Source organism: Halogranum rubrum, from assembly GCF_900114455.1.
GTDB classification, from domain to species: Archaea; Halobacteriota; Halobacteria; order Halobacteriales; family Haloferacaceae; genus Halogranum; species Halogranum rubrum.
On sequence record NZ_FOTC01000004.1, the window covers coordinates 200612 to 253319 of the forward strand.

Annotated in this window: 42 protein-coding genes and 1 pseudogene (1 of these 43 only partly in view); 18 read left to right on the forward strand and 25 right to left on the reverse strand. The window is 60.3% G+C overall.

Annotation, left to right across the window (positions count from 1 at the left end; translation table 11 throughout):
- Positions 1–306, reverse strand: partial view of an ABC transporter substrate-binding protein gene (locus BM083_RS16880; RefSeq protein WP_089870851.1) — the start only. 936 nt of this gene lie to the left of the window's left edge; the window shows 306 of its 1242 coding nt (coding positions 1–306); it begins with the start codon at positions 304–306; the stop codon falls past the left edge of the window.
- A gap of 114 nt (positions 307–420) precedes the next feature.
- Here BM083_RS16880 and BM083_RS23460 point away from each other — a divergent pair, with 114 nt between their 5' ends.
- A complete protein-coding gene (locus BM083_RS23460) occupies positions 421–567 on the forward strand; it encodes a hypothetical protein (RefSeq protein WP_177197673.1) in 147 nt (48 codons plus the stop codon).
- A gap of 443 nt (positions 568–1010) precedes the next feature.
- Here the strand turns inward: BM083_RS23460 and BM083_RS23465 are convergent, their stop codons facing one another.
- From BM083_RS23465 to BM083_RS16890, 3 genes are read right to left on the reverse strand one after another with little or no spacing between them, the layout of a single operon-like run.
- Positions 1011–1148 carry a hypothetical protein gene (locus BM083_RS23465; RefSeq protein ID WP_177197674.1) on the reverse strand — a complete coding sequence of 46 codons (138 nt, stop codon included), beginning with the start codon at positions 1146–1148 and terminating at the stop codon, positions 1011–1013.
- On the reverse strand, positions 1132–2217 hold the full coding sequence (locus BM083_RS16885; RefSeq protein ID WP_089870853.1) for an aminopeptidase: 1086 nt from the start codon (positions 2215–2217) through the stop codon (positions 1132–1134). Before BM083_RS16885 ends, BM083_RS23465 begins: the two co-directional genes overlap by 17 nt.
- Positions 2218–2255: 38 nt before the next feature.
- Positions 2256–3389: an aminotransferase class V-fold PLP-dependent enzyme gene (locus tag BM083_RS16890; RefSeq protein ID WP_177197675.1), complete on the reverse strand. Its 1134-nt coding sequence runs from the start codon at positions 3387–3389 to the stop codon at positions 2256–2258.
- A gap of 97 nt (positions 3390–3486) precedes the next feature.
- Between BM083_RS16890 and BM083_RS16895 the strand changes: the two genes are divergently transcribed.
- Positions 3487–4629 carry an NAD(P)/FAD-dependent oxidoreductase gene (locus BM083_RS16895; protein WP_009377438.1) on the forward strand — a complete coding sequence of 381 codons (1143 nt, stop codon included), beginning with the start codon at positions 3487–3489 and terminating at the stop codon, positions 4627–4629.
- Positions 4630–4922: 293 nt separating this feature from the next.
- Here the strand turns inward: BM083_RS16895 and BM083_RS16900 are convergent, their stop codons facing one another.
- The 3 genes from BM083_RS16900 to BM083_RS16910 all read right to left on the reverse strand — a co-directional run bounded on the left by BM083_RS16900 (position 4923) and on the right by BM083_RS16910 (position 8420).
- Positions 4923–5309 (reverse strand): RidA family protein, encoded by a 387-nt coding sequence (locus BM083_RS16900; RefSeq protein ID WP_089870858.1) that lies wholly within the window; start codon positions 5307–5309, stop codon positions 4923–4925.
- A gap of 3 nt (positions 5310–5312) precedes the next feature.
- Positions 5313–7151, reverse strand: a complete 1839-nt coding sequence (locus BM083_RS16905) for an ABC transporter substrate-binding protein (RefSeq protein WP_089870862.1) — start codon at positions 7149–7151, stop codon at positions 5313–5315.
- Between the two features lie 93 nt (positions 7152–7244).
- Positions 7245–8420, reverse strand: coding sequence for a M24 family metallopeptidase (locus tag BM083_RS16910; RefSeq protein ID WP_089870864.1), 1176 nt, complete (start codon positions 8418–8420; stop codon positions 7245–7247).
- A gap of 304 nt (positions 8421–8724) precedes the next feature.
- Here BM083_RS16910 and BM083_RS16915 point away from each other — a divergent pair, with 304 nt between their 5' ends.
- A complete protein-coding gene (locus BM083_RS16915) occupies positions 8725–9495 on the forward strand; it encodes an IclR family transcriptional regulator (protein ID WP_089870866.1) in 771 nt (256 codons plus the stop codon).
- Between the two features lie 594 nt (positions 9496–10089).
- On the opposite strand, the gene BM083_RS16920 is transcribed toward BM083_RS16915, so the two are convergent.
- The 5 genes from BM083_RS16920 to BM083_RS16940 all read right to left on the reverse strand — a co-directional run bounded on the left by BM083_RS16920 (position 10090) and on the right by BM083_RS16940 (position 18003).
- Positions 10090–11763 carry a LamG domain-containing protein gene (locus tag BM083_RS16920; protein WP_089870868.1) on the reverse strand — a complete coding sequence of 558 codons (1674 nt, stop codon included), beginning with the start codon at positions 11761–11763 and terminating at the stop codon, positions 10090–10092.
- A 153-nt stretch (positions 11764–11916) separates the two neighbouring features.
- Complete coding sequence (locus tag BM083_RS16925) at positions 11917–13974, reverse strand: FAD-dependent oxidoreductase (protein WP_089870870.1); 2058 nt, start codon at positions 13972–13974, stop codon at positions 11917–11919.
- Between the two features lie 70 nt (positions 13975–14044).
- Positions 14045–14557 carry a hypothetical protein gene (locus BM083_RS16930; RefSeq protein ID WP_089870872.1) on the reverse strand — a complete coding sequence of 171 codons (513 nt, stop codon included), beginning with the start codon at positions 14555–14557 and terminating at the stop codon, positions 14045–14047.
- Positions 14554–16698: a hydantoinase/oxoprolinase family protein gene (locus BM083_RS16935; protein WP_089870874.1), complete on the reverse strand. Its 2145-nt coding sequence runs from the start codon at positions 16696–16698 to the stop codon at positions 14554–14556. The genes BM083_RS16930 and BM083_RS16935 overlap by 4 nt, the downstream gene beginning before the upstream one ends.
- A 6-nt stretch (positions 16699–16704) precedes the next feature.
- Positions 16705–18003 (reverse strand): citrate transporter, encoded by a 1299-nt coding sequence (locus BM083_RS16940; RefSeq protein ID WP_245756924.1) that lies wholly within the window; start codon positions 18001–18003, stop codon positions 16705–16707.
- 407 nt (positions 18004–18410) lie between these two features.
- Between BM083_RS16940 and BM083_RS16945 the strand changes: the two genes are divergently transcribed.
- From BM083_RS16945 to BM083_RS16955, 3 genes are all read left to right on the forward strand, one after another.
- Positions 18411–19178, forward strand: a complete 768-nt coding sequence (locus BM083_RS16945) for an IclR family transcriptional regulator (protein ID WP_089870879.1) — start codon at positions 18411–18413, stop codon at positions 19176–19178.
- Positions 19179–19672: 494 nt separating this feature from the next.
- Positions 19673–20014 carry a hypothetical protein gene (locus BM083_RS16950; protein WP_089870881.1) on the forward strand — a complete coding sequence of 114 codons (342 nt, stop codon included), beginning with the start codon at positions 19673–19675 and terminating at the stop codon, positions 20012–20014.
- Between the two features lie 293 nt (positions 20015–20307).
- Positions 20308–21726 carry a DUF6498-containing protein gene (locus tag BM083_RS16955; protein WP_089870884.1) on the forward strand — a complete coding sequence of 473 codons (1419 nt, stop codon included), beginning with the start codon at positions 20308–20310 and terminating at the stop codon, positions 21724–21726.
- A 143-nt stretch (positions 21727–21869) separates the two neighbouring features.
- On the opposite strand, the gene BM083_RS16960 is transcribed toward BM083_RS16955, so the two are convergent.
- Positions 21870–22520 carry a ribonuclease HI family protein gene (locus tag BM083_RS16960; RefSeq protein WP_089870964.1) on the reverse strand — a complete coding sequence of 217 codons (651 nt, stop codon included), beginning with the start codon at positions 22518–22520 and terminating at the stop codon, positions 21870–21872.
- 312 nt (positions 22521–22832) lie between these two features.
- Between BM083_RS16960 and BM083_RS16965 the strand changes: the two genes are divergently transcribed.
- From BM083_RS16965 to BM083_RS16990, 5 genes are all read left to right on the forward strand, one after another.
- The gene (locus BM083_RS16965; RefSeq protein WP_089870886.1) at positions 22833–23792 is read left to right on the forward strand and encodes a transcription initiation factor IIB; all 960 of its coding nucleotides are present in this window, start codon (positions 22833–22835) and stop codon (positions 23790–23792) included.
- Between the two features lie 136 nt (positions 23793–23928).
- Positions 23929–24588, forward strand: a complete 660-nt coding sequence (locus tag BM083_RS16970) for an HAD family hydrolase (protein WP_089870888.1) — start codon at positions 23929–23931, stop codon at positions 24586–24588.
- A gap of 244 nt (positions 24589–24832) precedes the next feature.
- Positions 24833–25246: a TRAM domain-containing protein gene (locus BM083_RS16975; protein WP_089870891.1), complete on the forward strand. Its 414-nt coding sequence runs from the start codon at positions 24833–24835 to the stop codon at positions 25244–25246.
- A gap of 1565 nt (positions 25247–26811) precedes the next feature.
- Positions 26812–27978 (forward strand): alkaline phosphatase D family protein, encoded by a 1167-nt coding sequence (locus BM083_RS23470; protein WP_177197676.1) that lies wholly within the window; start codon positions 26812–26814, stop codon positions 27976–27978.
- A gap of 216 nt (positions 27979–28194) precedes the next feature.
- Positions 28195–28512: a hypothetical protein gene (locus tag BM083_RS16990; protein WP_177197677.1), complete on the forward strand. Its 318-nt coding sequence runs from the start codon at positions 28195–28197 to the stop codon at positions 28510–28512.
- Between the two features lie 50 nt (positions 28513–28562).
- Here BM083_RS16990 and BM083_RS16995 read toward each other — a convergent pair whose 3' ends face one another.
- The 3 genes and pseudogenes from BM083_RS16995 to BM083_RS17005 all read right to left on the reverse strand — a co-directional run.
- Positions 28563–29030: a NosD domain-containing protein gene (locus BM083_RS16995; RefSeq protein WP_177197678.1), complete on the reverse strand. Its 468-nt coding sequence runs from the start codon at positions 29028–29030 to the stop codon at positions 28563–28565.
- A 4-nt stretch (positions 29031–29034) separates the two neighbouring features.
- Positions 29035–29640: a glycoside hydrolase 5 family protein gene (locus BM083_RS23840; protein ID WP_245756925.1), complete on the reverse strand. Its 606-nt coding sequence runs from the start codon at positions 29638–29640 to the stop codon at positions 29035–29037.
- A 912-nt stretch (positions 29641–30552) separates the two neighbouring features.
- A pseudogene (locus BM083_RS17005) lies at positions 30553–30984 on the reverse strand (aminotransferase class III-fold pyridoxal phosphate-dependent enzyme); the annotation flags it as partial.
- 210 nt (positions 30985–31194) lie between these two features.
- Here BM083_RS17005 and BM083_RS17010 point away from each other — a divergent pair.
- Entirely contained in the window at positions 31195–32538 is a 1344-nt protein-coding gene (locus BM083_RS17010; RefSeq protein ID WP_009377493.1) for an aminotransferase class III-fold pyridoxal phosphate-dependent enzyme, read from the forward strand.
- A 33-nt stretch (positions 32539–32571) separates the two neighbouring features.
- Here BM083_RS17010 and ilvA read toward each other — a convergent pair whose 3' ends face one another.
- Complete coding sequence (gene ilvA, locus BM083_RS17015) at positions 32572–33816, reverse strand: threonine ammonia-lyase (protein WP_089870903.1); 1245 nt, start codon at positions 33814–33816, stop codon at positions 32572–32574.
- Positions 33813–35105, reverse strand: coding sequence for an amidohydrolase (locus BM083_RS17020; RefSeq protein ID WP_089870905.1), 1293 nt, complete (start codon positions 35103–35105; stop codon positions 33813–33815). Before BM083_RS17020 ends, ilvA begins: the two co-directional genes overlap by 4 nt.
- A gap of 136 nt (positions 35106–35241) precedes the next feature.
- On the opposite strand from BM083_RS17020, the gene BM083_RS17025 reads away from it, so the two are divergent.
- Together BM083_RS17025 and BM083_RS17030 are read left to right on the forward strand one after the other, a co-directional pair.
- A complete protein-coding gene (locus tag BM083_RS17025) occupies positions 35242–36213 on the forward strand; it encodes a D-2-hydroxyacid dehydrogenase (protein WP_089870907.1) in 972 nt (323 codons plus the stop codon).
- Between the two features lie 6 nt (positions 36214–36219).
- On the forward strand, positions 36220–39303 hold the full coding sequence (locus BM083_RS17030; protein WP_089870910.1) for an FAD-binding and (Fe-S)-binding domain-containing protein: 3084 nt from the start codon (positions 36220–36222) through the stop codon (positions 39301–39303).
- A 66-nt stretch (positions 39304–39369) separates the two neighbouring features.
- Here the strand turns inward: BM083_RS17030 and gdhB are convergent, their stop codons facing one another.
- The 3 genes from gdhB to BM083_RS17045 all read right to left on the reverse strand — a co-directional run bounded on the left by gdhB (position 39370) and on the right by BM083_RS17045 (position 43599).
- The gene (gene gdhB / locus BM083_RS17035) at positions 39370–40662 is read right to left on the reverse strand and encodes a glutamate dehydrogenase GdhB (RefSeq protein WP_089870913.1); all 1293 of its coding nucleotides are present in this window, start codon (positions 40660–40662) and stop codon (positions 39370–39372) included.
- A 2-nt stretch (positions 40663–40664) separates the two neighbouring features.
- The gene (locus BM083_RS17040) at positions 40665–41843 is read right to left on the reverse strand and encodes a M24 family metallopeptidase (protein WP_089870915.1); all 1179 of its coding nucleotides are present in this window, start codon (positions 41841–41843) and stop codon (positions 40665–40667) included.
- A 97-nt stretch (positions 41844–41940) separates the two neighbouring features.
- Positions 41941–43599: an aldehyde ferredoxin oxidoreductase family protein gene (locus BM083_RS17045; protein ID WP_089870917.1), complete on the reverse strand. Its 1659-nt coding sequence runs from the start codon at positions 43597–43599 to the stop codon at positions 41941–41943.
- A 160-nt stretch (positions 43600–43759) separates the two neighbouring features.
- On the opposite strand from BM083_RS17045, the gene BM083_RS17050 reads away from it, so the two are divergent.
- Both BM083_RS17050 and BM083_RS17055 read left to right on the forward strand, forming a co-directional pair.
- The gene (locus tag BM083_RS17050; protein WP_089870919.1) at positions 43760–45139 is read left to right on the forward strand and encodes an aspartate aminotransferase family protein; all 1380 of its coding nucleotides are present in this window, start codon (positions 43760–43762) and stop codon (positions 45137–45139) included.
- 13 nt (positions 45140–45152) lie between these two features.
- A complete protein-coding gene (locus tag BM083_RS17055) occupies positions 45153–45536 on the forward strand; it encodes a RidA family protein (protein WP_089870921.1) in 384 nt (127 codons plus the stop codon).
- 20 nt (positions 45537–45556) lie between these two features.
- Here BM083_RS17055 and BM083_RS17060 read toward each other — a convergent pair whose 3' ends face one another.
- Complete coding sequence (locus BM083_RS17060; protein WP_089870923.1) at positions 45557–46210, reverse strand: DUF8102 family protein; 654 nt, start codon at positions 46208–46210, stop codon at positions 45557–45559.
- Positions 46211–46620: 410 nt separating this feature from the next.
- On the opposite strand from BM083_RS17060, the gene BM083_RS17065 reads away from it, so the two are divergent.
- Together BM083_RS17065 and BM083_RS17070 are read left to right on the forward strand one after the other, a co-directional pair.
- Entirely contained in the window at positions 46621–48252 is a 1632-nt protein-coding gene (locus tag BM083_RS17065) for a BCCT family transporter (RefSeq protein WP_089870967.1), read from the forward strand.
- An 845-nt stretch (positions 48253–49097) separates the two neighbouring features.
- A complete protein-coding gene (locus BM083_RS17070) occupies positions 49098–49865 on the forward strand; it encodes an IclR family transcriptional regulator (RefSeq protein WP_089870925.1) in 768 nt (255 codons plus the stop codon).
- Positions 49866–49903: 38 nt separating this feature from the next.
- Here the strand turns inward: BM083_RS17070 and BM083_RS17075 are convergent, their stop codons facing one another.
- From BM083_RS17075 to BM083_RS17085, 3 genes are all read right to left on the reverse strand, one after another.
- Positions 49904–51211 (reverse strand): glutamate-5-semialdehyde dehydrogenase, encoded by a 1308-nt coding sequence (locus BM083_RS17075; RefSeq protein WP_089870927.1) that lies wholly within the window; start codon positions 51209–51211, stop codon positions 49904–49906.
- Positions 51204–52037, reverse strand: a complete 834-nt coding sequence (gene proB, locus BM083_RS17080) for a glutamate 5-kinase (protein WP_089870970.1) — start codon at positions 52035–52037, stop codon at positions 51204–51206. The genes BM083_RS17075 and proB overlap by 8 nt, the downstream gene beginning before the upstream one ends.
- Positions 52038–52379: 342 nt before the next feature.
- Positions 52380–52708: integrase core domain-containing protein (locus BM083_RS17085; protein ID WP_143085760.1), on the reverse strand; the 329-nt coding region annotated here is incomplete at its 5' end.

Here is a 52708-nt window from a genome sequence, read left to right on the forward strand (position 1 = left end):
ACCGAGTGCACTAGCCATATCCGGGAACCACGGGAAGTGGGTGAACACGTTGGTCGGTGGCTCATCCAGCGTCACCTCACCGACCGGTGACAGCTCGACCGAGTAGCTTGCCTCCGGCGTCGAGGTTTCCGTCTCGGTCTCCTCCGTCTCGGTGTCCGTCTGTTCTGTCGTCTCTTCTGTTGGTGTCGTGTTGCCCTCAGACTGCCCAGCGCACCCCGCGAGTAGTCCACCCGTGGCGACGACACTCCCGTACCGGAGATAGTCTCGCCTCGTCGTCCCGCGACCTTGACCTGTGTCTTCTGACATACGCTTTAGGCTCGTCTAATACCTAATAGCTGCTTTGGAATTTAGGTTGGCCTAAAGTAGAGGAGGGAACGTTAGCCTCTCGTCTCGTCGAGTAGCAAAACGTCCATCTCTCGTGTGAGCACTATCGCGAGTCACGCGTTGCTTCTGTCCGCCCACGAGGTTGCCGACCGCTTGGTCGCACAGGTGTTCGACGTCAGCCAGCGCCCTGGCTCCGCCGACCACTGTGCGGTCTGCGTCGTCGATGGACTCGAAGAACCCTGAACGGAGGCCACCGTGAAAGACGCGCTTCTCGCGAGACTGAGTCGCTATACAGACAGTGTGTAGACCCTTTCAAAGATTTAACTCACTCTGTTTAATTTCTCTGTATAGCTCTACCCCAAATCGAGCTATATCCTCTCCGGTTGTCATCTGCTATGTTAGGCAAATTCTTGATACTGTTTAAATTAGGTCTATATTTCTTGCTTTCGTTGATTATTCGGCACTCTATTTCTCTAACCCATGCTGAAGTCACTCTTATCTCTCTCCCCAGTATCTTGTATATATGATACACAACGTCATTCGTGCTCAAAAACGACTTCTGGAATTCAACCAGGTGTACAGAACTAGCTAGACTATATTTTTGTCGTGCGAAGACGGTCCTGCTAACTCAAGGCTCCTGTTACAAACCGGACGCCCTCGAAGTTCTCTCGGCGGGTCGACAGCAGCTACTCCTGGCGCAGCGAAACCTCGGCACTCACGGTGGCGATGATCATCGACACACCCTTCGTCAAATCGGGGTCACAGTCGCGTAACTGCTCAGGACGTTTGAGATCTCGGTACGTCTCTTCACTCCTGGAAGCCATCTTCGAAGACGAACGTCCCGTCTCGTTGCACGGGTTCGCCGTCGAATTCGATGACTGAATCGTCGCTCATGTCGACGATCATGTCCATGTGAATCGCGCTGTCGTTTCGGACGTGTGCCGGTCCGACTGTCTGCTCGTATGCTTGCCCGAGTGCGAGATGAACGGTATCTCCCATCTTCTCGTCGAAGAGCATGTTGTAGGTGAACTGTGTGATATCTCGGTTCATTCCGATTCCGAGTTCACCGATTCGACGCGCACCTGCATCCGTGTCGAGGACAGCGGCCAACACGTCTTCGTTGCGTTCTGCTGCATACTCGGTTACGACGCCGTCGACGAACGAGAGCGAGACGTCCCGCAGTTCGTGTCCCTGTGCGACGAGTGGTTTGTCGAAGACGACGGTCCCTTCGACACTCTCGACGACTGGTGCGGTCGAGACCTCACCACCAGGCATGTTGTGTTGTCCGTAGTCGTTGACCACCCGCATTCCCGCGACGCTCATCGAGAGGTCGGTTCCGTTGCCAGTCGCGATACGAACGTCTGCTGCCGCGTCGAGGAGGTCGACTAGTTGCTGCTGCTGTCGTCCCTGTTCGTCCCAGTCGCGATTGGTCGCGTCCCAGACGAACGCGCGGTGTTCCGCGGTACTCATCGACGCGGCTTGTGCGTCTGCGGGCGTCGGGTACTGTGTCGTCACCCACCGGGATGCGAGTCTGGCCTCCCGAATCGCTTGTCGTGCGCTCTCGTACGCCGCCCGTTTCGTGGGGTCGACGTCGCTCGTCTCGTGTGTGTTCGTCGCTCCTCTAATCGTGATGACGACGTCCGAGCGCTCTATCGCAGACAGGAGGTGCGGTTCCAGAGCGGGTTCACTGGTCGCAGTGAGATACGCGCGCTCGAAACGAGGGTTCTTCGTCACGGTCATCGCCGTCGCATCCCGGCGTGCGATTTCGTCGTAGAGCGCGACGACGAGGTCTTCGGCCGCGTGTGGAGCGATGATGAGGACTGCATCGCCAGCACCGATGTCGGTCGAGTGCGAGGCGAGAATCTCTGCCTGCGTCCGTAGAGCCGATTCCATCGACTGCCTCTCTTCGTGTGGTTGCATGACTGTTGTGTTTACCTATCGAATTCGACGATAGCGTCGAGAACGGCGTCCATCTCCTCGGGCGTATTGTAGAAGTGTGGCGACAGGCGAATGCCACCGGCACGGGAACTCACGTTGAACCCAGCGTCGAGCAGTGACGATTCGATGCGCTCGGGAGTCTCGACCTGTACGTTGACGACACCACCTCGCTGGTCGGGGTCGACTGGCGAATGGACGTCGTACCCTCGGTCGATTGCCCCATCGATCAGTTGTTGAGTGTACTCGACGACGCGTTCTCGGACTGTGTCGACTCCCACCTCCTCGATGAGGTCCATGCCCGCGCTCGCTTGATAGGCGTTCGGTGCTGGAGGCGTTCCGAGTTCGAACCGTCGTGCGCCATCGGCGAACTGTGGATTTTCCGTCTCACCGTCAAAGATGTCGTCGACGCCGAACCAGCCCATATTGAACGGTTCGAGTTCGTTGGCGAGGTCGTGGTCGACGTAGAGAAACGAGATGCCGGGCCCGCCGAGGAGGAATTTGAGCGTGCCCGCGACGAGCATATCTATCTTCTGGGCTTTGACGTCGATAGGCACCACGCCGACCGATTGGTACGCGTCCAAGAAGAGATAGCCACCGACCTCGTGAACCGCGTCGGCGACAGCCTCGACGTCCATCAGCCCGCCGGTGAACGAGTACGCGTGTGACCCGCAGACCATGAGCGTCTCTTCACTCAGTTCTGCTTCGTACCGGTCGGTCGGGACGACTGTCCCGTCGACCGAGTTGGCGACGCGGAGTGTCGCTCCTCGCTTCGCTTGTGCTCGCCAAAACTGCGGCAGCGTCGGATACTCCAAATCGCTCGTGACGATGTCACTCCGCTCGTCGTACTCCAGGGCACTCGCCACCTGCGCGAACGCTTGCGTGGCACACGAGAGGACGGCAATCTCTTCGGGTTCTGCGTTGATGAGCGCCGCAAACTGCGCTTTCGCTTGGTTCACTTTCGCGAGCCACGTCTCCCACGGGTTTCCCGACTTGACCCAGACGCGTTCGCACTCGCGACGGGCAGCGAGTCCTCGATACGGAATCGGCGAGGCCGAACAGTTGTTGAGGTGTGTTCGACCCTCTTCGGCGAGTGCTGGAAACTCTGCTCGCCACGCTTCGGTCGGCATACCAACGAGGTCGATTCGAGTGCACATATAACGAGCGGGTTTGTGTCTCGTTCTCACATAGCAACTGTTTAGTCACCGACCTGAGAGAGTACTGGCGATGGAAGCCCTAGTCATCGGTGGCGGCATCATCGGAGTGGCAACTGCCTGCCATTTGGCCGAGCGCGACGTCGACGTGACCGTAATCGAGAAGTCTCACGTCGGCGCCGGGAGCACTGGTCGCTCGGGAGGTGGCATTCGAGTCCAGTTCTCGACGTCCGTAAACGTCGAACTCTCGTTGGCGAGCAAGCAGGTGTGGGATACGTTCGAAGACGAGTTCCACACCGACATCCGCCGCCGCCGTATCGGCTATCTCTTTCTCGCACGGACCGAAGAGACGGCCGAACAGTTACGTCGTGACGTGGGGATGCAGAACGCCTTCGGTGCGACCACGGAGTTGTTGACACCCGAGGAGGCGGCCGAGTACTGCCCGAAACTCTACACCGACAAGTTCGTCGCGGCGTCGTACTCTGCTTCCGACGAGTTCGTCGACCCGAACCTCGCACTCACGGGCTACGCCGACCGCGCTCGCGAACTCGGCGTCGAGTTCCTCGTCGACGAAGTCGTCGACATCCGCGTCGAAGATGGGGCGGTAGTCGGTGTCGAGACGCCGACGCGAAAACTCGACGCGGAGTACGTCGTCAACGCCGCTGGTCCGTGGGCAGGCAACGTTGCGGCGATGGCTGGAGTCGAGTTACCGATCACACCGGAGTTACATCGGTTGGCCTTCGCGAGACCGGACGAACCGCTCCCCGAGTACGTCCCTCTGACTATCGACCTTGACTCCGGTGCGGTGTTCAGACCCGAAGAAGACGACGTCGCCGCTATCGGCGGTCACTTCGACGACCATCCACCCGCAGACCCCGACAACTTCCCACAGAAAATCGGCTTAGAGTGGACGATGAAAGCACTCGAAGGCGTCGCCGACGTCTGTGGATACTTCGGCCCCGACTCCGCGGTTACGAACGGACTGACCGGCCTCTACGCGATGACGCCGGACACCAATCCGATCATCGAAGAGACGCTCCCCGGGTTCGTCAACGCCGTCGGGTTCTCGGGTCACGGGTTCATGCACGCGCCCGCGACGGGCAAACTGGTCGCCGAACTCATCGTCGACGGCGAAGCCTCACTCGTCGATATCTCTACGTTGTCGAGCGACCGATTCGAGACGGCATCTCCGTCTGCCGAGCAGAACTTCATCTGAGCATCGTTCACCTGCTGTTTCTCCGATACGTAGTCCGGTCGTGAGCGAGCACTGGCGTGTCGTACTGTCCAGCGGTCTCTCCACGATTCACTCACAACTACTGTTCCCACTATTCGCGTGTAGGCGTCGGTACTCGTTTTCGTCGAAGGAGGGAGGATGACAGCAACGGGGACGTGGGTGCCTCTGAAACTCACCGTGGTCTCCAACTCCTGTTGGACGGTGATGGGTGACTCGCGACGCCAACCTCGGTGGGTGGCGTGATTGCACCGGTTCGTCGGGGAAGACGACCGGTGCTAGTGGTTGACCGCTTCGGCCTCGATTTCGAGCAGTAGCTCTGGCCGTGGTAACGTTTCGACTTCGATGAGCGTCGTCGCGGGTCGGACGTCACCGAAGAACTCTCGATGTGCATCGCCGATTGGCTCCCAGAGGGAGAAGTCGGCGACGTAGATTCGGGTGAGGATGACGTCCTCCGGCCCGGCATCGAGTTCGGCCAGCGACTCGCCGATCGTTTCGAGGATATGTCTCGCCTGTCGGTAAGGGTCATCGACACCAACGACCTCCCCATCTTCGACCGCCGACGTCCCAGAGACGCGAATCTGGTCACCGATGCGGACGGCCCGCGAGTAGCCGAACGTCTCTTCCCACGTCGTCCCGGTCGAATACTCCCGACGGTCGTTCATGGACTACTGTTCCTCGCTGAGCGTGAACTCGTTTTTCTTCTGTCGGTACGACCCACCCGACCCGAACTTGGGGAAGCTGAGTCGGTCGTAGGAGAAGAGTTCTTCACTCTCGTGGTAGACTGGAAGCTGCACCATATCCTCCCAGTTTGCCTCCTCGATGACGACGTAGGCTTCGTTACGGGCTTGCTCTGCAGCGTCGCTGGGGCCAGGGTTACTGGCGACTTTCTCGTCCCACGCTTCGGTGGCGCGGGTCGCCGCGTCTGTGCCGCCCCAGTTCGTGAAGCCGACGTTGTTGCCCGAGGACGTGTCGGTCTTCGGCGGGTAGAGCAACTGGAGGAAGTTGTCTGGCGTCGGCCAGTCGAACGACCAACCGAGCGTGTACGCTTCGGCGTTCCCGTTGACGAGTTGGTTCGCGAGGACGCTGAAATCTGTCCGCTTGATGACGACGTCGACGTAGACGCTCGTTAGTTGGTCGCGGAGAATCTTCGCGACCGACTCCCACTCGGCGGTGTACGTACTCAGCGTGAACTCGAATCGGTTACTGTCGCTGTATCCTGCCTCTTCGAGTACTGCTCTGGCCTCGTCTAATCGCGTCTCGTCGACACCGTAGGGGTAGTTCTCGGCGTGCTTCTCGTACTCGGCGACACCACCGGGGTAGATAGTCGGCGGGGTGAAGTGTGTCGCGGCGACGTTTCGGCTCTTGAACACCCGTTCGTTGAAGAGTTGTTGGTTCGCGACGTACGCGACGGCCTGTCGAACCGGTTTCGGGATAATCTCTGTGTTGAAACCGATGTAGCTCGAGCTAATCGTCGGCACCCGGAGATAGTTGAGCGTCTTGCCGTTTCGCGCGGGACCGTACGTGCCGACCTCGCGGCCGCGGTCGTCGGTCTCCGAAACCGAAATCTTCGCCGAGTCGTACTGGCTGGTCGGGATGTCGAACGCGTCGAGGTTCTCGTTCATCGCCGCGTTGTACTGCGCAGACGGGTCGGGGATGACCGACCACTTGACGCCAGCGACGCTCGCTTTCGTGCCGTGGTAGCCGTCGAAGCGTGTAACCGAGACCGACGTTCCAGACGTGTACGACTCGAACTCGAAGGGGCCACAGCCGACCGGATTCGTCGCGAACTCCTCTTGGCTCATCTCTCCTTCGTATCCGTCGATGTCGCCGACGACTCCTTCCGGGAGGACGGCGAATGCGGAGTACGCCATCACCTGCAGTGCAGCGTGGAACGGCTCTGTCAGCGTCACCTCCAACGTGGACTCGTCGAGTGCTTCGACCGCCATACTTCCCGGGACGTAGTTCCCCTCGTCGTCCGTCTCGTGTGCGACGCCGAGAGTACTGAGGAGATAGTAGTCTCGTCCGGAGTTCGGCGAGGCTGCGAGGCGCTCCCACGAGTAGACGACATCCGCTGCCGAGAACGTCGCATCGTTGTGGAAGGTCACGCCGTCTTTGAGCGAGAACTGATACGTCGTCCCATCGTCAGAGATCTCGTAGTCCGTCGCGAGGAGGGCTTCGACGTTCGGCTCTCCATTCGGATAGGTGATGAGCCCATCGAAGATGTTCACGCCGACTTCGGCGTCCGAAGACGTCGTCGCCGGAATCGGGTCGAGTGTCCGGACACCACTACTGAGGAGATTGAGCGTCTGCGTGCTCGACGTGTCTCCGTTGCCCGACGTCGACTCGGTCGTCTCTGTCTCTGACTCCGTCCCCGTGTCAGCCGTCCCACCGTCGTCGTTGCTCGGGTCGTTCTGCGAACTGCACCCTGCGAGTGCAACCGCCGAGCCAACACCACCAGTCGCGAGTAAGAAGCGTCTGCGTGTCAATTCGTCACTTGCTGCCATGGTGCGTACCATTCTCGCATCTCTATAAATAACTTTTCATCCGAATGAAGGTATCCCCCAGCCCCATCGCTGGAACACCGAGATGTACTCTGTTCAGTCGATGACGAGGTCGGTGTGATACTCGGTGAGGTTCTCGTACCCGTCTTCGGTGACGACGACGAGGTCTTCGATGCGAACGCCGCCGACGCCTTGTTCGTACAGTCCGGGTTCGATGGTGATGACGTGACCCGCTTTCAGTTCCTCTCCACCGAGGCCGATTCGGGGTGCTTCGTGTACGTCGAGTCCGACACCGTGGCCGGTGCTGTGGAAGAAGCCGTCTTCTGTCGACTCGTCCGTCCGGAGCGTCGGATAGCCAGCCGCTTCGTAGACGTCGCAGACGGCGTCGTGAACGTCTTCGCCCGTAATACCTGCCCGAACGGTGTCGAGCGCCGCCCGATACGCGTCGTAGGTGAGTTCGTACCACTCGGTAACCTGTTCACTCGGTTCTCCTTTCACGAAAGTTCGCGTCATGTCTGCGTTGTAGCCCGTCGCGTTGTGCTTCGGGAAGATGTCGACGGTGATGTTCGTGTGGGCTCGGAGCGGACCACTGCCCCGTTCGTGTGCACGCGCAGAGTCAGGTCCACAGGCGATGATGCTGTCGTCGAGACTACAGCCGTGGTCGATGAGCGTCTTCTCGACGGCGGTTCGCGCGAACTCGCTCGTCAGCTTCTCTCCCTCGTAATAGAGAAACTCCCCGTCGATAGTCGCGTCCGTGAGTAACGCTTCGACCGTCCGAACGGCGGCCTCGTTCGCCTTCTGTGCGGTTCGAATGTGCTCGATCTCCTCGGCAGATTTAACGGCTCGAATCGTGTCGACTGTGTCTTCTGCGTCGGCGACGACAGAAATATCGAACTCACGAAGTCCGTCTGCAACCCCGGTCGGGAACGTCTCGGGGACGGCAACAGAGTCGATGTCGTATGCGGCGAGGAAGTCCACGAGCGACCGAATGCGACCTTCGGTTGGGCCAAACGCTTCGACGTTTGCTGCATATTCGAACTCAGAGAGTTTCCGTACCTCGTCCGCACTGCTGTCGGTCTTCGCACGCGTGTACTCTAACCCCGACATGAGTAATACGACACCACGTTGCGAATACAGGGTGATAAATCGGTCCGGTGCGTGGTAGCCCGAGAGGTAGTACTGGTTCGAATCCTCACCGTCGGCATCTAGCAAGTAGCCGTCCACGTCGAGATCAGAGAGTCGCTCGTCCAACGCGGCGTATGTCGTACCCATACCAGAGGCACCTATCGAGTGTATATGAATATTTCTCCTCGTAACATCTGCCAGCGGAACGCCCGAACTGATATCCTGTTCGCGAGCTACGAACGACGAGTTCTGTAGCTTCGTGGCTGTGAATCGGGGATGAATTCCAGAATCCGGGATTTACGTGGCACTTTAGTTTGACTTCGTCTCTCTGCCGTGTCGTTCTGTTTGCAACTCTCTCACTATTCGATATCTCGTCAGTAAATTCGCTTCTATGCGTAACGCTATTCGCACAGTGCGAACAGTTAAGCTGTGAGACGAGACAGACACTGTCATGGACTCCCCGACGCAACCACGTGAGGTACAGGCGACGAAAACCTCGTTCAGACTCATCGAGGCTATCCAAGAGTCGGGTGGCGCAGGGGTCAGCGAACTGGCTAGTCGACTCGACCTGGCGAAGAGTACAGTCGTCTACCATCTTACGACACTCGAACGCCAAGAGTATCTCGTTCAGGAGGGTTCCGAGTATCACCTCGGACTCCGGTTCTTCAAACTGGGACAGGATGCGATGGGTCGACGACTGCCGGACGCAGCCCGGAAAAAAGTCAAAGACCTCGCAGCGAAAACCGACGCCGAAGCGGACTACTCTGTCGAAGAGTACGGCTACATCGTCTTGCTCTACGACCAAGCAGACAGTTCCGCGGAACCCGGGTTCAAAACCGGCTCTCACCACAGAATGCACAACAACGCAGCAGGGAAGGCGATTCTCGCGACGTGGGACGACAGCCGAGTAGACGAGTACGTCACGCAGGTAGGATTACCAACACGGACGGAACACACGATTGGTTCACGTGCTGAACTGCTCGAAGAGCTCGCACAGGTCCGTGAGCAGGGGTACGCACTCAACGACGAGGAGTACATGCGCGGATATCGCTCAGTGAGTATGGTCGTCGACGACGCCGACGGTGGTGTCTACGGTGCGCTCACCGTTGGCGGTCCAAGCTACCGAGTGAGCCGTGAGACGCTCCAGACTGAGTTCCGCGTTCCGCTCGCTCAGGCCGTAGACGAACTGCGTACGGAACTCGAATCGAGCTATCCGAGGTAACGTGTTCGCAGGTTGCGAATGATGAGGGGCCACTCGTGTTACAACCCTACGTGTGTAATTCCTACGCGTCGACATCGACTGCAATTCCCGAACTGACGTTCGACCGTCGAGCGATGGTGTGAGTTGTTGACCGACGCAGACTTGTACATTATACACAAGAATTCGTAGCTAATCGACCAGCAGGTCACTCTTCGAATGGGGATTCACGATCCATCCTTCAGCGTATGAAGCGAGCGTCTCGCTGATTTCATTCTGTCTCACTACTCTGAGTCTCAGTTCGAGAGTGACACAGAACTGTCTACACAATCAAACGTTCAACAATAATTATCGGGTCAATGCGACCGTACTTTGCAGACACGTCGTGCGGAGAAACTGCCGTCAGTCGGTGCCGTGCTGTGTGAGTAGTGCGATGTCGAGAACGGGGTTTGATTCGGAGTTATATTGTGCTTTGCGAACAACAATGTCTGGCAGATTTCGTCTGCCACCTCGTCGACGACGACTCGCATCGGCGCGAGAGTGATGGGTCCGAGCGCGGCCAGTCGGACAAGGTCCGAACTCGGAGCGCCCCCATCCGATTCGCGGCTTGCCGCTCTCCTACGAGAGGTCGAACAGCGAGAGGTTCGCCGCGTCGTCGCTATCGGTCAGTCGCTCGACGCCGATTGCCGCATCAAGTCTGGTGTTCGATTCGTAGTACAGCCACGGCGTACCACCGTCGTCCGTCACGAGGAACGGCGAACTACACCGTCCGCCGTCGGGCGAACCGCTCGTCGCTTGGTTGAACATGCCCAAGTGGTTCTCCATGTCGATGTTCTCGCCCACCTCGGCGACCCACTGGTTGCCGTCGGAGGTGTGGAAGGCGAGACAGTACATCCCGTCATAGCGGAAGAAGAACGGCCCGGAGACGTTGCCGTCGTGCTCCGGTTGTGGCGAGATGACTTCGTCCGGGTCGACGGTCCAGTTCTTCCCGTCGGTGGATGTCGCGAAGCGGATGTGTCGGGTCCCGCCCTGATTGCTCATGAAGAACATCGTGTACCGATTCGACCGGTTCGGAATCGAGTACTCGTAGACCCGGGCGTAGGAACTCTCGGACGACCCCGAGTACATCGAGGTGTCGACGGCGTCACCGCCGTAGTCGAACGTCGCCCCGTCGTCGCCGCTGTCGTACCACCAGCGCGTGACGTGGTTGTCGCCGTGTGCGTAGAGCAGCACTTTGCCGTACTCGTCGGCGAAGATGGCGTGTGGAGACGAGATATGAGAGACGCCACTGAAGTCACTCGGGTCGATAATTGGGTTGCCCGCGTACTCGGTCCACGACCCATCACCGAGCGTGTCCGAGTAGAACAGCGCGACGCCGACTGTCTCACCGTCCTTCGTCGCTGACGTTCCGTGTGGGGCACAGTAGAGGTGGTACTTCCCGAGCGGGTTGGCTATCTTCGACGTCTCGATGATCGAGGGGAAGATGAACTCGTCGCCGGGAGAGTAGCTCTGTTGTGCGGGGTCGAACGCCAGTCCCTGATTCGAGAACGCGATGTCGGTCACGCTGTCGCTACTGGTCAACTCGGCCGACCCCGGGTTCTCGTACAGCGTCGACACCTCCGCAGCACTGAGAGAACGAGCGTACGTTCGGACTTGGTCGAGACGTCCGTCCCAGTAGCCGTGGTCACCCTCGTCGCCCCCGAGTTGGATGTTTCCGTGCGTGGCGAGTTGCCCGCTGGCGGACGTGCTGTCGACTTCGGTTCCGTCGACGAACAGTCTCAACGTCCCGCCGCCGAACGTCGCGACGAGGTGCGTCCAGTCACCGACCGACGGCGACCCGCCGGTCACTTTCTGTAACGTCCCACCGAGACGTGCGGCGAACCCCCACACGTCGTCACCGACGTCGTACCACATCGACGTGTCGGCACTCGGCCAGTCGCCGAGGATGGCTTTGTCCTCGCCGAGTGCGGTGGCGTTCACCCACACCGAGTAGGCTCCGCTCGACGCACCCGAGAGTGGGTGGGGGACGTCGACGGCGTCGCCGGCGTCGAACGAGAAGCAGTCACCGGCGATACCGCTCGCCCCGGGCGACGCACCGCTGACTGTCCCGTCGTAGCCGTTCCCCGACGAGTCGGCTGCAGTCGTCCCCTCGAACTCGTAGAACGAGGCGAGTGCGCCTTCGTACGCCGACGCGACGCCCGTCAGTGACGAGGTCAGACCGAGACCCCCTGCCCCGAGGACGCCGAGTGATTTGAGTACGGTTCTCCGTTCGATGTCGAATCTGTCTTGCATAGCTGGTGCTCTCCGTCAGTCTACTGTTTCGTAGACCATCTCGTCAAGTGATGGCATGGAACTTATACTCTTCGGATGAGTGATTAATTTTATAATTTAGTCTCAACTACGGAACGGTGTGTTCGTGCACCGTTTGTCCGTCGTCGCTCCTCGTCAGTGTGACTCCGTCGTCGACGACACCTCGACAGCGTCGCCGTCGGTAGCGTCTAGCGTTTCCGCCGGGCCGAGCAGGCGATAGACGAGTCGGCACGCCTCACCACGAGTGAGTTCGTGAGTGTCTGTGTCGGCATCGACGTCGACGCTCGTGAAGGGGTCATCTTCGCTCTCACCGACGGGGACAGTCGAGTCGAACTCCTCACGGAGCAGTTCAACGAACGTCTCACGGTCGACGCTTGGTGACGCCTCCTCAGCGTGCCGTGTCGACGCCGCACGCGCAGTGGCGTCGACGGTCTCACCACTTTCGAGCAGGGCCGCCGTCCGCGCCCACGACGCAGCGACGGGTTCCGTGAGTGGGTCCTCCGGGCGCACGTCGTAGGAGTCGAAAAAGCCCTTCGCTCCGAGGAACTGCACGGCGGCGGCCCACGGGTCGTCCTGTGCGGTATCGACGTCGTTGAAGAACGACAGCGAGACGCTCGCTTCGGCGAGACGGCCTTGCAGTTCGGCCACGTCGAGCGACGCTGGAGCGACGTCTCGGTCGTCGGCTAACGACGCTGCGAACCCTGCCGCCTCGCCGATGTGCATCCACGTCGGTTCCAATCGGATGGTACCGTAGGCGACGTGTGTCGTCGAGAGCGGAACTGAGACGAGCAGGTTGTCGACGGACTTCGGGAGGAGCGCCCGATACGGAACCTGCGACGGCCGCGTCACCTGAGAGGCGTAGAAGAACCCCTCGGGTTGCCCACCTGCTTGTCGGACTTCTCGACAGGCGTGTGAGTCGAGTGGGTACTCCGCGTAGGCGATGGCGTCCTCGTGGACGGGTGCCCTGTCGAGTCCGGGTTCGAGACGCGCGTCCGACTCCGAAATCGTGTACTGTCCGTCGAGACGCCGTGCTTCGCGCACGTAGAACTGCCACGGGAAGTTGTCGTTGTCCTCGAACTCGTCGGCGGCGAGTCCCCACTGCCGCGCCTCCTCGCGCACCTCTTCGGGGACTGCGTCGTCGTTCTGGAGGAAGTAGAGCAACCCGAGTGCATGTTCCCGGTGCCGACGTGCCGTCTCGTGACGCCGTTCCCACGACGCCTCCGGGTAGTCGTGGTTCGTCCCCGGCAGGTCTGCCGCGTTCATGTCTGCCTTGTCGTTCGGGAGATATCGGAGCGTCAGATAGTGCCGCAGTCCCGACGCCTCGATGTCCGGTAGGACGTGCACAAACTCTTCACGGTCGTACGTCGCTGGCTTCTCCGGTAGTCGGCGGTTGTCGGGGTCACGACAGAGACACAGACGGAAGTTGTACGCCTGAATCGCGTCGTCGCCGGTGCCGTCGCTGCCGGGGAAAATCTCCGTCAACCCTGCGGGATGCGGAACCAAATCGAGTTTCCCGCGGCGTTTCTCTTCGGGGACGTCTAACGGTCCGCGCCGGTCCATCGGTGCGCTGTCGTCCTCGTTGCCGACGGCTTCACGCGGGTAGAACCGGTCGCCACGGATGCCGGTGAAGATGCGCCCGGCGAACTGCTCGTTGTACTCCGACCGTGACTCACGGCCGATGCGATAGTCGACGCCGACTGCGGCCATGAGGTCACCCTCGTACGTCGCGTCGACGAACACTGCGGCGTCCTCGGTGAACGTGTCGTCGGCTTCGAACGCCCGGAAGGTGACGGATTCGACCGTCTCGTTGGCCCGTGTCGCCGACTCGGGGTAGTAGCCGCGGACGACGGTCAGATTCTCCTCGTCGACGACGAGCGTCTCGAATATCTCTTCGGCGACGTGTGGCTCGAAGATGTAGCCGTCTTCGCAGTGTTCGTACTGCGTCGACGCTCGGCCGTAGGTGGTCTCGTAGTGGTCGCGAACCCGCTGGAAGAAGCCTTCGAGAAGTGGGGACCGCGGCTTCATCACGAGCGTGTCGGTGTAGCTCAGTCCGCCTGCCATCATCCCGCCGAGGTTGTCGTTGTACGTGACGAGGAGCGTCTCCGTCCCCTCTCGCGCGGCGCGAACCGCGGTTGCGATACCGCCTGCCGACCCGCCGACGACGACGGTGGTGTAAGATTCGTCTGTCTGCATTGGAGTCTTCATCGGTTGTTGTGTCTGCTGTGTCTGTCGTGTTGTCTCGGTCGTCTCGTTCGTCTCCAGTTCACCTGAGTACCGCCCGTGCGTCCTTCGGGAGTTTGTCACCGACGAGTTCGAGTGCGAACCAGTGGGCGGCCCGCTCCTCGAACGCTCGGTGCCCGCTTCCGGCGACCCACGAGAGGAGACGCTGACGCAACGTCGGTCGTCCCGGTGTCGCCTCTTCGTGTCCGTCCAGCGCGTGGTGGCCCAACTCGTGTGCGAGGACGAGGTCTGCGGCGAGCGACGCCGTGATACCGAGTCGCTCGGCGAGGTGTGGGAGTTGCGAGTCGTACAGCGTGATGACGCTATCTGCGTACGTGCCGAACAGGTAGAGTCCGTCGACGCCGTCCCACTCGCTGTGCCGAACCGTGACACCGACGGCGGCGGCGAGTTCGGAGACGTCGTCTGTCCCGTATGTTGTACGGAGTTCGCGGGCGGTGGCTTCGGCGAGTGTCTTCGCTCGTTCGTCGTCCGTGGGACCGATACCGGTGGCTCGACGCGTCTCGTCCTGTGCGCGGAGTGCGTCGCCGAAGCTCATGGTTTCTCCGCGACGACGACGAGTCGTTCGTCGTCGTCGACGTCCTCCAGTTCGATGTCGACCAGCGAGAGTACCTGCTCGCGCGTGGACATCCCGCTGATGTCGACCAGCCGGTTCCCCTGTGCGATGTAGATGTTCGGCAGTTTCGTCGCAGAGTTGCTGAACACCGACTCGCGGTTCAACACCTGCTCGACGTTCCGTTCGAGGTTCTCACCTTGTGCTTCGTAGACGGCGGCGTCTTCGAGTTTCAGTTTGACGACGCCCGCGTTGTCGACGATAGAGAGCTTCGTCCGCTTCTTCGACAGGAGGCCGAACAGGCGTTCGGTCGTCGCCTCTGCCGTGTAGACGTGCAGGCCGTCTGTCGACGCACTCGCTTCGATCTCTGTGGTGTCTGCATCGAGTGCGGCGGCGGCCGCTTCGATTCGTTCGTCGCCACTCACCGCTCCCTGCGAGAGGTCACGCGTCTGCAGTTCGGTCGACCCCTCGGCTTCGGCCCGGAGCAGGTTCCGAGAGGCGTCGTACTCGACTTTCGCCTCGACCGTCTCCTGATTCGCGCCCATCCCGATGACGGAGTCGACTGCCTCACGGCGGAGTCGCTCTATCTCTTCTTCCGTTGGGTCCATCACGTTCCGCTCGACGACGTCGCGAACCATCGCGAGAGCGACGCCGATGGTACTGATTGTCTCGTGGTTCGTCGCCAACCGCACGTCGTAGTCGGTGTTCTCTGCGAGATACGGGAGGAGTGTGGCACTGCCACCGCCACCGCCGACGAGTTCCAAGAGGTCGGCGTTGAGGTCGTACTCGTCGATGATGTCCTCGATGACGGGCTGAATCGTGCCGATACTCACGTCGAGCACCGCTCTGGCCGCAGACTCCACGTCCGTTCCAAGTTCGGCGGCCAGCGGTTCGAACGCCCGTCTCGCAGCCTCCGGGTTGCCTGCCGCGTACCAGTCGTCGTCGACGAGTCCGAGGAGGTTCGACGCCCCACTCGGCGTGAGCGCGTATCGCGTTCCGTCGCTCGTCTCGATGGCGACGTACGCCGGGTCGTCCGGTTTCGGGTGGACGCGGACGAGTTTCGGGTCCACGATGTCCTCCGGGTCGGCGTAGACGGCGTAGGGTAGGTCGGCGATGTGAGCGCTTCGCGGGCCGGAGGCGACGACGTCGCCGTCTTCGACGCGAATCATCGACCCACCTGCGACACCCTCCGTCCGGATGTCGAGCGTCTCCAAGAACGTCGTGTGGTCGCCGATTTCGGCGGACTTCCACTTCGGTTGCCCGCGTTCGATGATACTGATGTCGGAGGAGGTGCCGCCGACTTCGACGAACACGCCGTCGGTGACGTTCTCGTACATCAACGCGCCTGCGACGCCCGCTGCCGGACCGGAGAGGATGGTCTGAATCGGGCGGCGTTGCATCTCCTCTATCTCCATCACCCCGCCGTCGGAGCGCATGATCATGAGCGGTGCCGTCACGCCCATCCCTTCGATACCGGCGGCCGTCGAACGCGACGTCTCCATCATCCGCGGGAGGATGCTCGCGTTGACGACGGCGGTTCGCGTCCGGACTTTCAGCCCGTAGCGTTTCGAGACGACGTTCGCCCCGATAGCGGCGAATCCGGCTTCGCGAGCCATCTCACAGACCTGCTCTTCCGCACGCGGGTCGTCGACGCCGAACACTTGGCTGGCGACGACGGCTTCGACGCCCTCGTCTCTGAACGTCTCGAAGGCGGCGTGAATCTCGTCTTCGGGGACGCCGTCGTCCAGCGAGACGAACGCCTGCGTCGTCTCGATGACTTGGTCGTTCTTCAGGTCGATGTTCTCGACGTCTGTCTCGGACCTGCCGCGGCGACCTTTCAGCCCCTTCCCCATACCGACGATACCGACTTTCGCCACGTCGCCTTCGAGGAGTGCGTTCGTCGCTTGGGTCGTCCCGTGCGCGAGAAACACGACGTCCTCCGGAGAGGCGTCTATCTCGTCGAGAATCTGTGAGGCGGCGTCGACGATACCGGCGGCGACACCGTCGTCTGCGTCGTGTGTCGTTGGAACCTTGACCTGGTCGAGGAGTTCGAGCGATTCACTGTCGATAGCGACAGCGTCGGTGAACGTCCCGCCCACGTCGATTCCGACTCGTATGTTTGTCATCGTTCGTTAGACTCCGAAGAGGTAGACCGAGGCGATAATTCCTACGGCTGCTGTCAACCACGCGAACGGAAGCACGCTCTTCGTGATGGCGTTGACGTTCACGCCCATCTCGTCGGCCGTCCACGCGTTGTGCGTGTTCGTCGGGTCGGCGGGGGCCTGCACGCGGAGCGCGCTGACCGCCGTCGTCGTGATGAGCGCCGGGTTGACGCCGATTGCGGCGAGTACACCGATGATACCGCTTCCGAGACCCCAGAGGTTGAGCGGGCCGCGGTAGAGTGCCAGCGGTGCGAGGACGATGAACATCACCGCGTAGAGAACCATATTCTCGGGGATGATAGCCGAGAGGAGCGGTTCCATCGTCGTCGCCACCGACTCGGCGAAGACAGCCTTCAGCAGCCAGCCGATAGCGACCATCAGCGCGATGGCCGGGGCCGCATTCGAAATCCCTTCGTGGAACGCGTGTGTCACCTGGTTCAGCGTCTGTTTCGGATTCGTCAACCCCTTCGCGCCAGGCTTGCTGAAGACGGCGGCGAACAGGATACCGACGACGAACGCCGGAAGCACTGGCAGCCCAGCGATGACTAGTACGACTGGAAGAACGGGCGCAAACAGTGCGTACGTCGGGACGTTTGAGCCCATCTGTTCGATGTTCTCCGCACCGGTACCTCCTTCGGCCGCCCACGTTGCCTGCAACGAAGAGGTCCGCGTCTGAAACGTGATGTATCCCAATCCAGCGAGGAGTGCGGCAGCACCTGTCGGGAGTGCCCACACCATGACGCTCTGCAGTTGGATACCGGTCACGTCGGCGTAGAAGACCCAGTTCGCCGGGTTGAACATCACGCCGTTGGCGTACCCGAGAAGGACGATTCCCGCCGCAATCTTGCGTGGGAAGCCGATACTGACCATAATCGGGAAGACGATGGTCGCAATCATGATGAACGCGCCGAGGCCAGAGATGCTCGTCGCGATGACGGCGACGGCGATGTACAACAGTACCGCGACCATGAACGGACTGTCGCCGCCGAGTTCCGCCGCCGTCTTGACTAAGTCTTCGGCGATGCCAGTCTGTTCGACGATTGCGCCGAGTGCCGCCCCGAAGAAGACGGCGACGAACGCCGCACTCAACCGTGTCGATCCGCCTACGATGACGTCGTTGAGAATCTGTTCGTAGCCTAATCCACCGACCACCGCGATACCGAGTGCCATCGCCGCGAGTGCGACGAACGTCGGCACCAACTCGGTCATCATCAGGAGGCCGAAGATGGCAAACACTGCGATAATCCCTACTGCATTGAGTATGCTCATGGTGTGATACACCGAGTCAATGTGTGAATTACCCCTATATATAATTATCGAACATGGCGGCGACAGAGTTGTGTAGAATTGTAGATAAGAACAGTGCACCCGGCATCGAGTGTACAGTGATTGGTCACTCGACACCCTTCACAAGGCGAAGAGAGCTGGTTCACGGAGAGACTACCGGACTCTGCCCACACGAAGGAGTTGACAATCGAGTGAGAACAATCGAACAGCTCGTTCGAGTGAATTCCACGACGTGGAACAGCTGTTCCATTCGAGTCTGAGATAGCGGAAGTTAGCAGTAACAATCATTATGAACCTACGCTAGTCGAACTGTGTTCCACGCTGCGGAATAGTCGTCTCACAGGATGGGATACGTTTATAACGAACGTTCGCAATGATGCGAGTAGACAATGGGAGACGAACACACCACACCGATGAAATCCGTCGTCACGGCGCTAGACATACTCGAAACGCTCCAAGAACAGGGGACGGCAGGCGTCTCCGAGATTGCGGACGCGAGTGGCCGACCGAAGAGCACCGTCCACCGTCACCTCGATACGTTTCTCGAGTGCGGATACGTCGTCAAGGAAGACACGGAGTACTGTATCGCCTTGAAGTCACTGCGACTCGCGTCGAGTGCACTCAGTCGACAGTTGGTCTATCCGGTGACGAAATCTGTCGTGCAGGAGCTCGCGGCGGAGACGGGCGAATCCGCCGCTATCGCCGTCGAAGAGAACGGACGTGCGGTGTACCTCTGTTACGACCGAGCGAACCAAGCAGTCCGCACCGACGCGCGACTCGGGATTCAGTTGTGTCTCCACTGCACCGGTGCCGGGAAAGCTATCTTCGCACACATGTCGGAAGCGGAGCGAGACGCCGTCATCGAGCAACACGGCCTGCCGAAGAAGACGGACCGAACGATCACCGACCGCGACGAACTCGAAGACGAACTCGCCGAGATTCGGGAGACGGGCCTCTCGTTCGACGACGAAGAGCGCGTCGACGGCATGCGCGGTATCGCCACACCGATTCAGAACCGCGAGACGGGCGAACTCCTCGGTGCGTTGACCGTCGCCGGGCCGACTCGCCGAATCAACGGTGAGCGATTCAGAACCGAGTTACCTGACCTCCTCCGCCGTGCGTCGAAGATGGTCGAAGTCAACATTACATATTCCTGAAGACGATGTGCATTACGCGGTTAGTTCTGTAATGCATACGACGATGGACGTTTCGACTCGACCGAGAACTGCTCGTCTCTCGGACCGACGAAGACATCCCACCGAATCCACGTAGACGGTTGTTTCTGCAGACTGCCATGAGCTATGGCCGAACCACATTAATCTGAACACATCTGTCTTTCTCTTCTAATAAATTTTCACTCTTTAGAATATAGAAATTTAAATAAAGAGCTTCTATCCGAATATAACCAAGAATCGGCTCTAAAAGTGCGTTTAACTTGTCTCAATTTGAAACTCAGAGGCAAGACTATCTATCTTTGCTGTGAGATTTGCTCTCTATATACCTATTTTGAGAGTTCTCTTTGGATTTATCTACTCTGTCTATCGCTGTTCAGAGTAACCCGTTCGGCAACGTTCACGCTAGGGTCTTATTCTACCACTGGGCTGACAGTATCAACCACGTACTTATCGAACGCCGACTACAACTACCGGTAATGAGCGACCGGTTGGCAGACCGACTCAAAGAGATTGGTGAGCAAAACGACCCGACGTTGCCTAGCGACCCGTTTGAGCGATATCTCTACAAGGATGAGGTGACGTTCTCGGCCTTCCAGTACATGCTTCGAAACCCTACTCAGAGCTTTTCGCGAACGCACGTCGGCAAGAACATCCCGTTCAGTGGGAGTGTGCTGCAGCAGTCCGACCGGTGGGACAAGTACCTCGAACACGGAATGGTAGAGAGAGTCGAGACAGACACACCGTGGGACGAGTACGTCGTCGTCGAAGACTCACCGTACGTGGAGTTCCTGCGGGAACTGTACTCGTTCGAGGAGTGACGGCTCTACTGCCAGCACCTTTCTACCCCTGAACAAGTGCCGTTCCATGTTCGTATTCGCTCTCTGCTGTCCATCTGAATCCACGGGTCTGATTCGTCGATAGCCGACGGGAACAGTCTGAGCGACCGCTCTTCACACGACCACAGTTTCGTCGTGTGAACGGACGCCTTCTTGCTCTCCGTCGCTCTCCTGGCGTGCGAGTCGAACCACCTTCGAACAGCAAGATTCTGAGACTGCGTCGTCTCGACAACCGTTCCATCAGACATATCTGTCACTGAGAGAGAGCGCAACCAATGCCCTCCATCCGGCATGACGACACCCCACAGACGCCACTCGGGTTTCTTCCCGTTCTCGCTGCCAACGTCCTCCCGCTCGCCGGAGTGGTGTGGTTCGGCTGGGACCCCGAAACGCTCGTCGCTATCTACGCGCTAGAGCTGTTGGTGCTGTTGCCGCTCGCGGGGATGAAGGCACTGTTCGCTGGCAAACCGCCCGCTTCCGACCGCGAGAACGGCGTCTTCAGCGTCTCCGAGAGCGACCTCGCGGACAAACGGGGGAGTGTCACCGTTCACGACCGTTTGCCGCCGGTCTATCCCCGGAACGTCCCGTTCACCGTCGCGGTTGTCAGCGGTGGCGTGTGGGTCGGTTTCTTCGTCCTCGCTCCAGTCTCGGAAGCCGTCGCGTTCCTCGACGTCCTCGGCCGTCCGGAGGTACTGCTCAGCGTCGGTGCACTGGTCGTCAGCCAGGTCGTCGAGACGACCCACACCTACTTCCGGAGCGGCCGATATGCGGAGGTCTCTCCGTACGCTGTCGTCGAAGTTCCGGCTCGACAGGCGTTCTTCCTCTCGGTCTTCCTGTTCGTCGTCGCAGTCGGCGGAGCGACGCCTGTGCTCGTCGTGTTCGTGTTCGTGAAGGTGCTCTTCGAGTGGTCTGGAGTCCGCGCCGAACGTGGCGGCGGCGGACGGGTCACTGGCTGGCTCTCCGGCCCCGACAGCGACACGACCGTCGACTCGGTCGACGTACCTGCGGGGCAGTCGTCAGTCACGATCGACGTCGACCGGCGCTCGGTCGCGGCGGCCGCAGTCTGGCGGGCGGCCACCACGACGGGACCGTTCTACGTCGTGTTGGCCGTGTTCGTCTGGCTCGGCGTACCCTCGTTCCTCGGCGACGGAGCGCCCTCGCTGGCGCTTTGGGTCGTGAGCGGTCTCGCCGGCCTCGTCCTCTTGGGTCTCATGCTCGTCGGCGACATCGTGGAGGCCGTTCTCGCGAACGGGTGGACGACGTACCACCGAATCGACGACCACCTCGTCGCCCACGACCGCTTGACCGACGAGCCACAGTGGGCGACGCCAATCAGTGAACTTCGTGACGCCGCTGTCGTCGAAACGCGACCCGCCGACCGGCACTTCGGAACGCGAACACTCACCGTGACGACGGGCTGGGGCGACGACGAGACCGAGCGAACGCTCGGCCCAGTCAACGACCCGAAGACGTTCACCGATACGTTCGACCTTCCGCTCCGGTCGACCGACCTCTCGCCGCTCGACCGGCGGTTCGTCGGTGCTGCGGTCGGTTCGGCTGTCTGCATCGCCGCTGGCGTCGTCGTCGTGGCTGCCACACCAGTCGGTCCGTCCGTTCCGTGGGTGGTCCTCCCGATGTCTCTTCCGTTTCTCGGTGCCGTCCCGATGGGCTTCTGGAAACTCGCACACCCGTGACCGGTTCGCTGGCCGCACGTCAAGAGGGGGACAATCAGTACAGCGAACTGACTCCCGAAACACGAACCAACTCACCCCTGCTCCACCGGTAAACAACCGTGCAGACCGTGGTCGAACGTCCTCGAAGACGACTCCGCCGACTCTCAGGGTCCGAATGCCGCGATATCGGCGCCGACTGTGGCCAGCGCGTCGGCGGGGTTCGGGTCGCTATCTGCCAAATGGGTGTACCGATGTTCTGGGATATTCGACAGCGCTACTGCGATAGCCTCGCTGTACGTCTCGACGCCCGGTTCTGTTGGGTCGTCGCCGTCCCACACGTCACGGATGACCGTCATCGAGTCGATACGAACGTCCACTCTGTGGGGTTCGTAGCGAGTCAGCAGTTCGGAGAGTCCGAGTTGGAGAGCGACGTACTCGGCAGTGTTGTTCCCCGCCCGGGAGCCGACGGGACGGCCGAGACGGGCGAGTTGGTTCTCCTCGGCGTCCATGATGACAGCGCCCGCACCCGCGGGGCCGGGATTGCCGCGTGAACTTCCGTCGACGTACAGGACGAATCCGTCGCCTGTCGGTTCGGGAGCAGGTGGTCGTGTGAGTTCCGATTCGGAGAGAGTTTCGAGCGCTCGACGCAGCTCTGTCGAAGTGGTCGCAGGGTCGAACAGACCCCCGTAACCAGGGACAGCGTCGTCGATAGCCTCGGTGGCGGCTCCCATCTCGTAGCCTACCTGTCCGAGTACCTCGTCGACGAGCGTGGCGAGCGGCGAAAGATGTTCGGCCGGGAGCGGTTCGTCGGTCACGCTATCAGCCTCTTCGACTTTCGGTTTCGGCACCTCAGCCTCTTCGCCTGGTCGCACCTCTGCATAGCGGCTCTCAGTAGCCGAGAAACATAATCCCTTCAGGTGCCACCCGTCGCTTTCCGGGATTCTGCAGCCACGTGGCGTACGAGAACGGCCGACGGTACCACCATCTCACCCCGAGTCACCGGTCACACCACGCAGTACGGAAGGTGACTGTCTCACGAAGGTCGAACGTGGGTACGCCGAGGTGCAGTCGGACTGTCCGATACCGCCGACCCAGCCCTTTTGTTTCAGGAGACCGAACTTGCGTTAATGGTCAGATTCTCCCCGCAACGTACCGAGACAGCCGAACCAGAGGAGACAGAGACGGCCGAGCAGTCAGCAACACAACTGTGTCCGGAGTGTGAATCGGAGGCAATCGTTCAGGACGGCGACGAACTGCTGTGTGAGGACTGTGGGCTCGTCCTCGACGAACAGACGATCGACCGTGGGCCGGAGTGGCGGGCGTTCAACGCCAGCGAGCGGGATTCGAAATCGCGTGTCGGCGCACCGACGACGAAGACGATGCACGACAAGGGGCTGACCACCCAGATCGACTGGAAGAACAAAGACGCCTACGGGAACTCACTATCCTCGAGAAAGCGCGAGCAGATGAGCCGGCTGCGGACGTGGCAAGAGCGCGTCCGAACGAAGGATGCTGGTGAGCGCAATCTCCAGTTTGCGCTCTCGGAGATGGATCGGATGGCTTCGGCACTCGGCGTCCCGAAATCGACGCGTGAAGTCGCCTCGGTCATCTACCGGCGCGCCCTCAACGAGGATTTGATTCGTGGACGCTCGATCGAGGGGGTCGCGACGGGCTGTCTGTATGCTGCCTGTCGTCAAGAAGGGATTCCGCGCAGCCTCGACGAAGTAGCCGACGTCTCGCGGGTTCCCTATCAGGAGATCGGACGAACCTATCGATACGTTGCCAAAGAACTGAGTCTCGAGATGCGGCCCGTCGATCCCAAAGAGTACGTCCCACGGTTTGCCTCCGAGTTAGACGTTCCCGAGGAGGTCGAACAGAAGGCAAACGACGTCATCGATACAGCGGCCGAGGAGGGATTGCTCTCTGGGAAGTCGCCAACTGGGTTTGCGGCTGCAGCGCTGTACGCGGCAGGACTGCTCTGTAACAAGAAGCGGACTCAGAAAGAAGTGGCCGACGTAGCGCAAGTGACAGAGGTGACGATTCGAAACCGGTATCAAGAGCAAATCGAAGCGATGGGGATTCACTAAGCAGTGGTCGCCCGTGGAGTCTGTCTTGACGATACCCGTCTCTCACATAACTGTTGATTGTCATCTCTTGGTCGAATCCCGCGTTCGAACAGGTTTCGAGTGAAATCCTTATAAGGTTGACCTCCAAACAAAGCATATGAGTTACGATACCGTCGTCTTCGACAATGACGGTGTCCTCGTCGGTCGGACGCGTTTTGACGTTCTCCGAGAGGCTACTGAAGAGACGTTTGCGAAGTTCGGTGTATCCGAGCCAAACCCCGACCACGTCGAGGATATGACTATTGGAGCGACGCCGAGTGGAGTCGCTACCGTCAGCGACGTCTACGATTTCGACCCGGAACAGTTCTGGCGGACTCGTGACAGTACCGTATCCGAAGCACAGCAGGACGAAGCCCGTGCAGAACGGAAGACACCCTACGAGGATATCGACACGTTGGCTGACCTCGACATCACGATGGGTATCGTCAGCTCGAACCAACAGGAGACTGTCGACTTCCTCCTCGAACACTTCGAGCTCGCCGGGATGTTCGACACTGCGTATGGCCGTGAGGCGACTATCGAGAGTCTCACCCTCCGAAAGCCGAACCCACACTACCTCAACCGTGCCCTGGCTGACCTCGATGCGGAGTCCGCGCTGTACGTCGGCGACAACGAGTCAGACATCCAGGCCGCCGAGAACGCGGGCATCGATTCCGCCTTTATCCGCCGTCCTCACCGCAGTGACTGGGAACTCAACACCTGGCCAACCTGGGACATCGACTCACTGGACGACCTCCACGAGATCTGTGGAGTCTGAGAACAGTCACTAGCCACGCTGGAGCAAACGCGGTGTCACCTTGCGCAGAGTGGGCCCCTACGTCGCCGTCCGAGAGCCGTGCGGTGAGTAGGTGGCTTCGACGCACAGTAGGATACTTCGACAGAGGTGGTCTGACTCACAGTGACGGCTCAGTGCACTGGGAGTGGTGGTGTGTGCGGACAGCAGCGTGTCGAGTGACCCACATCGATATACGGCCGCCCCTCGAAGAGCGACTACTACACCGATGGTCGAAGTTCCTGACTCACTGCAGTGTCTGTTTACTGCGTCTGTGACCGAGCAAGACGGTTCGTACCGTATCGAGATTCCGCGTGAGGAAGTCGAGCAGAGTGGACTCGACGTCGGCGAGTTCTATCGTGTTGGCGTGCTCACGCACGTCGGCGCGTCGTCGACGAATACACCCCCCGACGTCGTCCCGAGTGTAGAACACCGGGAAGTGCGGGGGCCGCCCGTCGACGAAGGTGAGATACGGGAGGTCACGATAGAGACGCTCGGCGAGGAAGGCGACGGCATCGCGAAGGTCGAGCGCGGCTACATCATCATCGTTGACGGCGGCGAACCCGGCGCAACTGTAGAGGTCGACGTGCATACCGTTCGTGAGAACGTCGCCTTCGCCGAGATTGTTGAGTCTGAATCGTAACGCTGCATTTGGCACGAGCGGTGGAACTCCCGGACGACTGTCAGAAACCGCCTGTCGTATGTAGCGGTTCAGTTCGGAATATACGGGAGTTTGTTACCGCACTCACATCTCTCTCCCACAGCAGTATCTCAGCAACGGTGGACTGTGGGCACTTGTTTTTGCAGTTTCACGACATACCCTACTACGCTTGACCCTGGGTTAGAGAACTCCGGGAACAGCGTATTCCAAGTACTGTTGTTGAAAGTAAACGAACATAGAGCGTCAATTTATCACCAATGAGTCGATTCGAAGACTGTTCGATACATCGCAGAGCGTTCATGAGTGGAATCGCTAACACTGGGGCTATACTGTCGTTGAGTGGTGGAACGTATGTAACTGGAACTGGAACCGTTCGGCTTGACCCAGTGTTCGGGGACGAATTCGAGACCGTTGCAGCGAATCCGGGAGATGCGACTCAACACTGGCTCGGACCTGGGTTGTGGGGAAATAGACTGCAAGATTGGAAACACGAGGACGGAAAAATCGTCTGTCTGCAGTCGACGAGTGGTCACGAGATTCGAACGGTAGCCCTTCTCACACGCGAAATCGTCGCAGGTGATACTACTGGACATCTCCGCGTCACGACTGGTCTCGCAGGGGTACGGAAACACGCAGGGTTCTGTGGATTCCTGATCGGCGTCAACGAAGAGTTGGACTACCGGGCGAGAGCACTGGCTCAGCGGAGTTCAGGGAAAGGTGGTGGGATGCTGTGTACGTTCGAGATGGACGGACAGGTGCGGTTTCGCGACCACACCGACGAACGACGACCGCTCGAATTCCGCGAACTATCCTCGGAGACGCACGCTAAGATGACCGCTCCCCAGCGACCGACAACCGACGACGACTTCGAACTGGCCCTCGATATCTTTCCACGGCCCGAAGGTAGATTCGACGTTCGCTTGAACGTACACGACGCCAATACTGGACGATATCTCGCAGGAGCGCCTCGCCAAAACGTCGCTGAAAAAGACGTCCTGGGTGGTATTTCACTCGTCTCGTCGCCACCATCCCGAACTGCGGGTACCCGGTGGTGGTTTCAGGGGGTCGAAACCGCCGGAGACAAGATTGCCGTCCATCCCGAGAGACAGTTTGGGCCGATCGCCGGAACGATGTATTCCCAATCTGCGGGTGTTCTCAAGCTCACCACACAGCTACTCCCCGTCGGAGACGAAAACGGCCGCCTCCGTCTCAACTATCGTCCGTTTGAGGAGGATGCAACGTGGAGGAAGGGGCCAACGGCCACTGTCGAATCTGGCTACGTTGCTCGCTTCCGAGTCGAGGAGTGGGACGCGACACGTGACTGGGAGTATCTTGTCACCTATCGAGATAGTACCGGCGTTGTCGGTCACTATCGAGGTCGAATTCGGGCAGAGCCCAGCGGTGAGAACCTTACTATCGCGTTGTTCAGTTGTGTTGCAGCGAGTGCACGGCGACTCGATAGTGGCAGTAGCTCTCGTGGACGGTTCGATAAAGGACGACTTGGTCGATACACTCCCGAAAATCTGTACTTTCCCCACGAGTCACTGGTGAGCAATGCGGGCGCTCACGATCCGGATCTGCTCGTCTTCGCCGGTGACCAACTGTACCAAAGCAGCCCGACTCGGGCTTCGAAGTCACCGAACCCGGACCTAGATTATCTCTACAAGTGGTATCTATGGGTGTGGGCGTTCCGTGACCTAACGCGTTCGATACCATCGATCACGCTCGTCGACGACCACGACGTTTACCAGTCGAACTTGTGGGGTGCACGCGGGCGGCGGGACGAACCACATCCATACGAAGATGCGATACGGAGAGGGCAACGCGAACAAAATATTGCTGAAGGAGGGTACGTTTGCACGCCCTCGTTCGTCAAACAGGTTCAGCGAGTCCAATGTGGGCACAACCCGGACCCCTACTCTATCCGATCCATCGCGTTCGGAATTCCGGTCTACTATACTGATTTCGTATACGGCGGGGTGAACTTTGCACTGCTCGAAGACCGCAAGTTCAAATCCCCGCCTCCAGCACGTGCGGACCCGAACGAATCACTCGAACTCCTCGGTGAACAACAAGAGCGCTTCTTATCCGACTGGGCTGAACGAATCCCGCGAAATGGTCCCGCCATCTGTTTGACGCAGACGTGCTTTGCTGCCGCACACACTGGCCCAGGGGGGCGGCCAGAACGTGATTACGACGCAAACGGATATCCTGCGAGCGGTCGGAACCGAGCGATCAGACTACTCCGTGACGCGAACGCCCTCGTCCTCTCGGGCGATCAACATCTCGCGACACTCATCCGCCACGGCGTGGACCAACATACCGATGGAATAGTGCAGTTCAACGGACCTGCGGGGGGGACGACCTTCCAGCGATGGTTCGAGCCGAAACCTCCGCTACCGAACGGCACCGGACATCCCAACACTGGTGACTTCACAGACGCCTTCGGAAACAAGCTTCGAGTGCTCGCTGTTGCGAATCCAACAGTCTCGTACGCGACGTTCCGCCGGTTTCAGCAGGGTCACCATCTCTATCGTCGGCAACACAAACGCGAAGGATACGGAATTGTTCACGTTGACCGTGATGCCGAAGAGTTCGTCATCGAATGCTGGCCCTGGGACGAAGATCCGTTGGCGGACGAAGCCTCCCAGTATACAGGGTGGCCGTATCGATTGCCCTTTAGCGAAGTTCGAGGAGAAAGCCCCGTGTCCTAGCGTGGGGGTAAACCCGACACTCTCCGTCGCGAATCACCGTCGATAGTACGGTCTAATATTCCAATGGGCTCACAAGATTGCGTACTAGGTCACGACTGTAATGGTCACGACGACTGTCACCGCGAAGCTACACAATCCATGCTCTCACCGAGGAGAGAGTGGCAACAAAGCGCTCTTCTCTACCGCGAGACCGGACAACTCTGTATCGACGAATTGGTGAACGGCGACTTCGGGAAGTCCGTGACCACTGCCAGCATCGACAGCAATCTCTACTCAGATATGTGTTCGGAGTGCAATCGTGGACGAGATGCCGACCTGGACACTTCGGAGAAGGTCGACGCGGTTGGGCACGTCCACCTCGGTGACGTGCTCGGCCGACACGAATCGGGTACAGGTGACCCCGACTACCGAAACGCCCTTGGGGCACTTGCCGACACTTGGTGCGACGGCTACGTCGGCTGTGAGCTCTTCCCCGAGGGTGATGCCACCGACGCCGTCGCCGGCGTGGTCGAGATGGCTGTCGACGACCGGTGAGGGCATCGAGACGTTCGTGTCTCGTCCGTCCGAACACAGCACTACAGCACTCAGTATCGATAGACGTCGTCACCACCGTTGTTCTCAACTTCGTTCTCCCACAGAATCACGCGACTCGCACCGTCGGATACGATTCCTAGCAGATTTTGCACGACGCGGTTCTCTCGGAGGACAACGAGGTTCGTGTCTTCGAGTGACACTCCATACCCATTGTCGTGGACCCGGAGGTTCCGAACTTCTCCGCCCCGTACGCTCTCGAAGCGTAGTCCGTAATCCCAGCGGCTGAGTGTGACGTTCTTGATCGTCACGTCTCGTGCATCCGACACGACGATTCCGGCCGTATCACTTACTCCGTTGCCGGTGATTGTGCTTCCGTTGCCGTCGAAGACGACGTCGTCTGCCTCGATTCGGATGAACGATTCTGAGAGACGCGTCCCTCCCCCATTTTGAATATCTCTCGCCAGGGTGTACGTTCCCGATTCCGTGATGGTGGTCTGTGATTTGATCTGGTTAGCCATAGAATTACGCCTTCGCCCACTCGGGCCACTCGGGCCGCTCCTCTCCGTCGAACGTTGCATCGCCTGACATCGCTTTTATCGCTCGGGCGTCCTCGACGCTCCACACCGACCCGTCTTCGTGGAACACGCCGCTGATGACACCATTCTTCCGCTGTGGTTGGACCCACGCTGGCTTGACCATCAGCGACCAGAAGAAGTTCCCGACGCCAGCCTCGTGAATCGTGGGTGCTAAACTTGCGTAATCGGGCGTCTTTTCGCCGGGTTTTGGCTCTGCGGTGAACCCTCGACCATCGCGTGTTCGCTGCCACTCTGTGAGCCAGACGGGCATATCCAGTGCGTCTCGACAGAGACACACTCGCGAGAGCATCGTTCGGTACGTCGGTCGATCTTTCACAAAGTTGTAATGGAACTGAGCGATTTCGTTACCCCACCGTCCGTACTCGGCGTTGTTCGCGATACTCGTCGATCCAACGGTGAGTGGGACACGTCCGCGTCGCTCACGGAGTGTCCGAAACATCTCACGGGCGAACACCTTCTTACTGACTTTCCAACCGGGTTCGTTCATGACTTCGATTCCGAGCAACCGGTCGTCGTCACGGTACCGTTGCATAAACCAGTGGACAAACTGCCGTGGTCTGTCCCACAGCTGTCTATTCTCGAGTACTCTCTTCGGAGGGGAACTCAAGCCCGTCGCTGACTTGGGATTCGTATCGGCCAGTCGTTTTGGCGTTGGACTCCGTCCGACGCCGTCGAAGAGCCCCAAGAGAACCGAGATGTCGCGGTCGGCAGCCGCCTGCAAAAAGTGGTCGAGGGCTCTCTCGTGGCCACGGGGGTTCTCTCTCCATGCTTCGTACGACAACCACGTCCGGACTGCGTTCAGATTGATGCGTGTCGCGTAGGTCAGATCACGCTCGATGACTGCCGGTTCGTAGTGTTGCCACATCTGATACAAGTTGTATGCTCGCGATGGAATGTAAATCGCCCCTCGGACGTCGACGACATCTCGTTCGGTAAGAAGCGAGTTTATCGAATTAGGCACGTCGAGCTCCGGAACCCATTCACGCTCGTCGACGTCGCCAATTCGGGTGGTACATCCCGCCACTCCGGCTATTCCTCCGACTACACCTGCCGCTAGATATCGCCGCCGAGTAAGGCTTTGCTTTGGACTCATTTCGGGAATCTCCTCGGGTAAGGTAGTTCAGCCCCAGAGACCATACAATGTCTCATCAAACCGTTGTCACTCTAAGAGTGTATTCAGTGAAGGGGATATATCCATTCTAGCCGAAACTTCGAATGCCTCCTCGGCGGAGACGAAACAGTGGAACGGTAGCTGCCTCACTAGTACAAAATAGTTCTACGACCACATTACTGTACTCTCCACGTAAGCGTTTGATTACCATCAACTCGATAGGACGTACCTCTCTTCCGAGCCGACTTGTGGTAACCTATCCGAAGCAGTTTCCACACGGGAAACCGCCTAAAATCCGACGACAGCCGGGACACCGACACCCACAAAACGAGTTTAGGCTAGCTCGTCCAGCGCGTCCCGAACGGCGTCGACGGCTTCGCCGAGTTGGTCTCTCGAAATCGTCAGCGGCGGCTGGAAGCGCATCACGCTCTTGTAGTAACCGCCCACACCCATGACGACGTTCGACTCCTCGCGGAGATGTTCGCCGACTGCGTTCGCGAGTTTCTCGTCCGGGTTCGGCGCGACGTGCTGTGGACGGGTCGTCTCCGGTTGGACGAGTTCGATACCCTGCATCAGACCGACTCCACGCGCTTCGCCGACAGCGTCGTAGTCAGATTCGAGAGTGTCGAGTTCGGCCGAGAGCCACTCGCCGTTCTCCCGAGCGTTTGTGACGATGCCGTCCTGCAGTTCGTCGATGGTCGCCAACGCGGCAGCGCAGGCGACGGGGTTGCCCCCGAGCGTCGAGAGGTGGTCACCGGACTCGAAGGTCGATTCGGGTAGACGTACGAACAGTTGCGGACGAACTCTTCTAACTGCTCGGTCGCAGCCTCGACGGCGGTTTCGTTGCCGTGACCGATGTTCGTCACCGAGATGCCGGAGAAGACGTCGAGCAACGTCCTCCGCTCTGTGTATGTCGGTTGTACACATGACTCATCCACCATCAGATTTAATGTATGGTGTTCACACCTGTTGTGTATGGATAGGCACACCGCGGAGCCGACAGCGGAGGCTCTCCCAGGCCCCAATGCGAAAGAGTGGGTCGAGTACCACACGAAACACGCTGCACCGAGTGAGTACTCCCACGAGTTCGTCTGGGACATCACTCGGGAGGCCGACGGTCCGTTCGTGACAGACGTCGACGGAAACGTCCTCCTCGATTTCACCTGCCACATCGGGGCCGCACCGCTCGGCTACAACAACGAGAAAGTCCTGGACAAACTCCAGGAGTTCGACCTCGTCGAGCCGATGAAAATCGCCGGGCAGGACATGTACTTCGGAGCGGGCGAAACGCCCGAATCGTCGGACGTGCCCGGGTCGAGCCACCTCATGGAGAAGCTCTGCGACGTCTCCAGTCAGTACGGGATGGACACCGTGTTCCTCTCGAACTCCGGGGCGGAGGCTGTCGAGAACAGTATGAAAATCTCGTACGACAACACACCGCAGGCGAAGTACGGCTTCGCCTTCCAGGACAGCTTCCACGGACGGACGTTCGGAACGCTGTCGGTGACGCGGTCGAAGGAAGTGTACACTCGTCACTACCCCGAACTCTCCGGGATGCGGATGGTGCCGTTCTGCGACGACCGAGGCTGTAGCCCCGACACCTGCGACTGTGGGTTCTTCGCCGGTGAAGGGTCCCGCCTCCGAACCATGCTCCATCCGAAGCACGGACACATCAACCCCGAGGAGGTGGCGTTCATCGTCCTCGAACCGATTCAGGGCGTCGGCGGCTACCGGTTCCCGAGCACGGAGTTCATGCAGGAGGTCCAAGACGTCAAGGAGGAGTACGACATCCCCCTCGTCGTCGACGAGATTCAGTCGGGTATCGGTCGAACCGGCGAGATGTGGGCATCCGACCACTACCCTATCGAACCGGACGTCATCGCCAGCGCGAAGGCGCTTCGAGTCGGTGCGACCATCTCGCGGTCCGAACTGTTCCCGGACGAGAAGAACCGCCTCGGGTCGACGTTCGGCGGCGGCGACCTCCTCTCGTCGATGCAGGGCGTGTTCACCTTGGAGGCCATCGAGGAACACGACCTGCTCGACAACGCAACGACGCGCGGTGAACAGGCAAAAGAACTCGTTCGCGACCACGCACCCGACTACGTCGAAGACGTTCGCGGGAAGGGGCTGATGCTCGCCATCGAGTTCGACACGCCGGAACGCCGCGACGTGGTCGTCCAGGAGGCACTGAAGCGCGGCTTACTCACTCTCGGCTGTGGCTCGAAGACGATTCGACTGCTCCCGCCGCTCGACTCGACGGAACGAGAAATCGAACTCGGCGTCGGCATCTTCACCGACGCGATAGCCGCCGCGAAGTAACGACACTTACTGTCTTCTCTGTGTTCTATCCAGTCAGTCCAGCGTGTGTGACGTGACGGCCACGCTATCGAGACTGTCGAGTGCGTCGACGACCGACCGGAGATGTTTCGCATCACTGCCCTCTACACCGAGTCTCACGGGCGTCCGGTTCGGGTCGTCCGTGGCGGTTCGACGTGTCCGTTCCAGTACGTCCAGTTCGGCCCCTCGCGACTCCACCGTCTCCGCCACCGCACTCACGCCCGCTGGCCAATCTGCGACAGCGACGTCGACGTCGGCGTATCGTTCGAGTTCCATCAACCCGGCACGGGCGAGTTCACCGTGCTCGGTGAGGTTGACGTTCCCACCGGAGACGACTGCGGCGACGTGTTCGTCGTTGACGTCGACTGCCCCCGACAGGAGCGCAGCGACGGGTGCAGCACCGGCCGTCTCCACGACCGTTTTCGCCCGTTCTGCCAGCAGCGTCAGCGCGACGCTCATCTCCGAGTCGGTCACCGAGACGACGTCGTCGACGCGTTCGCGAACGACTGCGAACGTCTTTTCGAGCAGACGAGTGTCGGCGATTCCCTCGGCGACTGTGTCGATTTCGGGGAGTTCGCGAATCTCGTCGTGTTCCAGTGACGGTTTCGCGTGAGACGCACCCTCTGGTTGGACGCCGACGACGCGAATCGACGGGTCGTGTTCTTTGAGCACCGTGGCGATGCCGGAGATGAGACCGCCGCCGCCGATGGAGACGAGGACGGTGTCGAGGTCCGGATACTGGTCGAGCAGTTCTCGGCCCACCGTTCCCTGCCCGGCGATGACGCCTTCGTCGTCGAACGGATGGACGAACTCCAATCGCTCCTCGTCGGCGAGTTTCAGCGCGTACTCGTAGGAACGCTCGTAGATGTCTCCTTCGACGATGACCTCCGCGCTGTAGCCCCGAGTCGCCTCGATTTTGGCTGCAGGCGTCACTTCGGGGACGACGATGGTCGTGTCGATGTCGAGCAGGTCACCCGCGAGTGCGACTCCTTGCGCGTGGTTGCCGGCGCTGGCGGCGACGACGCCGCGTTCCCGCACGTCGTCCGAGAGTTGCGCCATCGTGTTGTAGGCGCCGCGAATCTTGAACGACCCCGTTCGCTGCATGTTCTCGAGTTTGAGTCCGACCGACGCCGCGCCGCTCATCTCGGCGAACGTCGTCGAGGTGTCCAGCGGCGTTCGGTGGGCAACGTCGGCGATTCGGTCGTGCGCGGCCGCAACGTCCCCGACGGTGACGACATCGGTGGCACACCGTTCGCTCATCGACTCTCACCTGACTCGGTCTCTCCCACGGACAAGATCGCGTTCGTCAATATCTCGACGCCGATAGAGAGGCTTCGCTCGTCAACGTCGAACGTCGAGGTATGGTGGCTCGTCGGGTGGTCCGTTCCGACGATGAGGTACGTCGCGAGGCCACCCTCCTCCTGAACACGCTCCATCAGGAACGTCGCGTCCTCGCTCGCCCCGAAGTCCGCCGTCGGCGTCACCGTCTCGACGCCCTCGACGCCGCGGGCGGCGTCGGCGACGACGTCGACGAGTTCCGGGTCGCTGTCGGCCCGGGGCGACTCGCTGACGATTTCCACGTCGGCGTCACAGCCGTGCATCTCCGCCGAGGTGTGAAGCGTGTCGACGAGTTTCTCCTTCATGTACTCCATCAGTTCCGTCGTCTCGCCGCGCGCCTCGCCGAGGATGCTCACCTCGTCGGCGACGACGTTACTCGCGGTCCCACCCTCTGCCCGCCCAATGTTGACGCGAGTCATCCCGTCGCTGTGGCGCGGAATCGCGTAGGTGTTCTGTATCGCCGTCCCGAGCGCCTGCATGGCGTTGTCGCCCTCGTTCGGAGCCTTTCCGGCGTGGGCCGACGTGCCCTCGAACGTCGCGTCGACGTGGCACATCGCCAGCGGCCGCTCGATGCCCGCGACGACTTCGCCGGTCGGATGGTCGAGACCGACGTGGACGGCGAAGAGGTAGTCGACGTCGGCACAGTACTCGCTCTCCGCCATCGGGTGACCGCCCCCGGAGACTTCCTCGGCGGGTTGGAAGAACACTGTGAACGTGCCTTCGAAGTCGCTCTCTTTGACGGCTTCCAAGACGGCAAGCCCCCAGGTCATGTGGGCGTCGTGCCCACAAGCGTGCATCGACTCGTCGTACTTCGAGCGGAATCCCTCGGCTTCGGGGAGGTGGCTCTCGTCGGTCGACTCCTCGATGAACAGTGCGTCGATGTCGACGCGGAGACCCACGGACGGTCCCTCTCCGTTGCGGAGAACGGCGACGGCACCCGTGTTGCCGCCGGCCATCGTCTCCAGTAAATCGTCGTCGACACCGCGTTCGCGTGCGCGCTCCATCCATCGTTCTAGGTCGTCCGGGTCGGGTTCGGCCATCCGGTCGGCCGGGTCGTACGCCTCGGGACCGACGGCGAGTTCGTCGACGTCGATGCGGCGAATCTCCTCGACGAGTCGGTGCGTGGTATAGAACTCCCGCCACGCGGGTTCTGGGTGTTGGTGGAACTCTCGTCGCAACGATACCAGTCTCTCTGTGACCGGTGCTGACATGTGTGTCACATTCACACTCCTCTCACTTAACTATACACAGGATTTGTAGATGCCGAATACACAGAAAGACTAAGTCGAACAGTGCCAATGCACACACTATCGCACGCGTCTCGTCAGACGCATGTGTGAGCTAGCTATGAGTGAGAACGCCGACGTTGTCGTCCTCCGAGAGGGGACGGAAGGACTGTCGATGGAATCGTACGCCGAAACGCTTCAAGAGCGCATGCCCGAACACGATGTCGCGCTCGCTCGCACACCGAAAGAAGAGCGCGAACTGGTCGAAGAAGCCCGCGTCGTCACGGGAATCGCCATCGACGAGAACCTCCTCGCACGGGCGGAGAACCTCGAACTGTTCGCCTGCACGTTCGCCGGCACGGACCACGTGCCGATGGACGAACTCGAATCACGGGGTGTCGCCGTCACGAACGCCGGCGGGATTCACGCCCCAGGTATCGCCGAACAGGCCATCGGCAACATGCTCGTCTTCACCCGCCGCCTCCACGAGGGCTGGCGGCGCAAACAGCAGGGCGAGTGGCGGCACTTCCAGTCGCACGAGTTCACCGACAGCACGGTGACGGTCATCGGTCTCGGCTCTATCGGACAGGCCGTCGTCCAGCGACTGCAGGGGTTCGAGGTGGAGACGATTGGCGTCCGATACACGCCGTCGAAGGGCGGGCCGACCGACGAGGTGCTCGGGTTCGACGAAGACGACGTCCACGAGGCGCTCTCGCGGAGCGACTACGTCGTCGTCGCCTGCCCGCTCAACGACCTCACCCGGGGGCTCATCGGGAGCGCGGAACTGGCGACGATGCCGACAGACAGCGTCCTCGTCAACACCGCCCGCGGCGGCATCGTCGACACCGACGCGCTGGTGTCGGCGCTTCGCTCGAACAAGATTCGTGGTGCGGCCCTCGACGTGACCGACCCCGAACCGCTCCCCGCCGACCACCCGCTGTGGGGGCTCGAAAACTGTCTCATCACCCCGCACACGGGCGGTCACACCCCGAAGCACTGGGACCGACTCGCCGACATCGTCGGTGAGAACGTCGCTCGACTCGGGACTGGTGACGAGTTGGTGAACCAAGTGCTCGCTCCGGAGCAGAACTGACCCGCGATGGCGACGCAGGACCCCCGTTTGCAGGACGACTCCGCCGCTGACGACCCGGCCGACGACGACCGAGCGGACTACGACTACACCGGTGGCACCGTCGACCGAGAGGGACTCGTGTCCGACCTCGAATCGCTCGTCGAGGGGAACGTCCGGTTCGACGAGTACTCCCGACAACTGTACGCAACAGACGCCTCCGCCTACGAGGTGACGCCCGTCGGCGTCGTCTTCCCGCGGTCCACCGACGACGTCGCCGCGGTCGTCGACTACTGTGCGGAGCGTGAGATACCCGTCCTCCCTCGCGGCGGCGGCACTAGTCTCGCCGGACAGGCGACGAACGAAGCCGTCGTCCTCGACTTGAGCGTCCACATGAGCGACGTCGACGAAGTCGACTCGGACGCGCGTGTCGCCGACGTGCAAGCCGGTGCTGTGCTTGCCGACCTCAACGCCGAACTCGAACCGCACGACCTGAAGTTCGCGCCCGACCCCGCCGCCGGCGACCGGAGCACGGTCGGCGGCGCTATCGGAAACAACTCTACGGGTGCACACTCGCTGAAGTACGGTAAGACCGACGCCTACGTCGAGGCGGTCGAGGTAGTTCTCGCGGACGGCACCGTCACCACGTTCGGCGAAGTCACACTCGACGAACTTCGCGCGCGCGCCGACCCCGAGGGCGATATCGAGAGCCGAATCTACGACGCGCTCCGTCGCGTCGTCGACGAGGAGGCCGAGACGATTCGGGAGGTCTACCCGCAACTCAAGCGGAACGTCTCGGGCTACAACCTCGACCGACTCGTACAGGAATCTGAGTCAGAGGCCGAATCGGTCAACCTCGCCCGGGTCTTCGCCGGGAGCGAGGGGACGCTCGGTGTCGTCACGGCGGCGACCCTGTCGCTCGAACCGATTCCGGAGACCAAGTCGGTCGCGCTACTCACCTACCGCGACCTACTGGACGCGATGGCCGACGTCGACACCATCGTCCGCAACCACGACCCGGCCGCCGTCGAAGCTATCGACGACGTGCTGTTGGACCTCGCCCGCGACACCGAGGAGTTCGCAGAGGTAGCGACGATGCTCCCGCCGGAGACGGAGACGGCGCTACTCGTCGAGTTCTACGCCGACGACGAGGCACACGGGAGAGAGCAGGTCGCAGACCTCGTCGCCGATAGGGTGCCGACTGCGTCACCCAATGTCGAAGAGGACGCAGACGACGCAACTCTGCCGAGCGACGACCCGGTCCGCGCCTTCGACGTGCTGGAAGCGTACGACGCCGAGGAGCGGGCGACGCTCTGGAAACTCCGCAAGAGCGGGATGCCCATCCTCCTCTCGCGGACCACGGACGCGAAGCACATCTCGTTCATCGAGGACACGGCCGTCCCGACCGAGAACCTCGCGGACTACGTCGCCGACTTCCAGGAGGTGCTCGAAGACAACGACACGTTCGCCTCCTTCTACGCCCACGCCGGCCCCGGATGTATGCACATGCGGCCGCTCGTCGACACGAAGAGTCCGGCGGGCGTCGCGCAGATGGAGTCTATCTCCGATGCCGTAACCGACCTCGTCGTCGAGTACAACGGCTCCGTGTCGGGCGAACACGGCGACGGCCGTGCCCGGACCCAGTGGAACCGGAAACTGTACGGCGAGGAGGTCTGGTCCCTCTTTCGGGACCTCAAGTCGGCGTTCGACCCCGACTGGATTCTCAACCCAGGTCAGGTCTGTGGCGACGTCGATATGACCGAGAACCTCCGGATGGGTCCGGAGTACGACTTCGACGCCGGGTTCGACCCGGCCTTGGAGTGGGACAACGAGAACGGCTTTCAGGGGATGGTCGAACTCTGTCACGGCTGTGGCGGCTGTCGCGGCCAACAGGAGACGACGGGCGGCGTGATGTGTCCGACCTACCGCGCCGCCGAAGAAGAGAGCGTCGCGACCCGCGGCCGGGCGAACATGCTCCGGCAGGCGATGAGCGGTGACCTCGACGAAGACGCAGTCGACACCGAGTTCATGCGTGAAATCATGGACCTCTGTGTCGGCTGTAAGGGGTGTGCCCGCGACTGTCCGAGCGAAGTCGACATGGCGAAGTTGAAAGCCGAAGTCGAACACGCCCACCACGACGAACACGGGGCCGGCCTCCGCGAACGACTCTTCGCGAACATCGACCGACTCAACGAACTCGGGTCGACGCTGGCTCCCGTCTCGAACTGGGCCGCGAAGGTGCCCGGTGCACGCACAGTGGTGGAGAAGGTAGTCGGCATCGCCGAGGAGCGATCACTGCCGACGTTCCACCGCGAGAGCTTCGAGGAGTGGTTCGAGGCGCGTGGCGGGCCACAGGTGCCTGCCTCACAGGCGACACGGACGGTGCTGCTGTTCCCCGACACGTACACGAACTACAACCATCCCGACGCGGGGAAGGCGGCGATTCGAGTTCTCGAAGCGGCGGGCGTCCACGTTCGAATCCCGCAGGGTGTCACCTCGACCGGTCGACCGGCGCACTCGAAGGGCTTTCTCGACCTGTCGCGAAAGCGCGCGGCGACGAACGTCGACGTGCTCGCACCGCGCGTCGAAGACGGCTGGGACGTCGTCCTCGTCGAACCCTCCGACGCCGTGATGCTCCAGTCGGACTACCTCGACCTCCTGTCCGGCCGCGACGTCGAGCGAGTCGCCGCCAACAGCTACGGAATCCTCGAATACCTCGACCGCTTCGAGTTCGACCTCTCGTTCGACGCCGCGGAGTCGTCTGCGTCGTCGGCGACAGGTGCCGACTCGGCGTCTCTCACCTACCACGGCCACTGCCACCAGAAGGCGACGAAGAAGGACCACCACGCCGCCGCGGTGCTCCACGAAGCGGGCTACGAGGTGGACGTCCTCGACTCGGGATGCTGTGGGATGGCCGGGTCGTTCGGCTACGAGGCCGAACACTACTCGATGAGCAAAGCGATTGGAGATATCCTCTTCGAGCAAGTCGACGACAGCGACGGCGACGAAGTCGTCGCCCCCGGCGCATCTTGCCGAACCCAACTCGGCGATAGAGACGGTGGGGAGACGCCGTCTCATCCGGTCGAGAAGGTCGAAGCGGCACTGCAGAACTGAGTCGCGGCGACGTCTCACTCTCTCTTTCTTCGCCGAAAGTAGAAAGCTCGCTTCGAGAACGACTTGTTACGGCCAGAGTCCGCGCGTCTCTTTCGCCGTCGCGACGCGGGTGAGTGCGACGATGTACGCGGCGTCGCGCCACGTCACGTCGCGGTTTTCCACCTCGTTGCGCACCGCGTTCCACGCCTGCAGCATCTCGGACTCTAACTCGTCGTGGACGCGGTCCAGCGACCACTGTCGTCGGTTGATGTCCTGTAACCACTCGAAGTACGACACCGTGACGCCGCCAGCGTTGGCGAGGATGTCGGGAACGACCGGAATTCCGCGCTCCTCGAAGATGGTGTCGGCGGCGAACGTGGTCGGCCCGTTCGCCCCTTCGACGACGAGATTCGCCTGCACGTCGTCGGCGTTGTCGGCCGTGAGGACGTTCCCGACGGCCGCGGGGACGAGTACGTCGACGTCGAGTTCGAGCAGTTCTTCGTTCGAGCGCGTCTCGGGAGCGTCGTAGCCCGAGACCATCCCCGGGCGTTCCTCGTGGCCCATCACGTCCTTCGTGTCGAGGCCGTTGGGGTCGTAGATTGCGCCGTCCACGTCGGAGACGGCGACGACGTCCGCACCCCACTCGTCGAGAGCGCGGGCGGCGTTCGCACCGACACTCCCGTATCCCTGCACGGCGACGGTCGTGTCTTCGATGCCCCAGTCGTAGTACTCGATAGCCTCACGCGTGATAATGGCGACGCTCCGTCCGGGCGCTTCCTCGCGGCCGTAGGACCCGCCGATGACGGGCGGTTTTCCGGTGACGACACCGGGCGTCGTCTCACCCCGCTGCATCGAGTAGGCGTCCATGAACCACGCCATCGTCTGGGCGTCGGTTCCCATGTCGGGAGCGGGGACGTCCTGTTTCGGGCCGACGACGTCGCGGAGTTCTTCGGCGAAGCGCCGGGTGAGTCGCTCTTTCTCCTCGTCGCTCAGTGACTTCGGGTCGACGGCGATACCACCTTTCCCGCCGCCGAACGGGATGTCCATGACCGCGCACTTCCACGTCATCCACATCGAGAGGCCGATACACTCGTCGGCGTTGACCTCGGGGTGGTAGCGGAGTCCACCCTTGTACGGGCCGCGGACGTCGTCGTGTTGGGCGCGGAACCCCGTCAGCACCTCCAACTCGCCGTCGTCGCGTTTGAGCGGTACCGACACGCGTTGGACTTTCGTCGGATGTTTCAACCGCTCGACGACGCCGCTGTCGACGTCCACGTGGGTCGCGGCACGCTTCAGTTGGCGACGCGCGGTGGTCAGGGCTGATTCAGTCGTCTCGTTCGTTTCTGTCTCGTCGACGCTTTCGGATGTCGTTTGTGCCATGGTTACGTAGAGAACAGCTTCTGCGGGAAGTCAGCTAGCAGTTCGGCACCGTTCGAGGTGACGTGGAACGTCTCGCTGAGTTCGACGCCGAAGTCGTCGAACCAGAGTCCGGGAATCATGTGGAACGTCATGTCCTCTCGGAGAACCGTCTCGTCGCCCGGGCGGAGACTCGCCGTGTGTTCACCCCAGTCCGGCGGGTAGCCGAGTCCCATCGAGTAGCCGATTCGGTCTTCTTTCTTCAAGTCGTACTTCTGAAGCACCTCGCGCCACGCCGTCTCGACGCGCTCACAGGTGACGCCCGGTTCGGCGACGTCGAGGGCGGCGTTGATACCCTCGACGACGACTTCCATCCGGTCTTGCATCTCCTGCGGTGGGTCGCCGACGTAGGTCGTTCGCGCGAGCGGTGAGTGGTAGCGATGCCGACAACCCGAGAGTTCGATGATGACCGGGTCGCCCCGTTCGAACGGGCGGTCGGTCCACGTCAGATGCGGTGTTCCCGTGTGGTCACCGGAGGGCATGAGTGGGACGATAGACGGGTAGTCACCGCCGTAGTCCTCGGTTCCGTCGATGAGCGCGTTGTAGATGGCACGGGCGGCTTCCGACTCGGGAACACCTTCTTCGATTGCGTCGAGACCGGCGACCATCGCGTTCTCCGAGATACGAGCAGCCTCCTGCATGTAGTCGAGTTCCTGTTCGGACTTCTCGACGCGAATCCAGTTGACGAGGAGGGTTGTGTCTTCGAACTCGGCCTCGGGGAGGTTCTTCTGCAGACGCAGGTAGGACTTCGCTGTGAAGTAATACGCATCCATCTCCAGGCCGATTCGTGCGTCATCGACGCCGAGGTCCTCCAGAACTTCGGCGAAGAAATCCATCGGATGGAGGTCGTTCGGCGACTGGACGTGGTCGTCGCTGTACGGTCTGATGCTCTCCTCGTCGAGCCACGTGGTCGCACGAGCACCGTTTGCGTCCATCCCCCGGCCGACCCAGACCGGTTCGTCCCGATTCCGAGTCACAATAACCGCCTGGTGGACGTAGAACGACCAGCCGTCGTAGCCGGCCAGATAGTTCATGTTCGCCGGGTCGGCGACGACGAGTGCGTCGAGTTCTCGCTCGCGCATCCGCGCTTTCGTCTGTTCGATGCGTCTCTCGTACTCCCTGGGAGTGAACACTGACTGTGGCATGCTACCTGTTCTCGAAATAGGGGTTCGTCGAACAACTATTTGAATTTTTTGTGGACGACGACTACAGTTCGTGTGTACAAGAAGGAGCGGACTGGAGTTACGCCGACACCTGCTCGTCGGGAACGACACCGTCGTCCCACCCACGAATGTCGTAGTACTCCTCCAGCGCATCTTCGAAGCCTGGCAGGTCGTACGGGAGCGTGTCGTCCGCGCGGTCGAAGCCACGCTGGTTGTTGAAGTGGCGTTCGAGCGTGACGATGCGGTTACCGACGGCGAGTAACTCGTCGAACTCCGCACCGAACAGCATCTCGTAGCGCTCGGGGGTCATGTAGTCCCGCGAGAACTTACAGACGACGCCGCTGTCGTTGACCGCCATCTGGTTCTCTTTCTCGACGAGACGCTGGGGCTTCCCCTCGAACCCAGTGGGGTCGTAGGCGTCGTGTTCGTCGACGAGGGGGTACTCCTGGGAGTAGAACACGGCGTACATGTGGTCTGCGCCGCGGTTCGCGACGGCGTAGGAGAGGCCCTGTCCGTGGAGGACGCGACCCTCGTGAGCCGCGAAGTCCATCCCTTTCACCGTCCAGTCCGGAACGTCGAGGTCGTCGTGAACGCGGGCGATTCCTTCCGCGAGGTCGTCGCCGACGCCTTCTCGTTTCGCAATCTTCTCGACCGTCTCGTGGATGAGGTCGTCGTTGCCGAACTCGTCTTCGGCGGCGAGGTAGGCGGCGACGGTGTTTCCCGCCGAAATCGCGTCCAATCCGTAGCGGTCACAGAGTTCGTTCGACTTCATCACGTCGACGATGTCGTCGACGCCGGAGTTCGACCCGAACGCCATCGCTACCTCGAACTCGGGTCCTTCGGTCTCGACGCCACGCTCCTCGTCTCTCGTCGGGAGTTTACACGCGAACGCGCACGCAGAGCAGGTCCCCTTCTTGTACTTCTTCGCCTCGACGGCGTCGCCGTTGATTCCGTTGACGCCTTCGAACTGCTGTTCGGTGAAGTAGTAGGAGGGAAGCCCGTTCATCTCGTTGGCGAGGTCCATCACCGCGACCGTCCCCTGTCGCTTCATGATGTGGTCGTCCGTCGCCGCCTCGCGGTGAATCTCCATCTGAGAGGCGGGAATGTCGATGTCGGGTGCCGAGTCGCCCTCGAAGGTGAGCGCCTTCACGTTCTTCGACCCCAGAACCGCCCCGAGGCCGCCGCGACCGAATGCTCGCTCCTCGGAGGTCATGATGGACGCGAAGCGAACGAGATTCTCGCCCGCGGGACCGACGACGGCCGTCTGGTCCGCACCGATGCCGTGTTCGCCGTCGAGATAGGCGACGGTCTCGGGGACCGTCGCACCCGCGAGGTCCGGGACAGCCTCGAACTCGACGCCGTCGTCGGTGACGTGGAGAACGACGAGTTCGTCGCTCGAACCCGTAATCTCGACGGCGGCGTGACCCGTATCCGCGAAGTTTCGAGACATGAACCCGCCGGCGTTCGACGAGAGCAACCCGCCGGTGAGCGGCGAGACGGCCGTCGCGTTCATCCGACCGGTGAAACTCATCGTCGACGCCTGCATCGGTCCTGTCGCGAGGTACAAGCGATTCTCCGCTCCGAACGGGTCGGCGTCGAACGGAATCCGGTCGTGGGCGAGTTTCGTCGCGACGCCCCGTCCCCCGATGAACGATTCGAGGACGTCGTCGATAGACTCGGTCTCTGCCGTTCGCTCCCCGACGTCGACCGTGAGAAGCGGCCCCTGTGTGTGCAGCATACCCGAGACAACACATCCCGTGGTACTTAACGCTTCACGATATCTGTGTACACTGTCCGAAGCTTCTGTGTCCGCTGACACTATTCGAGTCAAAATCCGTGTACGGTCTGGGCGATTTCTGTGGACAAATTATTTATGACTGTTCCGCATTGGCACACGTATGCCAGCAGGACCATCGATAGAGGCGTTACACTTCGACGACGCACCGTCGGTCGACTCCGTCCCCGGCCCGAAGTCGCGGGCACTCATCGAGAAGCAACAGAACATCGACAGCAGTGCTGTCGCCTACCCCGAGGACATTCCGATTGCGTTCGAGGAGGGAAAAGGTGCGACGGTTCGTGACGTCGACGGAAACACGTTCATCGATATGTTCGCCGGCATCGGCGTGTTGAACGTCGGTCACTCGAACCCGTACGTCCTCGACGCCGTCCACGAGCAGACGGACAAGTTCGTCCACACCGTCGACTTCCCGACGGAAGCGCGACTCGACCTCATCGAGAAACTCGACGAGATCGCTCCGGGCGCACTCCAGGGGAACAACAAAGTCGTCTTCGGTGGTCCGACCGGCAGCGACGCAGTCGAGGCAGCGATCAAACTCGGCAAGTACAACACCGGTGGCAGTGGACTCATCGCCTTCCGTGGCGCGTACCACGGTGCGACGAGCGGTGCGATGAGCGTCACCTCGAACAAGAGCTTCAAGGAGGCGTACACGCCGCTGCTCCCCGACGTCGTTCACGCACCGTACCCGTACCCGTTCGGCCAAGAGAAGAGTCCACAGGCGGCAGTCGACCACGCACTCGAAGAGGTCCAAGCGATTCTCGAAGACCCCTACGGGGGTCTCGCGAACCCCGCAGGAATCATCGTCGAACCGATTCAGGGCGAAGGTGGTGTCATCACGCCGCCAGAGGGATTCCTGCAGGGACTTCGTGACCTCGCCACCGACAACGACGTGCCACTCATCTTCGACGAGATTCAGAGCGGCCTCGGTCGCTCTGGGCAGTGGTGGGCCAGCGAGTGGTACGACGTCACGCCGGACGTGATGACCTCCGCAAAGGCGCTCGGTGGCGTCGGCTTCCCGCTGTCGGCGACGATGTACGACGAATCGCTCGACACGTGGGGGTCGGGCGACCACGCCGGGACGTACCGTGGTCACGTCGTCGGGATGCGTGCCGGCACGCGGGCTATCGAGTACATCCAAGAGCACGACCTACTCGCCCACGCGCGCGACCTCGGCGACTACATCCAGACTCGCCTACGGGAGGCCGGCGAGGGCAACCCTCATCTCGCGAAGGTCCGCGGGAAGGGGCTATTCATCGGTGCAGAGTTCGTCGACGCCGACGGGCGTCCGGACGGCGAGATGGCCGACGCGATTCAAGACTACTGCTTCGAGCGCGGCGTCCTCGTCTGGAAGGCAGGTCGTCACGGTAACATCCTGCGCCTGCTCCCACCCCTCGTACTCACGCACGACCTCGCCGAGACGGCTCTCGACGTTATCGTCGACGCTATCGAGGCGACCACCGCCGCGAAGCAGACGGTCTAACAGGACACAACCGATGAGTCCAGAGCCAATTACGACCGACGACGCACCGAGGAACGACAACCCCTACTCACAGGGCGTTCGTGCGGGTGAGACGCTCTACGTCTCCGGTTACGGGCCAGTCGACCCGGAGACGGGCGAAGACGTCGACGGAGATGTGCGAGCAGAGACGAAGCAGGTACTCGACAACATCGCTGCGACCGTCGAGGAAGCAGGTGGGTCGCTCGACGACGTGGTCAAGGTGACCGTCTATCTGACCAACCTCGACGACTACGACCGCGTCAACGACGCCTACGGTGAGCAGTTCGGCGACGTGCCGCCCGCCCGCGTCTGTGTCGAGGTGTCACGTCTCCCCGACGACGTTCGCGTCGAGATGGACGCTATCGCCTACCTCGGATAGGCAGCGACGGAGCGTCTCCCTCAATCGTTCAACTCTTCGACGCGTCGGTTTCGCTGTTCGGCCGCTTCGTTCACCTTCTCCAGGAACTGGGTCATCTGCGCTTTCATCTCGTCACGCATCGTCGACGCCGAAAAGTCCTCAGATTCGGTCATGAGTCGAACGAACGCGCGCAGTTCTTCGTCGGTGATTTCGTCGAAGTTTCCACCGTCGAGTTTGTCGATGACTTCGTCGACGTCGATCTGCCCGACCGGGTCGACGTTGAAGTCCACTGTCACCATCCGGTAGTCCGACCCGGCGAGTTTCTGCTCTGCACGGTTGACGCCTTGGCCGAGCATGTCCTTGAACGGGACGTGATACCCCATCGTCCCGAGGTGGAGGAATCCGAGCATGTCGATGACACCCTGTGTGTAGTCGTCGCGAGCGTCTGCTTCGGGATTAAACACCGTCTCGCGGTCACGGTCTTCGAGGTGGTCGAAGAGGATACTGAAGTCGAGAATCGAGTTACGGAGTCGGCGACGGATTCTGTTTCGTTTCTGTTTCTTGGAGTGTTCCGTGTAGTCGGTCTTGCGACCGAGGAGGAACTCCCGGTCACTCGGCGTCAAGATACCCCGCCCGCGGTCGGCGGAGAAGGCCAGGCGTTCGTGAGAACCGCTTTCGTCTCGGTCGTCTTCCATACACAGTTTGTGTGTACAAACCGATTAAGAGTTACGAACGCACACAAGAGCACGTTCCCGCTGCGGAGCGGCCACAGCTACTCCAGTCAGAGGCTCGCGGTGGTAGAATTCGTGCTATAAAGTGTCTCTTTTCGGCACGAACTAAAAGGAATCAACGACATTCGTATACCTCGTCTCCAGTAGCCGTAACCTTTATCCAAATGACTCGTAATTGGTGTGTTGTGTCATGGGACAAGATACACTGTGCCATGACTAGTGGTCATACGATCCATGAGAACTCAGCACATCACCGACTATCAGCGGACTCCACGGCGTGTTCACGGCATCCGGAGGAGTCGCGTGACGTCGCCTAACCACGACAGCGGATGGAGTCGTATCGTGCCAAACTGTACGCAGAACGGAGAGAGACGATGAGCCAACCGAACGACCAAGGGCCCCTCAGTGAGTTCCTCGAAGAGATCGAACCGATCGTGTTCGCGTTCGGTGCGGGTATCACCCTTCTCTTCGTCGCCGTCTTCGCGTTCAACCCAGAGGCGGCGGGGAACCTCGTCACGAGGGGAACGGAGTTCGTACTCGGACACTTCAACTGGGCGTTCTTGTTAGTGATGCTGGGGTTCGTGTTCTTCCTCCTCTTTCTCATCTTGGGCCCCTGGGGACGGCTCAAACTCGGTGACAAGAGCCCCGAGTTCAGTTACTTTTCGTACTTTACGATGATCTACTCGGCGGGTCTCGCCGCAGGCATCGTCTTCTGGGGACCTGCTGAGGCGCTCCTCCACTATTCGACCGTCCCACCCCTGTACGACGTCGCCGCCGAGTCGCAAGCGGCACTTCCCATCGCGGTACAGTACTCCATATTCCACTGGGCGATTATCCAGTGGTCGTGCTTTACCGTCATGGGACTCGGAATCGGTTACTTCGTTCACGAACACGGCGCACCGCTCCGTGTGTCCGCCGTGCTGACGCCGTTCGTCGGTGCGGACAACGTCGACAATCTGCCCGGGAAACTCATCGACATTCTCGCCGTGTTCGCGACGCTCGGGGGAGTCGCGACGTCGCTCGGGTTCATCGGGCAACAGTTCCTCACCGGACTCGAGTTTCAGTGGGGCATCCAACTCGGTGACGCCGGAACGATTGGCGTCATCACTGGGATGACGGCGCTGTTCACCGTGTCGCTCGTCCTCGGGGTCGACAAAGGAATTCGTCGCCTCTCGAACTTCAACATGATTCTGTTCGGCGTGCTGATGGTGACGACGCTCCTCTTCGGGCCGACCGTTCGCGTGCTCGAACTCAGCACGCAGGCGATGGGTGGTCTCATCGGCGATTTCTTCAAGATGAGCCTCTTCGCCGACTACACTAACGGTGGCGCGTGGTCGAACGCGTGGACCGTCTTCTACTGGCTGTGGCCGCTCGCGTGGTCGCCGTTCGCCGGTCTGTTCATCGCACGTATCTCTCGTGGTCGCAGCGTGCGTGAAGTCGCGTTCACCGGCATCGTGGCGACGTCGCTCGCGACGATTCCGTGGTTCGCTATCGTCGGTGGAACGGCGGCCATCTACCAACACACGGGCGTCGCAAACATCCTGGGTCCGGTCAACGAGTACGGAGAAGCCGTCTCGGGGTACGTGCTCTTCGGCGCAATCGAGTTCATGGGGCTGCCGGTTGGAACACTGCTCTTGTTCGGCTTCCTCGTCCTCGTGACGACGTTCTTCGTGACCTCTGCGGATTCGTCGACGCTCGCCGTCTCGATGATGACGACTGGCGGGAAGGAGGAACCCTCGGCGATCAACCGCGTCTTCTGGGGGATTCTCCAGGGTGCGGTCGCGTCGATTCTGATGGTCATCGGTGGGGTGAGTGCACTTCAGTCCGCTGCGATTATCACTGGTGGCCCGTTCGCCATCGTCTGTATCATCGCCGTACTCGGACTCGTGAAGACGTTCCGTAGCGAGGGTGGAAACGTGCTTCTTCGCGAGGAGACGACCCTCTACGGGAAACCTGACACGACAGAGGCTGACTCTACTCGAGGGGCTACCAGCGACGACGACTGACTCACGAGTGGTCTGCGACCACTCGGGTACTTTTCCTTCGAACGGTTCGCTCCTGCTTTCCATACGGATTTCGATCTCACCGTGCCGTTCGGATTGGTTCCGATAGAACGGATATAAGCCGCCGTGACGTCCACCTCGACTTACAAAATATCGTCGAGCACGATGCCACACAGACGAGGGATAGTTCGTCCGAAGTCTGCTGCTACAGTTCAGTCCAGTCGCTGTCGCTCTGGTGTTCCTGAGAGCCGAATGTTTTTCTATCTCTCTTCGGTACCACTCTCTGACTCGTCATCGCGTAACGAGGGGCGACTATGACAGCATTAGTTGTGTAATGAAAGAGCATTCGACTAACTGTCTAATCAGGAGAGACACATGTTCTCTCTTCGCAGTGCTCGCGTTGGTCATCCGACGAGGCATGCTGTCAGTTAACGAGAGACGGCCCTGCATCTATCTCCGACTGACCAACTGTGTAGCAACTTCGGTATTGTTTGACGACAGTTCAGGTGATTGAACGGACTCGTTCAGTCGGCGCCGGTAGGAGGTCTCGGTTCCTCCCTGAAGAACGTTTAAGTGGGGTCGCGGAGATGCTGTGACTCCCCCGATTCACTCACAGCTCCATTCAATTTCTGTGTATGTGTTTCCAACTCTTCTGCTGAATCTCTACTGAGAAGGTTCTATGTGTGTGAAATTCGAACAGGTGGTAACTTAATCTCTATAACAGCAACATCATGTATTCTACTATGGGTATTTGTTATCAGATTCCGTTTACGAAGTTCTAGCTGAGCTGCGAAGTAGAGAGACAATAGTTGACATAGTCCTAAGTAATCGGCGCGAATCATCTCTGTATGATTCCTCGACGGACGGAGAACGGTCTCAAGACGACCGAAATCTCTCTCCAACTCATCGAACTGCTCGTCGAACAGAACGGCGCGACGTTGGGCGACGTCGTCGACGAGACTGGACTCGCGCGGAGTACTGTTCACAACCACTTGCAGACACTTTCACAGTACGGCTACGTCGTCCGCGAGAACAATAGCTACCGAGTCGGTCTCAAACTGCACCATTTGGGCGACTTCGCTCGCAAGCAAAACGAGGTGTACGATATTGCAAAGCGAATCGTCACGGACCTCGCAGACGAGACGGAGTTAGAAGTCGACTTCACAGTCGAAGAGAACGGCCGGACTGTCTCACTCTACGACGTGACGAACTACACTGATACGCCTTCGTTCCTCGTCGATGGACGACTCTTCCACATGCACAGTACGGCATCGGGTAAGTCGATTCTAGCAGAATATCCGACTGCTCGCGTCGAAGAGATACTCGACCAGTGGGGACTCCCCGCCGAAACCTCAAAGACGATTACGACACGAGCAGAGCTGTTCGACGACTTAGATCGGACTCGAGAGCGAGGGTACGCTCTCAACGACGAGGAAGCTATCGAAGGTCTCTGGGCCGTGAGTAAAGTAGTGAAAGACCAACTCGGCCGTGTCTGTGGGTCGCTGAACGTGTGTGGACCGACTTATCTTCGTACTGACGAGCGAGAGCGGGCAGTCGTCGACCAACTTGAGCAACAAGTCACGAGATTTGAACAGGAGATCACGAACTCTGGCTAGCTCCCGAGAGCTTCACTCTCGGGGCTGTCGGACCAATATTACCACTCTGCGTCGAGTTCCTCGTGGAGATACGGTTTCGCGTCTTCGCCGGTGTAAGAGGCGACGACGTGACCATCGCCTTCGAGATGGTACTTGTAGGTAGTCAATCCTTCGAGACCGACCGGGCCGCGGGCATGGATTTTACCGGTGCTGATGCCGACCTCAGCGCCGAGACCGAAACGGTAGCCATCACTGAAGCGCGTCGAAGCGTTGTGGAAGACACTCGCCGAGTCGAGACTACGCATGAACTGACTCGCTCGTTCGTCGTCGTCGGTCACGATCGACTCCGTATGCTTCGAGCCGTAGTTCGTGATGTGGCTGATGGCATCGCCGAGTGAGTCGACGACTCTAATCGAGAGAATCAAATCGCCGTATTCGGTCGACCAGTCGTCCTCGGTTGCTGTGTCCATCTCGACGATTTCTCGGACGGCGTCGTCGCCGCGTAGTTCGACGCCGGCGTCTGCATACCGGGCTGTGATCTCGGGGAGGAACTCTTCGGCGACGTCTCGGTGGACTAACAGCGTCTCGACGGCGTTACACACCGCAGGATACTGCACTTTTGCATCGTAGGCGACGTTGCTCGCCATGGTGAGGTCGGCGGCCTCGTCGACGTAGACGTGACAGATTCCTTCCGTGTGGCCAAGGACGGGAATACTCGTGTTGTTCTGAATATAGCGGACGAACTCTGAACTACCTCGTGGCATGAGGAGGTCGATTGCATCGTCCATCTCGAGCAAGGCATCGACGTCCTCGCGTGCTTCGATGAGCTGTGCCCAGCCGTCAGGTAGCGTTTCGGTCGCCTCTCGAATAATCTCGTAGAGGACGCGATTCGAGTGGCTCGCTTCGCTTCCACCTTTCAGGATAACGGCATTGCCAGACCTGAGACAGAGGGCTGCGATCTGGACCAGTGCATCGGGCCTCGATTCGAAGACCGTTCCGACGACGCCGATCGGAACAGCGACCTTGTACAGTTCGAGGTCGGTGTCGAGTCGACGCGCGGCTAAAGTCTTCTCGAGCGGGTCCTCCTGTTCTGCGACGCTTCTGACCATCTCCGCGATACTCTCGAGTTTCGATGGGGAGAGCTCTAGACGGTCGACGAGCGCTTGACTGTACTCACCTTCTGCAAGCATCTCTTCTCCCGCCGTGACGTCTTTTTCGTTCGCTTCGAGAATCTCTTCGTGATGAGCGTCAATCGCATCAGCGATCGAGTTCAAACCTTGTCGTCGCTCGTCGTCAGAGAGCGTCGCAAGTTCGAGTGCCGCTGTCTGTGCCTCTTTCACTTTCGTTTCGGCTGTGTGCTCAGTCATTGATGGCTCCGTTTATCGGGATGAAGATAGTGCCGATCGATTCGCCAGCAGCGATATTCTCGAGGACATCTTCCTGTGTCGACTCCGCGATAATCGCTGGAATACCGTGCTCACTCACGTTTCGGGCACCTTGGACCTTCGTTTGAATACCGCCGAACTTGTTCGTCGAGCTCTCCTGAGTAATCGCTTGCACTTCGTCGTAGTTCCGTCCGACAGCTTTGATCCGCTCGACCGCGGGGTCTTCCTTTGGATTCCCCGTATAGACACCTCCGACGTCGGTCAACGTGACTAGCAAGTCGACGTCGATATCGATTGCAACTGTCGACGAGAGCATGTCATTGTCCCCGATCTGGATCTCTTCGGTTGCGACGGCATCGTTCTCGTTGATGATTGGGACGATATCCCACTCGAGAAGTGTCTCGATTGTATTTCGAACGTTGGTAAACCGCTCGGGGTTTTCGAGGTCGTGCTGGGTCAACAGAAGCTGAGCGATTTTCTGGTCGTACCGCTCGAAACTCTCTGTGTACCGCTGCATGAGGTAACTCTGCCCAACTGTCGACAAGGCTTGGGCCTCTTCGATGTTCTCTTCGGAATACCCCACCCGACCCTTTCCGGCACCGACTGCTCCAGACGACACGAGGATGACGTCTTTGCCTCGCTCACGGAGACTGACGATATCGTCGACGAGCTTGTCGAGTTTCGTATCGTCAAGATTCGATTCGTGATCGGTGAGCGAGTTCGTTCCTGCCTTGACAATGACGCGCTCAGCATTGGCTGCGAGTTGACGTGCCTGCGCAACTTCCTCTCGTTCGACTCCTTCAATCATCATATGGTTTATATCCGGATTCCCTCACCGGTGTTTGGCCGCCAGTGTCGCGTCGACGGCCGTCTTATCTCTATTACTTTTCCAGAAGGTGTTCATCCCTTCGATTGCCGTTACCCTCGACGAGAGGAAGCAGCTATACAGATGTGTCTGTTGCCGCAAGGAACAGTCAACGAGATAACTAGATAGGTAAGTGGTTGACTCTCGCATCAACTCATCGCTCCGTTAGGTGCGGTGACCAAACTGCTCAGTCGGTCAAAATCCTGAAACCTTCTGTCTATAACTCGCCGCTCTCAGACGATGGCTGCTGACAGCTACTGTAACCAATTGGCTGGACGGCACTGTCTAGTTAACCTCCTGAGCTGGCGTTCGACCACCGAGCGATTGATGCGGTCGCTGAAAATTATAGTAATGAACGAACACTGCAAGCCACCGGCGGACGCTCAGCCGACTGCCCACCCATGAGTTGTGGAAACGGTCGACCCTCATTTTGAACGTGTGAAACCACTTTTCGATCAGGTTTCGCTCTGTGTAGTCGACCCGACCGTTCAACCCTAATCGAGAGAAGGCAGTCCGATAACCGAAGGCATCGGCGAGAAACACCGCGTCTGAACAGTCGTGTTTCTCGCAAACGCCGTGGAGAAACGCAGCCGCCGGATCAGTCCCATGATTCT

Coding starts and splice junctions, on each gene's coding strand:
- BM083_RS23465 (WP_177197674.1), bottom strand. CDS start 1,148: ATGGCTTCCAGGAGTGAAGAGACGTACCGAGATCTCAAACGTCCTGAG.
- BM083_RS16885 (WP_089870853.1), bottom strand. CDS start 2,217: ATGGAATCGGCTCTACGGACGCAGGCAGAGATTCTCGCCTCGCACTCG.
- BM083_RS16890 (WP_177197675.1), bottom strand. CDS start 3,389: ATGCCGACCGAAGCGTGGCGAGCAGAGTTTCCAGCACTCGCCGAAGAG.
- BM083_RS16895 (WP_009377438.1), top strand. CDS start 3,487: ATGGAAGCCCTAGTCATCGGTGGCGGCATCATCGGAGTGGCAACTGCC.
- BM083_RS16900 (WP_089870858.1), bottom strand. CDS start 5,309: ATGAACGACCGTCGGGAGTATTCGACCGGGACGACGTGGGAAGAGACG.
- BM083_RS16905 (WP_089870862.1), bottom strand. CDS start 7,151: ATGGCAGCAAGTGACGAATTGACACGCAGACGCTTCTTACTCGCGACT.
- BM083_RS16910 (WP_089870864.1), bottom strand. CDS start 8,420: ATGGGTACGACATACGCCGCGTTGGACGAGCGACTCTCTGATCTCGAC.
- BM083_RS16915 (WP_089870866.1), top strand. CDS start 8,725: ATGGACTCCCCGACGCAACCACGTGAGGTACAGGCGACGAAAACCTCG.
- BM083_RS16920 (WP_089870868.1), bottom strand. CDS start 11,763: ATGCAAGACAGATTCGACATCGAACGGAGAACCGTACTCAAATCACTC.
- BM083_RS16925 (WP_089870870.1), bottom strand. CDS start 13,974: ATGCAGACAGACGAATCTTACACCACCGTCGTCGTCGGCGGGTCGGCA.
- BM083_RS16930 (WP_089870872.1), bottom strand. CDS start 14,557: ATGAGCTTCGGCGACGCACTCCGCGCACAGGACGAGACGCGTCGAGCC.
- BM083_RS16935 (WP_089870874.1), bottom strand. CDS start 16,698: ATGACAAACATACGAGTCGGAATCGACGTGGGCGGGACGTTCACCGAC.
- BM083_RS16940 (WP_245756924.1), bottom strand. CDS start 18,003: ATGAGCATACTCAATGCAGTAGGGATTATCGCAGTGTTTGCCATCTTC.
- BM083_RS16945 (WP_089870879.1), top strand. CDS start 18,411: ATGGGAGACGAACACACCACACCGATGAAATCCGTCGTCACGGCGCTA.
- BM083_RS16950 (WP_089870881.1), top strand. CDS start 19,673: ATGAGCGACCGGTTGGCAGACCGACTCAAAGAGATTGGTGAGCAAAAC.
- BM083_RS16955 (WP_089870884.1), top strand. CDS start 20,308: ATGCCCTCCATCCGGCATGACGACACCCCACAGACGCCACTCGGGTTT.
- BM083_RS16965 (WP_089870886.1), top strand. CDS start 22,833: ATGGTCAGATTCTCCCCGCAACGTACCGAGACAGCCGAACCAGAGGAG.
- BM083_RS16970 (WP_089870888.1), top strand. CDS start 23,929: ATGAGTTACGATACCGTCGTCTTCGACAATGACGGTGTCCTCGTCGGT.
- BM083_RS16975 (WP_089870891.1), top strand. CDS start 24,833: ATGGTCGAAGTTCCTGACTCACTGCAGTGTCTGTTTACTGCGTCTGTG.
- BM083_RS16995 (WP_177197678.1), bottom strand. CDS start 29,030: ATGGCTAACCAGATCAAATCACAGACCACCATCACGGAATCGGGAACG.
- BM083_RS23840 (WP_245756925.1), bottom strand. CDS start 29,640: ATGCAACGGTACCGTGACGACGACCGGTTGCTCGGAATCGAAGTCATG.
- BM083_RS17010 (WP_009377493.1), top strand. CDS start 31,195: ATGGATAGGCACACCGCGGAGCCGACAGCGGAGGCTCTCCCAGGCCCC.
- ilvA (WP_089870903.1), bottom strand. CDS start 33,816: ATGAGCGAACGGTGTGCCACCGATGTCGTCACCGTCGGGGACGTTGCG.
- BM083_RS17020 (WP_089870905.1), bottom strand. CDS start 35,105: ATGTCAGCACCGGTCACAGAGAGACTGGTATCGTTGCGACGAGAGTTC.
- BM083_RS17025 (WP_089870907.1), top strand. CDS start 35,242: ATGAGTGAGAACGCCGACGTTGTCGTCCTCCGAGAGGGGACGGAAGGA.
- BM083_RS17030 (WP_089870910.1), top strand. CDS start 36,220: ATGGCGACGCAGGACCCCCGTTTGCAGGACGACTCCGCCGCTGACGAC.
- gdhB (WP_089870913.1), bottom strand. CDS start 40,662: ATGGCACAAACGACATCCGAAAGCGTCGACGAGACAGAAACGAACGAG.
- BM083_RS17040 (WP_089870915.1), bottom strand. CDS start 41,843: ATGCCACAGTCAGTGTTCACTCCCAGGGAGTACGAGAGACGCATCGAA.
- BM083_RS17045 (WP_089870917.1), bottom strand. CDS start 43,599: ATGCTGCACACACAGGGGCCGCTTCTCACGGTCGACGTCGGGGAGCGA.
- BM083_RS17050 (WP_089870919.1), top strand. CDS start 43,760: ATGCCAGCAGGACCATCGATAGAGGCGTTACACTTCGACGACGCACCG.
- BM083_RS17055 (WP_089870921.1), top strand. CDS start 45,153: ATGAGTCCAGAGCCAATTACGACCGACGACGCACCGAGGAACGACAAC.
- BM083_RS17060 (WP_089870923.1), bottom strand. CDS start 46,210: ATGGAAGACGACCGAGACGAAAGCGGTTCTCACGAACGCCTGGCCTTC.
- BM083_RS17065 (WP_089870967.1), top strand. CDS start 46,621: ATGAGCCAACCGAACGACCAAGGGCCCCTCAGTGAGTTCCTCGAAGAG.
- BM083_RS17070 (WP_089870925.1), top strand. CDS start 49,098: ATGATTCCTCGACGGACGGAGAACGGTCTCAAGACGACCGAAATCTCT.
- BM083_RS17075 (WP_089870927.1), bottom strand. CDS start 51,211: ATGACTGAGCACACAGCCGAAACGAAAGTGAAAGAGGCACAGACAGCG.
- proB (WP_089870970.1), bottom strand. CDS start 52,037: ATGATTGAAGGAGTCGAACGAGAGGAAGTTGCGCAGGCACGTCAACTC.